The 57671-nt window shown below is 42.5% G+C and carries 52 protein-coding genes and 1 riboswitch (1 of these 53 cut by a window edge); of the genes, 34 read left to right on the plus strand and 18 right to left on the minus strand.

Annotated elements, in window-relative coordinates; all coding sequences use genetic code 11:
- Positions 1-1209 carry the 5' portion of a polyphosphate kinase 1 gene (gene ppk1 / locus QYC40_RS09925; RefSeq protein ID WP_301990092.1) on the minus strand. It extends 837 nt beyond the left edge of the window, so the window shows 1209 of its 2046 coding nt (coding positions 1-1209); it begins with the start codon at positions 1207-1209; its stop codon lies off the left edge, out of view.
- A gap of 96 nt (positions 1210-1305) precedes the next feature.
- The gene (gene msrA / locus QYC40_RS09930; RefSeq protein ID WP_301990093.1) at positions 1306-1941 is read right to left on the minus strand and encodes a peptide-methionine (S)-S-oxide reductase MsrA; all 636 of its coding nucleotides are present in this window, start codon (positions 1939-1941) and stop codon (positions 1306-1308) included.
- Between the two features lie 193 nt (positions 1942-2134).
- On the opposite strand from msrA, the gene QYC40_RS09935 reads away from it, so the two are divergent.
- Positions 2135-2596 carry a GyrI-like domain-containing protein gene (locus QYC40_RS09935; protein ID WP_301990094.1) on the plus strand — a complete coding sequence of 154 codons (462 nt, stop codon included), beginning with the start codon at positions 2135-2137 and terminating at the stop codon, positions 2594-2596.
- Positions 2597-2698: 102 nt separating this feature from the next.
- Positions 2699-3322, plus strand: coding sequence for a class I SAM-dependent methyltransferase (locus QYC40_RS09940; protein WP_301990095.1), 624 nt, complete (start codon positions 2699-2701; stop codon positions 3320-3322).
- A gap of 41 nt (positions 3323-3363) precedes the next feature.
- On the opposite strand, the gene QYC40_RS09945 is transcribed toward QYC40_RS09940, so the two are convergent.
- The 5 genes from QYC40_RS09945 to QYC40_RS09965 are packed head-to-tail and all read right to left on the minus strand — an operon-like array spanning position 3364 to position 9695.
- Positions 3364-4542: an NRAMP family divalent metal transporter gene (locus tag QYC40_RS09945; protein ID WP_301990096.1), complete on the minus strand. Its 1179-nt coding sequence runs from the start codon at positions 4540-4542 to the stop codon at positions 3364-3366.
- On the minus strand, positions 4539-5297 hold the full coding sequence (locus QYC40_RS09950; protein WP_301990097.1) for a LamB/YcsF family protein: 759 nt from the start codon (positions 5295-5297) through the stop codon (positions 4539-4541). Before QYC40_RS09950 ends, QYC40_RS09945 begins: the two co-directional genes overlap by 4 nt.
- On the minus strand, positions 5287-6249 hold the full coding sequence (locus QYC40_RS09955; protein ID WP_301990098.1) for a biotin-dependent carboxyltransferase family protein: 963 nt from the start codon (positions 6247-6249) through the stop codon (positions 5287-5289). Before QYC40_RS09955 ends, QYC40_RS09950 begins: the two co-directional genes overlap by 11 nt.
- Positions 6239-6928 (minus strand): 5-oxoprolinase subunit PxpB, encoded by a 690-nt coding sequence (gene pxpB, locus QYC40_RS09960; protein ID WP_301990099.1) that lies wholly within the window; start codon positions 6926-6928, stop codon positions 6239-6241. The genes QYC40_RS09955 and pxpB overlap by 11 nt, the downstream gene beginning before the upstream one ends.
- Before the next feature lie 28 nt (positions 6929-6956).
- The gene (locus QYC40_RS09965; protein ID WP_301990100.1) at positions 6957-9695 is read right to left on the minus strand and encodes a DEAD/DEAH box helicase family protein; all 2739 of its coding nucleotides are present in this window, start codon (positions 9693-9695) and stop codon (positions 6957-6959) included.
- A gap of 208 nt (positions 9696-9903) precedes the next feature.
- Between QYC40_RS09965 and QYC40_RS09970 the strand changes: the two genes are divergently transcribed.
- From QYC40_RS09970 to QYC40_RS09985, 4 genes are read left to right on the plus strand one after another with little or no spacing between them, the layout of a single operon-like run.
- Positions 9904-10485: an RNA polymerase sigma factor gene (locus QYC40_RS09970; protein ID WP_301990101.1), complete on the plus strand. Its 582-nt coding sequence runs from the start codon at positions 9904-9906 to the stop codon at positions 10483-10485.
- Between the two features lie 31 nt (positions 10486-10516).
- Positions 10517-11632: a FecR family protein gene (locus tag QYC40_RS09975; RefSeq protein ID WP_301990102.1), complete on the plus strand. Its 1116-nt coding sequence runs from the start codon at positions 10517-10519 to the stop codon at positions 11630-11632.
- A 39-nt stretch (positions 11633-11671) separates the two neighbouring features.
- Complete coding sequence (locus tag QYC40_RS09980; RefSeq protein WP_301990103.1) at positions 11672-12388, plus strand: DUF1080 domain-containing protein; 717 nt, start codon at positions 11672-11674, stop codon at positions 12386-12388.
- Between the two features lie 12 nt (positions 12389-12400).
- Positions 12401-13903 carry a Gfo/Idh/MocA family protein gene (locus tag QYC40_RS09985; protein WP_301990104.1) on the plus strand — a complete coding sequence of 501 codons (1503 nt, stop codon included), beginning with the start codon at positions 12401-12403 and terminating at the stop codon, positions 13901-13903.
- A gap of 327 nt (positions 13904-14230) precedes the next feature.
- Here the strand turns inward: QYC40_RS09985 and QYC40_RS09990 are convergent, their stop codons facing one another.
- The 4 genes from QYC40_RS09990 to QYC40_RS10005 all read right to left on the minus strand — a co-directional run bounded on the left by QYC40_RS09990 (position 14231) and on the right by QYC40_RS10005 (position 18546).
- The gene (locus tag QYC40_RS09990) at positions 14231-15622 is read right to left on the minus strand and encodes an RtcB family protein (RefSeq protein WP_301990106.1); all 1392 of its coding nucleotides are present in this window, start codon (positions 15620-15622) and stop codon (positions 14231-14233) included.
- 365 nt (positions 15623-15987) lie between these two features.
- On the minus strand, positions 15988-16632 hold the full coding sequence (locus tag QYC40_RS09995; RefSeq protein WP_301990107.1) for a hypothetical protein: 645 nt from the start codon (positions 16630-16632) through the stop codon (positions 15988-15990).
- A gap of 218 nt (positions 16633-16850) precedes the next feature.
- The gene (locus tag QYC40_RS10000; protein ID WP_301990108.1) at positions 16851-17099 is read right to left on the minus strand and encodes a Rho termination factor N-terminal domain-containing protein; all 249 of its coding nucleotides are present in this window, start codon (positions 17097-17099) and stop codon (positions 16851-16853) included.
- Positions 17100-17316: 217 nt separating this feature from the next.
- Positions 17317-18546: an NAD(P)/FAD-dependent oxidoreductase gene (locus tag QYC40_RS10005; protein WP_301990109.1), complete on the minus strand. Its 1230-nt coding sequence runs from the start codon at positions 18544-18546 to the stop codon at positions 17317-17319.
- A gap of 101 nt (positions 18547-18647) precedes the next feature.
- Here QYC40_RS10005 and hutH point away from each other — a divergent pair, with 101 nt between their 5' ends.
- The 21 genes from hutH (at position 18648) to QYC40_RS10110 (ending at position 40769) form a co-directional block, all read left to right on the plus strand.
- Complete coding sequence (gene hutH, locus QYC40_RS10010) at positions 18648-20165, plus strand: histidine ammonia-lyase (protein WP_301990110.1); 1518 nt, start codon at positions 18648-18650, stop codon at positions 20163-20165.
- Between the two features lie 3 nt (positions 20166-20168).
- Complete coding sequence (locus QYC40_RS10015; RefSeq protein WP_301990111.1) at positions 20169-21287, plus strand: WG repeat-containing protein; 1119 nt, start codon at positions 20169-20171, stop codon at positions 21285-21287.
- Positions 21287-22030, plus strand: a complete 744-nt coding sequence (fabG, locus tag QYC40_RS10020) for a 3-oxoacyl-ACP reductase FabG (protein ID WP_301990112.1) — start codon at positions 21287-21289, stop codon at positions 22028-22030. The genes QYC40_RS10015 and fabG overlap by 1 nt, the downstream gene beginning before the upstream one ends.
- 3 nt (positions 22031-22033) lie before the next feature.
- Positions 22034-23260, plus strand: coding sequence for a beta-ketoacyl synthase (locus QYC40_RS10025; RefSeq protein WP_301990114.1), 1227 nt, complete (start codon positions 22034-22036; stop codon positions 23258-23260).
- Between the two features lie 5 nt (positions 23261-23265).
- Positions 23266-23526, plus strand: coding sequence for an acyl carrier protein (locus tag QYC40_RS10030; RefSeq protein ID WP_301990116.1), 261 nt, complete (start codon positions 23266-23268; stop codon positions 23524-23526).
- Between the two features lie 2 nt (positions 23527-23528).
- Positions 23529-24419, plus strand: coding sequence for a hypothetical protein (locus QYC40_RS10035; protein ID WP_301990118.1), 891 nt, complete (start codon positions 23529-23531; stop codon positions 24417-24419).
- 155 nt (positions 24420-24574) lie between these two features.
- Complete coding sequence (locus QYC40_RS10040; RefSeq protein WP_301990119.1) at positions 24575-25015, plus strand: hypothetical protein; 441 nt, start codon at positions 24575-24577, stop codon at positions 25013-25015.
- Between the two features lie 72 nt (positions 25016-25087).
- Positions 25088-25534 carry a thioesterase family protein gene (locus QYC40_RS10045; RefSeq protein ID WP_301990120.1) on the plus strand — a complete coding sequence of 149 codons (447 nt, stop codon included), beginning with the start codon at positions 25088-25090 and terminating at the stop codon, positions 25532-25534.
- Positions 25531-26646, plus strand: coding sequence for a beta-ketoacyl synthase N-terminal-like domain-containing protein (locus QYC40_RS10050; protein WP_301990121.1), 1116 nt, complete (start codon positions 25531-25533; stop codon positions 26644-26646). The genes QYC40_RS10045 and QYC40_RS10050 overlap by 4 nt, the downstream gene beginning before the upstream one ends.
- A gap of 2 nt (positions 26647-26648) precedes the next feature.
- Complete coding sequence (locus QYC40_RS10055) at positions 26649-27242, plus strand: hypothetical protein (protein WP_301990122.1); 594 nt, start codon at positions 26649-26651, stop codon at positions 27240-27242.
- 5 nt (positions 27243-27247) lie between these two features.
- Positions 27248-27505: a phosphopantetheine-binding protein gene (locus tag QYC40_RS10060; RefSeq protein WP_301990123.1), complete on the plus strand. Its 258-nt coding sequence runs from the start codon at positions 27248-27250 to the stop codon at positions 27503-27505.
- A gap of 5 nt (positions 27506-27510) precedes the next feature.
- Positions 27511-28704, plus strand: a complete 1194-nt coding sequence (locus tag QYC40_RS10065; RefSeq protein WP_301990124.1) for a beta-ketoacyl-[acyl-carrier-protein] synthase family protein — start codon at positions 27511-27513, stop codon at positions 28702-28704.
- Between the two features lie 2 nt (positions 28705-28706).
- The gene (locus QYC40_RS10070) at positions 28707-29753 is read left to right on the plus strand and encodes a beta-ketoacyl synthase N-terminal-like domain-containing protein (RefSeq protein ID WP_301990125.1); all 1047 of its coding nucleotides are present in this window, start codon (positions 28707-28709) and stop codon (positions 29751-29753) included.
- Positions 29747-30520: a polysaccharide deacetylase family protein gene (locus tag QYC40_RS10075; protein WP_301990126.1), complete on the plus strand. Its 774-nt coding sequence runs from the start codon at positions 29747-29749 to the stop codon at positions 30518-30520. Before QYC40_RS10070 ends, QYC40_RS10075 begins: the two co-directional genes overlap by 7 nt.
- Positions 30513-31145 (plus strand): outer membrane lipoprotein carrier protein LolA, encoded by a 633-nt coding sequence (locus QYC40_RS10080; protein ID WP_301990127.1) that lies wholly within the window; start codon positions 30513-30515, stop codon positions 31143-31145. The genes QYC40_RS10075 and QYC40_RS10080 overlap by 8 nt, the downstream gene beginning before the upstream one ends.
- Before the next feature lie 32 nt (positions 31146-31177).
- Positions 31178-31540: a hypothetical protein gene (locus QYC40_RS10085; RefSeq protein ID WP_301990128.1), complete on the plus strand. Its 363-nt coding sequence runs from the start codon at positions 31178-31180 to the stop codon at positions 31538-31540.
- A 2-nt stretch (positions 31541-31542) separates the two neighbouring features.
- Entirely contained in the window at positions 31543-32721 is a 1179-nt protein-coding gene (locus QYC40_RS10090) for a DUF2062 domain-containing protein (protein ID WP_301990129.1), read from the plus strand.
- The gene (locus QYC40_RS10095) at positions 32711-36364 is read left to right on the plus strand and encodes a 1-acyl-sn-glycerol-3-phosphate acyltransferase (RefSeq protein WP_301990130.1); all 3654 of its coding nucleotides are present in this window, start codon (positions 32711-32713) and stop codon (positions 36362-36364) included. The genes QYC40_RS10090 and QYC40_RS10095 overlap by 11 nt, the downstream gene beginning before the upstream one ends.
- The gene (locus QYC40_RS10100; protein ID WP_301990131.1) at positions 36351-37874 is read left to right on the plus strand and encodes an NAD(P)/FAD-dependent oxidoreductase; all 1524 of its coding nucleotides are present in this window, start codon (positions 36351-36353) and stop codon (positions 37872-37874) included. Before QYC40_RS10095 ends, QYC40_RS10100 begins: the two co-directional genes overlap by 14 nt.
- The gene (locus QYC40_RS10105) at positions 37867-39486 is read left to right on the plus strand and encodes a C45 family autoproteolytic acyltransferase/hydolase (RefSeq protein ID WP_301990132.1); all 1620 of its coding nucleotides are present in this window, start codon (positions 37867-37869) and stop codon (positions 39484-39486) included. Before QYC40_RS10100 ends, QYC40_RS10105 begins: the two co-directional genes overlap by 8 nt.
- Positions 39483-40769 carry a phenylacetate--CoA ligase family protein gene (locus QYC40_RS10110; RefSeq protein WP_301990133.1) on the plus strand — a complete coding sequence of 429 codons (1287 nt, stop codon included), beginning with the start codon at positions 39483-39485 and terminating at the stop codon, positions 40767-40769. The genes QYC40_RS10105 and QYC40_RS10110 overlap by 4 nt, the downstream gene beginning before the upstream one ends.
- A 361-nt stretch (positions 40770-41130) precedes the next feature.
- Here QYC40_RS10110 and QYC40_RS10115 read toward each other — a convergent pair whose 3' ends face one another.
- The 4 genes from QYC40_RS10115 to QYC40_RS10130 all read right to left on the minus strand — a co-directional run bounded on the left by QYC40_RS10115 (position 41131) and on the right by QYC40_RS10130 (position 47888).
- Positions 41131-41532: an NUDIX domain-containing protein gene (locus tag QYC40_RS10115; protein WP_301990134.1), complete on the minus strand. Its 402-nt coding sequence runs from the start codon at positions 41530-41532 to the stop codon at positions 41131-41133.
- A 180-nt stretch (positions 41533-41712) separates the two neighbouring features.
- A complete protein-coding gene (locus tag QYC40_RS10120; protein WP_301990135.1) occupies positions 41713-44133 on the minus strand; it encodes an outer membrane beta-barrel family protein in 2421 nt (806 codons plus the stop codon).
- 40 nt (positions 44134-44173) lie between these two features.
- Positions 44174-45403 (minus strand): PepSY domain-containing protein, encoded by a 1230-nt coding sequence (locus tag QYC40_RS10125; RefSeq protein WP_301990136.1) that lies wholly within the window; start codon positions 45401-45403, stop codon positions 44174-44176.
- A 64-nt stretch (positions 45404-45467) separates the two neighbouring features.
- Entirely contained in the window at positions 45468-47888 is a 2421-nt protein-coding gene (locus QYC40_RS10130) for a TonB-dependent receptor (protein WP_301990137.1), read from the minus strand.
- A 105-nt stretch (positions 47889-47993) separates the two neighbouring features.
- Here QYC40_RS10130 and QYC40_RS10135 point away from each other — a divergent pair, with 105 nt between their 5' ends.
- Positions 47994-48971, plus strand: coding sequence for an AraC family transcriptional regulator (locus tag QYC40_RS10135; protein ID WP_301990138.1), 978 nt, complete (start codon positions 47994-47996; stop codon positions 48969-48971).
- On the opposite strand, the gene QYC40_RS10140 is transcribed toward QYC40_RS10135, so the two are convergent.
- The 3 genes from QYC40_RS10140 to QYC40_RS10150 all read right to left on the minus strand — a co-directional run bounded on the left by QYC40_RS10140 (position 48972) and on the right by QYC40_RS10150 (position 52138).
- A complete protein-coding gene (locus QYC40_RS10140; RefSeq protein ID WP_301990139.1) occupies positions 48972-50078 on the minus strand; it encodes a hypothetical protein in 1107 nt (368 codons plus the stop codon).
- A gap of 99 nt (positions 50079-50177) precedes the next feature.
- Positions 50178-51359, minus strand: a complete 1182-nt coding sequence (locus tag QYC40_RS10145; RefSeq protein ID WP_301990140.1) for a calcium:proton antiporter — start codon at positions 51357-51359, stop codon at positions 50178-50180.
- A 92-nt stretch (positions 51360-51451) separates the two neighbouring features.
- Positions 51452-52138 carry a Crp/Fnr family transcriptional regulator gene (locus QYC40_RS10150; RefSeq protein ID WP_301990141.1) on the minus strand — a complete coding sequence of 229 codons (687 nt, stop codon included), beginning with the start codon at positions 52136-52138 and terminating at the stop codon, positions 51452-51454.
- 213 nt (positions 52139-52351) lie between these two features.
- A riboswitch (TPP riboswitch) is annotated at positions 52352-52449 on the plus strand.
- 63 nt (positions 52450-52512) lie between these two features.
- Between QYC40_RS10150 and thiS the strand changes: the two genes are divergently transcribed.
- Genes thiS through thiH form a run of 6 tightly spaced genes read left to right on the plus strand, consistent with a single transcriptional unit; the run spans position 52513 to position 57669 of the window.
- Positions 52513-52719: a sulfur carrier protein ThiS gene (thiS, locus tag QYC40_RS10155; RefSeq protein WP_301990142.1), complete on the plus strand. Its 207-nt coding sequence runs from the start codon at positions 52513-52515 to the stop codon at positions 52717-52719.
- A 26-nt stretch (positions 52720-52745) separates the two neighbouring features.
- Complete coding sequence (gene thiC / locus QYC40_RS10160; RefSeq protein ID WP_301990143.1) at positions 52746-54560, plus strand: phosphomethylpyrimidine synthase ThiC; 1815 nt, start codon at positions 52746-52748, stop codon at positions 54558-54560.
- Positions 54560-55141, plus strand: a complete 582-nt coding sequence (locus QYC40_RS10165) for a thiamine phosphate synthase (RefSeq protein WP_301990145.1) — start codon at positions 54560-54562, stop codon at positions 55139-55141. Before thiC ends, QYC40_RS10165 begins: the two co-directional genes overlap by 1 nt.
- A 3-nt stretch (positions 55142-55144) precedes the next feature.
- Positions 55145-55795, plus strand: coding sequence for a thiamine phosphate synthase (locus tag QYC40_RS10170; protein ID WP_301990146.1), 651 nt, complete (start codon positions 55145-55147; stop codon positions 55793-55795).
- On the plus strand, positions 55770-56543 hold the full coding sequence (locus tag QYC40_RS10175; RefSeq protein ID WP_301990147.1) for a thiazole synthase: 774 nt from the start codon (positions 55770-55772) through the stop codon (positions 56541-56543). Before QYC40_RS10170 ends, QYC40_RS10175 begins: the two co-directional genes overlap by 26 nt.
- Position 56544: 1 nt before the next feature.
- Entirely contained in the window at positions 56545-57669 is a 1125-nt protein-coding gene (thiH, locus tag QYC40_RS10180; protein WP_301990148.1) for a 2-iminoacetate synthase ThiH, read from the plus strand.
- Positions 57670-57671: the final 2 nt, after the last annotated feature.

Raw genomic sequence — 57671 nt, forward strand, 5'->3', positions numbered from 1 at the left:
ATTATTATCCTCATCAAACCTCGCTTTCAATTCGACAAACACAAAGACCTTTTTCCCATTTCTTGCAGCATTGAGCAAAGCGTGTCCAATTTTAGAATCCTTCGCCAAACGATAAACTGTGGTATAGATATGGGTCACAGCAGGATCTAACGCAGCTTCATTAAAAAAACGGAGAACCGTGTCATAAGAATGATAAGGTGTATGAAGCAGGATATCTTCCTGATCCATCAAATTAAAAATACGCGATTCATCTAATCTCGGTAAGAGAATGGGAACATGTGGAGAATATTTTAGATGATGCTCAGCAATCGGAAAATCAAAGAAATCCTTCAGATTATGATACTGCCCCCCTGCCATGGCGTTTGACTTCTTGAGTTGCAGAAAGTCCAAGGCTTTGCTCAATTCTTCCTTTGGCAAATCAGCTGCATAGAGAAGCCTCGTTGCTAAACCGAAATCTCGCTTCTGTAATTCTTTCAGTAGCTCCTCACTTAAATCAGTCCCGGCCTCCTCTTTGATATTCAGTTCCGCATTTCGTGTCACCTTAAAGCTCGATAGATGAACGATATTTTTGAAAATTCCTAACTCACTGATAAAATGCTTAATAATATCATCTATAAAGAAAACATAACGCCGACCTTCATGCATAATCAGCTTGAAGCGTGAAATATGGTTACTTGGAATATTGATGATAAAACGTCGATCGTCGGACGTGAGGATAAAAAAGTAAATATGATTGTTCTCCGGAAAGAATGAAGCTGACTCCTTCAGATCAATAATATGTAGGTAGGAAGCAACATCTACTAGGAAATAAGTTCGAAGCTCCGAGATTGCAAATTCAGGAATCGCTTTTCCATAAATTAAGATAATGTCCTGCTTTTCTAGCGAAGGGATAATCCCCTGTACCAAGATACTTCCAAAGCGCTTCTGTTGCTTTCGGATGATGCGTTTGACTATCTTAAAATGATTGTATGTAGGTGGATTGTCAGCACTTAACTTATTCTTTTTATCTAACTTTCGCTGCCCAATCAAAAGCGGCATGCGGACGCGAAAAAACTCATCAAGATTAGAAGAGTAAATCGCCAAAAATTTCAAACGCTCTAGTAATGGCGTACTTTCCTTTGCAGCCTCTTCCAGCACACGCTCGTTAAAATATAGCCAGCTAATGTCCCGATCAATAAATATCGATTCCTTGCCTACTCGTGTTTCCATACGTGATTATTACCCTTTTATCTTAGTGAGGCCAAGATAATTGATATTTTTAGGAAAAGGAGTAGGGAATGCTATCAATATAGGAAAATCTGCTATCTATCTTTGATTTGCTTTACGTGCAAGTTCAAATAACTCAGGACCAATATGGCAGTATCCGCCGGGGTTCTTATCCAAGTATTTCTGATGATATTTCTCTGCGACATAAAAATTCTTCAAGGGCAGCGCCTCCACGACGACCGGTGCATTAAAACCTTTCGCAAGCGACTCTAACTTCGACAGAACTAAAGCCTTCTCTCCCTCATCGACAAAATAAATACCTGAGCGATATTGCGTTCCTATATCATTGCCCTGTTTATTTAAAGTGGTAGGATCGATCGTTTTTAAAAATAAATCGATCAACAAGCCCAATTCCACAACCCTCGGATCATAGATTACCCGAACGGTCTCGACAAAACCGGTCTTTCCGGTGGTTACTTGTTTATAGGATGGATTAACAATATTCCCATTCGCATAGCCAACTTCCGTTTTTGTGACGCCACGGACTTGCTGAAAGAAATGCTCCGTACCCCAGAAGCAGCCTCCCGCAAAATAGATTTCCTTCAGATCTTTACTAATCGGTTTAACGGTATCTGTAGGCTGCGCCTCCACATTTTGGGGTATTTGCTTATTAGACATCAACAGAAATCCGCCCACGAATGCCAAAAGTAGTACAATAACAATAGTCGTTTTCATATTTCTTTGTTTAAAGGAAGTATGTTCTACCCTAGCAAAATCGCTAACATTCAGAACTTTACTTTCTATTCAAATTTAGGAAAATCCTATTAGTAAAAAATATTTTTTATGGAATAGATAGTGTTTTTCTCCCTGCTGCCATAAGGCTGTCAATGGGACGCTTAATTTTGCTTATATCATAAAATTTATCAAAATGAGGACAGAGACAATCGAACAATTCTATGTTATCGGCATCAGCACAAGAACTTGCAATGCAAACGGACAAGCTGCCCGGGATATCGAAGCGTTATGGGGTAAATTCTGGAACGAAAAGATCCAAAATCAGATTCCTAACAAAACCAGTGAAGACATCTATGCAGTTTATACAGATTATGAATCTGATTTTAATTATCCCTACACGACAATTATCGGTTGCCCGGTAAATTCCCTTGAGCACGTCCCAGAGGGTTTCGTCGGCGTCAATATCGAAAAAGCAACCTATACAAAGTTCCTGTCTAAAGGAAAAATGCCGGAGGCAGTCGGCAAGACATGGTTTGAAATATGGGCAAATACAGATCTAAAGCGAGCATACAAAGCCGATTTCACCGTGCATGGTAAGAAATATTACGACGGCGACGAAGCAGAGGTGGAAACTTTTATTTCACTAATAGATTAAAAGAGATAGAAATCTGACAAATGGCGTATAACCTTGTCTTTATAAAAGCTTAATATTGCGAGGGTATCGAGATGTTCGAATACCCTCGCAATTTTAGTAAGCATGAGCGAAACATTCAATTCAAAAGGCCATTGGGATGGCATTTATGAAGCAAAACAAATAGGAGATTTTAGTTGGTATCAAGCCGTTCCCAGCTCATCGCTAGAATCGATCAAGGAATTAAAACTTAGCCATGACGCCAAAATCATCGACGCTGGTGGAGGCGACACCTATCTGGTGGATTATCTTCTTGAACAGGGATATAACAGCTTGACGGTGCTAGATATTTCTTCCAAAGCTATTGCGCGCGCAAAAGAAAGACTTGGAAAAAATGCCGACAAGGTCGAATGGGTCGTATCTAATGTCATCGATTTCCACGCGGATGTGCAATATGATTTATGGCATGATCGCGCTGCATTTCATTTCTTGACACAACCCGCCGATATAAAGAAATATTTGGAAATTGTTCGTAATCACATCAAGAAAGACGGGTATCTTTTAATCGCTACATTTTCGGAAAATGGTCCTAAAAAATGTAGTGGGATTGAGATTAAGCAATATAGCTTAACAGCACTTCAGCAAACTTTTCAAGCTCACTTTGATTGCATTCGTTCCGAAAACATGGATCATACTACACCTTCAGGCGCCGTACAGAATTTTAGTTTTTGCGTATTCCAGCCTAACTAAGCGATGGAGTAGCATGCAGCGATAGCGCTAGCTAAATCTGCCTAATTCAAAAAGAGCTCAAGAATAACCTTCGAACTCATATAGCTTAATACCGCAATGATCAATACGCCGACAATCGTCAGGATTGCAGGTTGCTTATAGTCGCCAACAATATCGGTGCGATATGCTGCAATTAGCATAACAGCAAGAGACAAAGGCAGGATAATTCCGTTGACAGCCCCCGCAATGATTAAAAGCTCAACAGGCTTTCCAACGAGCATAAACACGAGCGTCGAAAACAGAATAAAAGCGATAATAATCCAGTTCTCGTACTGCGCAATCTTGGTGTGGAAGGATTTCAGGAAGGAAACCGATGTATATGCTGACCCGATTATGGAAGTGACTGCTGCAGCAAACATCACTAATCCAAATAGTTTATATCCAAAGTTTCCTGCCGCCAGTTGAAATACCGAAGCAGTAGGATTGCTCGGGTCGATAATCAATCCCTGACTGATGATACCTAGCGATGCTAAAAACAGAAATATGCGGATGAGTGAGGCTACTGAAATCCCCATCACCGCACTCCTATTCACACTGCTGAGGTTTTCTTTCCCCTTAATGCCGGCATCAATCAAACGATGCCCTCCCGCGAAAGTAATATATCCTCCAACCGTTCCGCCAACAAGGGTAATGATCGCCATGAAATCTATTGTTGTGGGTGCGACCGTTCTTAATGCTGCTTCTTTTACTGGTGGAGCAGATATTACAGCAATAACGATGATGACAATTATCATGATAAAGCCCATGATTTGAGCAAAAAGATCCATTGCTTTGCCCGCTTGCCGGTTTGCAAAAACCGCGATTGCTAAAATTGCAGAAATAATAGCCCCCGTCGCAACATCCAGCCCTACTAAGGCTTCCAAGCCCAAGCCAGCACCAGCCACATTACCGATATTGAATGCCAGACCTCCCAATACGATGAGCAGCGCTAGGAATGCCCCAAGCCCGGGAAGTAGTTTATTGGCAATATCTTGTGCCCTCATCTCCGACAGGCTGATAACCCGCCAAATATTCAATTGCACACCGATGTCGATTAGGATCGAAATAAGGATAACAAAACCAAAACTTGCGCCTAATGATTGCGTGAAAACCGTAGTCTGGGTTAGGAATCCAGGTCCAACGGCAGATGTTGCCATCAATAATGCGGCTCCTACTAAGGCCGATTTATTTTTATTTTTCATCGAATGCTGATATCAAAATCCGTTAATTGTTGCTGAATTTGCTTTGCGAATTCAGCGGCACCTTCATGATCTCCGTGTAAACAAATAGTGTCAGCTTCGATGGGTAAAGCATCACCGCTCACTGTTATGACTTCACCTGTCTGCAATATGCGAACAATCTGTGCTATAGCCGCGTCCACAGTTTTTAATATGGCATTGGGCTCCGTACGCGGCGTTAAACTCGCATCAGCCTGATAAGTACGATCTGCGAAAACCTCGTGAAATACCGATAATCCCCTATCCTTTCCTGCACGCGTTAGTTCACTTCCCGATAGTCCATATAAGATTAGCGATGAATCCAATGCTTGAATAGCATCCGCAATGGCATCCGCATAAACCTTATCTTTCGCAGCGAGGTTATACAGCGCCCCATGCGGCTTCACATGATGTAACTTAGCACCTCGCGCTTGGGCGATTGCTGCTAGCGCACCAATCTGATACAATACGGCCGCATAGACTTCCTTCGGAGTCATCGATATAGCCCGACGTCCGAAACCCGCTAAATCTGGGTATCCTGGATGCGCGCCTATATGTACGCCATGTTGAATCGCTAAATAAATTGTTTTCATCATGATGTTTGGATCGCCAGCATGAAATCCACAGGCGATATTCACCGAAGAGACAAAAGGCATAATCGCTGCATCGTTTCCCATAGTCCATGAGCCGTAACTCTCCCCCATATCGCAATTTAAATCTATAAACTTCTTAGCTTTCATATTTTAGTTTTACACCTTGTCTTAATCTATTTATTTGCTGCTCTTGCTCCAACAAAAGCTTCTGAGCGGCACGCAAGTCAATTTCTTCAAATTGGATATGCTCACCCGGCTTTAGTTGTGCCAGTAAAGGGATATCGATACTTGCGACCTGACCTATGATCGGATATCCGCCGGTGGTCCCATGATCCGCCATCAAAATAATTGGCTGCCCGTCGGCAGGAAGCTGAATCGTTCCAAAGCAGACTCCGGATGAAAGAAGCTCCCGCTTATCTTTCAAATGAAGCATCTTAGATTTCAATCGATACCCCATCCGATCGGATGAATTGCTTATTTCAAAGGACTGTTTAAACAAATCCGATAAGCTATCCTTTTCCAAACGAGCGGTATGAGGACCTGCTATGATACGGATTTTACGGCTTGCAAGATTCGGATACAAGGAACTGTCCATCGACCAGTTGAAAGTAGATGAAACTGATTCAAATGCTTTTAAAAAGGAAATTTGATCTCCTTTGACCAGCGCCTGTCCGTTCAACCCGCCCATCTTTCCACTTAAATAAGTCGAACGACTTCCTAAAACAAGCGGAACATCCAATCCTCCGTAAAAGCAAATATACGCTCTACAGCCTTCCGAATCCGCCTTACCGAAGGAAAGTACCGCATCCTTAGGGACGTAAATCGGTTTCCACATGGCTATTTCTTTTCCATTAAGCTTAGGTAACAGATTCGCACCTGTAATGCTTATAAGTTGATCCTGATCGAAGCGAATACTCGGTCCTGTCCAGGTGCATTCAATAGCTGCAGCCGATTCATCATTTCCAAGAAGTACATGACCTAATCGCAGCGCCAATCTGTCCATCGCACCACTCACTGGTACCCCTTGGCGTTGAAAACCCCACCTGCCCAAATCTTGAACAGTACTCAATAAGCCGGCCTTTATGATGCTAATTCCCATCCCTATGCGATTTAAAATACTTATATTCCTCTTCCGTAATAGCAGCAAACTTCACCCGGTCACCTGCCATCAGCAACGAAGGTTGCTCTCGCTGTATATCAAATAAAGCAATCGGAGTTTGCCCTATAAGTTGCCAACCTCCCGGTGTTTCCATCGGATAGACTCCCGTCTGCTCCCCAGCGATACCCACAGAACCTGCCGGAATTTTTAATCGCGGGGTCGAACGACGTGGCGTGGATAATATCTTATCCATCCCTCCCAAATAAGGGAAGCCCGGAGCAAAACCGATCATATAAACCAAATATTCCGCATCCGTATGACGTTCAATGATTTCTTCAACGCGAAGGCCTGTATGCTCGCTCACAACAGGGAGATCAGGACCATTATACCAAACGGGAATAACCTTCGGTTTCAAGTATGCTATTTCTCGGTTATAGCCCTCTTCCAGAATCGCATTCGTCAAATCAACCAATCGATCATAAGAAATTGCCAGTGGATTATAATGTAATGTCAAAGTGGTATATCCAGGCACAGCCTCCAGTATCCCGGGAATCTCTCGCTCGATAAATCCTATTGTCAGTTGTCGAATTTGCATATTGATTTCCGGAGCGATAGTCTCGCCAAAATCGATCAGCAGTGCGGCATCTCCTAGGGGGCAATAATTCACATTTTTTGACATACTATGACGATTACAAATTGATTGAAAATTAACGCCAAATATTGACGTGTTGCACGCTGGTATCCTCACTGAAATGGTTTGCTAATGCGGCGACCTTCGAACGAATCAGCAACTTCCTACCCGCCATATTCTTGGTGAAGATTAATTCGCAGGAACCGACCTCCTCGCGCCAGAAGCTTGCAAAATCATTCGCCAGTGCCGCACGCTTACTCAGCATTTCGGGCACAGCGTGATAATCATATTGCCTCAGTACTTTCAGCGCTAAACTCTTTCGAATAATAATATAGCGCGGCGAATTAATAGGTTCCACGACCTCTTGAATCATCTGCACAAACAAAGACTTTTCATAGGTCGTTCCGCCATCCAAATGACAGAAGACCGCCCCTTCTCGATCCGCAAAGGTAAGAACACGAAGATCCTTCAAACTCGTTGTGAATATGCCGTTTTTGCATAAGGTTTTAATCAAGGCGTTTCCGATTTTGTATATATCCTTGGTTATATCCCTGTATTTGGCATAATATCGAAATGTTCTCATCGTCCTAGCAGAGAAAAATACGGTCCCTACAGCAAACATACCCATCATCAACGTACCTCCCGGCGCCCCCAACCACTTCATCATTTTCATGGAAATTTGCGTACTCCATTCTAAGTAAAATACTACAGCTGAGCCCAAGGAAGCTACCATATTTCCGATGGTCTTTTTCATTTCTGCAGCCTTCATTCCTTGATAAGCATCAGGCTCAAGAAAGGGCAGCTTTATCTCCTCCAACAGCTGTGTACCCTCAGCTATCGCCTCATTCCATTTTTGTGGAAGTCGGCTACGTTGGCCTGCCAAAACAAAACTATGCTTATTAAACTGCGTAATGTTCTCCTCATTTACCTCGGTCGGAAAAGCAATACGCGAAAGTCCATTCTCGATGCCACCACGTTCATCTTCTACCAAGCCGACGAAGTTGCGGAAACGACGTCGCAATAGTGCGATCTCTTGCCCGCCATCAGCAACAGTTGAATCAACACAGGCAATATGCCAAATGTTACTCGTCTTATCCGGCACATTTAGGTTGGTGCGAATAGCCCGACCACGCATCTGATTGGATGAAACAAAAGAACCCACAACAGAGGCCAAAATAAGGCTATTGATTGCTGGAGCATCCCATCCTTCCCCACGTAATGCTTTGGTACCTATCAAAACCTCAATTTCACCGGCCTCAAAAAGACGCGTAACAATGGCAACCATCCAATCGCGACTTTGATCAGTAACCGGTATCATATAGTAGGCTGTATCGAAGACCAGCGGCTTGATATACAGCGATTCACTAGGATTCAACAATTGATATGCAGTCCGTAGCGGATCGACAGCTGCTTGAGGAAGGATAACAATCGTACCTGATAATACGCCTATTTTTTTGTTGTTTCGGTTATTCCTTCGCAATTGTTCAAAAATAGGCAGCACGCCAATCTTACGCAAGGGCGTCGAGTTTTCCGGGCTGTTGACTAGATATTCCTTACGCACGAAATCAGTAAGAATAACCTGTCGAAGGCTTCTTCCAATAATACCAAATTCAAAATTACTGATGTGTTCAATTGCGGTTAATTTACTTACACTAGCATGGAGCTTCTGAAGTATCTTAGTCCCTTGTTCGAACTTAATGCTGCGACGCTCAATGATACCTAAACGTCTTAATCGATTCAGTAATACCTTCCGTTCATCTTCGAAATGATCTTTAAAAAAACCTTTTTCTTCGAAAAGATAATTACGTAGAAGTTCCTCCATCCAGGAAAAGTCCAGATCGGGAAGTTGTAAATCCTCCTCCCGATGCGGAATCCCTAGCAATTCAAAATGCAAGGAGCTGATTTCAATCGAGTGCGATCGAAGAAAAATCAAACTAGCGGAATAAAACGCCAAGTTCTCATGTATCTTGAATTCATTTGCCAAAGGGTCGACAACAGAAGGATGTGTGGAAATCGCTCGGATAAGGTTTTCATCATTCTTAATCTCTTCAAAAAGCTCGACCGCTCTGGTTCTATAGCTCCGAATAAGCTGAAGCTCCTCCGCCGTTGGCTGACAACAATAAACATAATCTTGATGCGGACATAAATCCCCCTGTTGTATCAACTCAGGCACCGTAATCTCAGCATCAATCGGACCATTTAGATCCAAATATCGGCTCCACTCCAACCCAGATACATCGTAGGGCGGGGTTGCTGTCAATCCTACCATTTTTGGCTCTATGCCTTTTTTTAGTCGATCGAGAGTTTGCCACCATTCATTTTTTAAATGATGTGCTTCATCCAGAATAAAGGTTTGCACAGCTTGTTCCTGAAGTCCTTTTAATATCTTGGGTAAATTCAGAAAATTCGAGCGTGCCTTTTCAACGACATCCGTTTCATCGACATAGTCCAATTTGAAGTTTCCCTCTTTACGGTCGTTGCAGGCCGCATGCAAGCCCTGATAGGTCACGACAGTAATTAGCTTTGGATGCCGGATATCTTTCGAAATGTAATCAGGGACATCCTGCTGTTGAACAAACAATTCAGTGAACCGCTGTATCCATTGATTACGGATGGCGAGCGTTGGTGCTAATATGAGCGTGGGCTCTCCTAAGCGGAGCATAACTTCCAGCCCGAGAACCGTCTTTCCAGAACCTGGAGGAGCAATAACGTGTAAATGAGCATCGTCCATATGTGACGATAACTCATCAAGTACGCGTTGTTGATAGCTACGCCAGGGATATTTAAATTTTATATTGGCAGAAAATACGCTCATTCATGATCTTTTTCTAGGGATTAAGATACAGAAACAACAGAATCGAACCAAACGAATATACTATAGAATTGATAGTTTAATCACGTGCCCAAGGTTGCAGCTTGTTCGTTTTCATATTTCTCTTAAATTTTAAGATTATTATTCTGTATATTTATGATAATTGCCTATCAGGCTCTACGAAAACAATATAACCGAAATCTAAACTTAAATGACAGTCTCAGATCGAGATCTATTCCATTTAATACAGACTGATAATCAACGAGCATTCAAGGAGCTCATGAATCGGTATTGGCGGCCTATGTACTTGATGGCCGAGTCTGTATTGAACGATAGCCCCACCTCGGAAGATATTGTCCAGGACGTATTCATCAATATTTGGAACAAGCGGTCCAGCATTGATATCACCCACTCCATTAAAGTCTACCTTTTCGCATGCACCCGCTACCAAATCTATCGACAAATCCAACAGAAAAAGGCTCCTCATGTGGATATCGATCAGTTTAGCCAAATGGTTCCAGACCCTTACGATCCGCAGCAAGCGCTTGAATATCGAGATTTACTCGATCGCTTAGAAAGCCTGATCGACCAATTACCGCCTCGCTGTAGAGAGGTATATAGACTAAAACGCGAAGACAATCTTTCCCAAAAGGAAATCGCCGAAGCACTTCAAATTTCCAGAAAGTCGGTAGAAAACCAATTAACGATTGCGTTGAAAAAATTAAGAGCCGGACTGAGTAGGTATATATGGCTATCAACCTTTTTATTGTCGACTATTGGGGGATTGATTTAAAATAACGCTCTATATATGTAAACCTGTTATTATGGAGCAATCAATTTTAAAATCCATTATTGATATTCTTTCACGAAAAGCCGACAAGGAAAAGCTATCGGATATCGATAGCGAACTGCTTGAGACTTTTCAGAAGGATGAATGGCAGTTAAAATATGGTGCTCAAGATGAAGTCAAAAACAGAATTCACCAAGCAGTGCAGGCAGAAACGAAGAAAAAAATTATCTCTTACAATTTTAAGAGTACCTTATCGAAGATAGCTGCAATATTAATTGCGACACTTTCTATCGGATATTTCTTGATGAAACAGGGACCGAAGGACACATTGATCTCCAAGGAACAGCGGACGAGCAAGGTTGAAGCTTCCGGTTTAACTACTTCTGATGGCGCGTACAAAGATCTTCATGCCATGAAGGTTGGAGAATCATTTACCAACGATAAATTTACGCTCGTCAAATCTAGTGCCGCCGTGCTGCGGATAGAACCAAATGACGACACTAAGGAAATCATACAAATCAATATCAAAACTGCTGGGAACGAAACATATAGGATCGAGTTGGAAGATCAAAGCAGCGTGACACTTGACGTAAACAGCGAGCTATCTTTTCCGAACCGATTTGTTGAAAACAGCCGTATTGTTACCGTTGAAGGAAGGGCATATTTTGAAGTTCAGACAGATACTGCCAGACCATTCATTGTAAAATCAAATAAAATAGAGGCCCTTGTGACCGGAACCTCCTTTGTTTTCAGCAGCAAAAAAGATGAGAAATCAGCTTCGATATCACTAATTGAAGGACGCTTACAAATCAAAGGAAATAATCATTCAAAACTGCTTAAGCCAGGGCAAAAAGGACATTTTAGTCCAGATGGGATAAAGGTTTCAGCATTTGATGAGTACGAAACATTAGCATTCACAAGAAACGAATTTATCTTTAATGACCAACCGATCAACGAGATTATGGCTGTCCTGTCGAATTGGTATCGTATGGAATATAGCTTAAAGAACGTTGACCCGGAAGCTTTCCGCTTCACACTAAAAATTGATCGCAAAAAGAGCATTCAGGAAGTACTAGAAATTATCGAGATGACGGGCGATTTAAAGGCTTCAATTGTGGGAAACAAAATAATAATCAGTTCCATGAAATAACATATCTAAATGTAATACATAAACCTAACATAAATCAACATGACAAACGCCTTCCTTATCAGCAGCAGCATTTTTGCCATGCTCTTCGTAGGACTACAAAAACTTCCCCAGACTCATCAAGCAACGACCATCATCCAGCATAGCCAATCAGAGAAAAAAGGGCCTTGGATAGATCTCCTGGCGAACAACACATTAGATGCTTGGCATCAATACAACGGTTCCACCATCAAAGGATGGAAAGTGGAGAACGGCATGCTTTCTACCAATGGAAAAAACGGTGATATCGTAACCAATCAGGAATTTGAAAACTTCGAATTAGAAATGGACTGGAAGATAGAAAAGTCTGGCAACAGCGGCATATTCATTTATGTTGTGGAACATCCGGATCATAAACATATGTACCAGACAGGGCCGGAGTTTCAAATCATCGATAACGAAAACTATCCGCAAAAACTAACCGAGCAACAGAAGACGGGAGCCATGTCGGATGTCATTGCACCCAGTCTTTCGCCCTTGAAGCCCGCCGGTCAGTGGAATAAAACAAAGATCGTTTCCAAAAATGGGAAGGTCGAGCACTGGTTGAATAAAAAGCTGATCCTAACCTATCAGATCGGATCTACTGAGCTGAAAGCACAGATTGCTAAGAGCAAGTTTGCTGCACTGCCCTATGCCAAGGTGGCTAAGGGTAAGATAGGGATTCAAGATCATGGCGATCCCGTATATTTTAAAAACATCAAAATTCGTGAAATAAACTAAACCTAGAATACCATGGAAAACAACTCGAGAAGAGAATTTATCAAAAATGCCAGTATGTTAACCGGATTTACTATCGTATCAAATACGGTCCTAGGCAAGAAATTTGGACATATTGCGCCCAGCGATAAACTGAATATTGCAGGGATTGGCGTCGGTGGAATCGGGAGAAGAAACCTTAACAATATGAAAACCGAGAACATCGTAGCATTATGCGATGTTGACTGGAAATATGCCTCAAAAACCTTTAACGACTACCCGAAAGCGCAGCGTTTTAAGGATTGGCGCAAGATGTTTGATGAAATTGGAAAGAGCATTGACGCGGTATGCGTAGCCACGCCAGATCATACCCACGCCGGGGTAACAGCGCATGCGATTACCCTCGGCAAGCATACTTATACTCAGAAACCATTAACGCATAATGTGTATGAATCCAGGCTGTTGACGAAATTGGCAAAACAATACGGCGTAGCCACACAGATGGGAAATCAAGGTAACTCCTTCGATTGGTGCCGTGAGATTGCTGAATGGATTCAATCGGATGCGATTGGAGAGGTGTATGAAGTGCATTGTTGGACCAACCGTCCGATATGGCCTCAAGGATTAATGAAACCAAAAGAGGGCATGCCAATTCCTAAGGATTTGGATTGGAATCTATTCTTAGGACCTGCTGAGTATAGAGAATATAATTCAGTCTACACACCTTGGAACTGGAGAGGTTGGTATGACTTCGGAACAGGTGCACTCGGCGATATGGCTTGTCACATTATGGACCCAATTTACTGGGCATTGAACCTGAAGTACCCGACCAAAGTAAACGGAAGCTCAACCTTAAGTAATCTTTACTCGCCACCTCATGCAGAGATTGTGAAATACACATTCCCGGCACGTCCAAAAGCGGGCAAGGTGAAGATGCCGGAAGTCGACGTCTACTGGTATGACGGTGGATTGCTGCCGGACAGACCAAAAGAGCTGGCTCCAGGCATGATGATGGGCGATCCTGATGGGGGTATCATCTTCGTCGGTAAAAAAGGAAAGATCATGACCGGTTGTTACGGCATGAACGCTACACTCCTACCTGTGGAAAATATGAAGGATTTCAAAAAACCAAGCCCATGGATTCCTCGTGTAAAAGGCGGAAATGGCGATATCTGGAAAACCGATGCGCATGAGCAAGATTGGATCAGAGCAGCAAAAGAATCGAAGGATAACCGAACTGAAACCAGTTCTAACTTCCAATTCTCGGGTCCATTTAATGAGATGGTCGTGATGGGCGTACTAGCTGTAAGGCTCCAAGCACTAAACCGAGAGCTGCTTTGGGATGGTGAAAACATGAGATTCACCAATATCAATCCTAACGATGAAATTAAAGTCGTTTCAGTTGATGAATTCAACGTAATTGACGGACACCCAAGGTTTAACCGTCAGTCAATTACCCTAAATGCGGCCCAAGCGGCTCAGGACTGGATCAATAAGCCATACAAAAACGGCTTCTCACTCCCACCAATGCCAAAATAGGGCTCAGCGTCTTAGGTAAAAATAAATAGTATTATAAATTAGAGAAGGCTGTCCAAGCGGGCAGCCTTCTTAACTTTGAACACAGATTGAAATTCATCTTAGCATTCTTCTTTTGCTAAATTTGCCTATCTTCAAAGGACATCGATACATGCGTCTATGTAAAGAGGAAAGTTATTCGAGACTTCTTCGACACAGAACCCTTTCAAAGCCCTTTCAAACCCAATACAAACCCAATGCAGAACCCTTTTGAAAGGGGAATGAAAGGGGTTTAAATTGGGTTATATTGGGTTGATATTGCTTGCATGTCAGACTATGCTCATTTCCTCCCTACTTAGCCATTCGTACTATTTTGGGTGTAAAACTACCCAAGACAGAAACCAACTCCTCCTGAAGACGCATCACTTTCTGTATATCCTTATAAGCCATAGGGGCCTCATCAACTGATCCTCCTAATAGCTCCACGCCCTTAGATTCCAGATCTGCTAACATCTCACTGCGGCGGATCGTATCCTTACATTCGCCGCGCGACTTGATACGTCCGGCCCCATGGGATGCAGAATTTATGCTCAGGGGATTTCCTTTCCCTTCTACAATATAACCTTGAGCCGTCATCGAACCTGGGATAATCCCTAAAACGCCCTCAGACGCCGGAGTTGCTCCCTTACGATGTACGATACATTCTTTTCCATCGACAAACTCTTTCCAAGCGAAATTATGGTGATTTTCGATGGTCAGCATCGCTCTCTTTCCCAAAGCTTTTGCCAATCGACGATGTATATCATCATGACAAGCCTTGGCATAATCGCCTGCCAAGTTCATAGCGGTCCAATACTCCTGTCCATCGTGTGTATCCAGATCTAACCAAGCCAAATGCTGTACTTGCTTTGGAAGTGGACACTGCTTCTGCGCCAAATAGGTATAATGCTTTGCAATGTTTGCGCCTAAGCCGCGAGAACCAGAGTGTGAGAGAACCGCTAGATAGGATCCCTTGCTAAGTTTCCAGTCTGCTCGATCTTCATACAAGTCGACAATCCCGAATTCCACAAAATGGTTTCCTCCGCCAGAAGATCCCAGCTGTTTATAGGCTTTGTCCTTTAAAGATTTTAACAGCGGTATTTCCTGAAATGCAGCATGCGAAAAGATCTCGTGATCTGCTCTTGACTTATGCTTTTCATAGAGTCCAAAAGCCGTGTTATCTTTCAAGATATTCCGAAGTTGGAATTCGCGTCCCTTCAAATAGCTTGCAGGAAGATCGAATATCGACAGACTCATTCTACAGCCAATATCGACGCCGACGCCATAAGGAATAACTGCGTTATCGGTCGCTAGGACTCCCCCAATTGGCAATCCATAACCTGCATGTGCATCTGGCATCAGTGCCCCCTGCACGGCGACAGGTAATTTCAGGGAATCGTAAAGTTGACGCTTTGCCAATTCGTCGATCTCGTTTTCTCCGAATATCTCAAAAGGAACACGTTGTGTCCGCAACTGATGCATTCTTACCTCTACCGGTTTGATCATCCCTTCGGCAACCTTTCCCCAGGTACCATGTCCCATGTATTTGTCTGGAAACAACAAGACTTGCTTGGCTTCCTGTAATATGGTTTCTTTTTTATCGCGCTTGCGATATCGCGATATTTGCCCTAGAGCAATATTTATCGCATTATTTTGCGGAAAACCCAGTTTGATTAGGTCTTTCCCGGAAAGTTTATTTCCCATTGTAATAAAAATTGAATTGAATATTCCGGTTGATCCTGTAGATTGAAAGATCAAACAAAGACCATCCGATTTAAAATGACGGGCTTTTTAAATAAAACTTTCTTAGTTCCGTTACGAAGGAGGATACCTAGTAAGTCCTTAATTTTCATCAAGGAACACTTAAGTGCTACGTAAAATAAGAATAATAAGATCTTCTTAAGAAAAAAGCACGAAGCAAGCCACAGCAAATCCATTTGCTGCAAACGCTCGAGAAGTTGGGGTACTTACAAACATATCTTCGTCTTTTTTAAAGGGTTAAAAATATTTATCGGGGTCAAAAGTAAAATATACTTTTAGCTTGTGCAAATTATTTTATCGTCTTGTAGTTAGTCATAGAAAAACTGGTCGACAAAATACCATAGGATTTCTTTCTCTGACCCTAAGCGATTTAGTATGCGATTCCAGGATTTCTCCGAGAACTCGATGCGATTACCAAAGCTGTCTGAATAAGACCATTTGTTAAAAATATCCTTCCTCAACGTCGCTTGATCGCCGTTTTCCTCGTATTCTAAATCTCCGTGAATATTTCGTCTAATGCTTGTCGAACTGCCCTGGCTTTTGTCTCTTACAAATTCGTGTCCGAAGGTATCGGTTCCACTCTCCCGCGTATTGCCACGGTTATCTTTTGTGATGATCGTTCCGAAAATATCAATGGAATAGATCGACTCGTAGCCTTCACTATTTCTATTCTGCCAGATCAATTCTTGAAAAAACTTTTGCTGTGCATCCTTACTATTCAGAACACCTGGCATAAATCGACCTAAATATTTGTTCTCAAACTTCTCATGATTCTTTCTGGAGTCGGAAAAAACCAAATCGCCAAATATGTTTTTCTCCAGTCTTGCGTTGTAGGAGTCTTTATTGGATTTAAAAAGTAAAGTCCCAAAAATATCGGTTTCATAACGGCCATGTTGAGCAAAGGCTAGACTTACGGTAAATACAAGACTTAGGATAATAAATAGCTTTTTCATAACGATCAATTTAACAGTTTGAATTGGCATTATGAAAAAAGTTTAAAGCTTAACGAAAATTTAATATTGACTTGGGATGGTGTGATTGGGACGGTGGGAAAGCTTGCTTGGAGAACTGAAAAAGGCAGATTGGTTCTGCCTTTTTATGATCTTCAGTAAGACAACTAAGTTATGCGCATTATAAAATGCTTAGTTTTCCCTCTAGTTAATTGGGCTCACTAATGATTTCGAATTGCACTAATTAATTCAGACTTTGTCATCTTTGACCGTCCACTTATCCCAATTTCCTTCGCCTGACTCATCAGATCTGTTTTCGACCGCTCTTCCAATTTCTCCGATTTATGGTCTATTGTTCCTGCTTTTTGCGCATTAGCAATCCTTGCTGCTTTTTCAGAACTCATCCCCTCTTTCTTTAAGGCTTGATAAGTATCCTCTTTCTTAATACGCGGATCTTTCTTTCCTGGCATAGCTATTAGTTATTGATTACTAAGGAGAACAATCGAGAAATAGAATCGTTGAAATAGAAAACAGGCTAATGCCATTTTCAATTGAGCATAGAACAAATTTATTCGGGCGTCGCGCTAACCGCAACAGAACTAAATAACAGCATCCTAATCTAACAAAAAAGGAACTGTCTTTCGACAGTTCCTTCTTTCTCTTTACTAAGACTCTTTTCTCAACATATTACTGCTTAATTAAATAAGCCATATTTTTCACAATATTATGATGCTTTGCAACAAACGGATTCTCCTTATTCCAGACATAACCTGCCAACACCGCGCATATCTTTTGCTTGACATCTGGATTTTCCGGACGATGGTAAAACAGCTCTTGCAAGTTCCCGGTATACCATTCCTTCACGTAGGTTGTGAACACATCAATTCCGAATTTCATATAAGCGGAATACTCCTGATCCCAATCAATGTTTTCTCCTTCCAATTGGCGTTTTGCCAATTTAGCCGCTAATATCCCCGACTCCGTCGCGAAGCAGACACCTGAAGAGAAAACAGGGTCTAGAAACTCCGTGCTATTCCCTGTCAATGCATAACCCGCGCCGTGGAATTGAGATACTGCAACGGAATAATTCGTAAGTCGAATAGGATCAAATTCGTAAGGCAGTCCGCTGAATCGTGTTACGTAATAATCCGACAGCTTAATTGCTTCCTGAATGGCTTCATGGTTATCCATTTTGGCAGAAAGCTTATCAATATAGGCTGTTGGTCCGACAATACCGACGCTCGTTTTGCCATTTGAGAATGGAATAACCCATAGCCAGACCTCAGTTTCTATAATATCGAAGGAAATCTGCGTGCCTTCTACGCCTTCTGGACGACGCACATCATCGATATGCGTAAAGATAGCCGAGTGGTAATCCAACTTCGAAGGCATCTCCAGATTTAATAAACGCGGTAATACACGCCCATACCCACTGCAGTCGATTAGGAATTTCGCGGAAATAGTCGATAGCTCGCCGGCTTTATTGCGAACCGTTGTTTCCGAATCCGTGCCATTGAACGATACATCCAAAACCTCTGTTTCAAATGCAATATCTACACCTTTTCGCTGTAATTCATCTGTCATCGCCTTATCAAAATCAGCGCGCGGAATCTGCCAAGTCCAGTCCCAACCTTCGCCAAACTTATCACTAAAATCGAATACACAGTGTTCTTCGCCTCGGATAAAACGGGCACCCGGCTTCTTCTCGAAACCATAAGCGTTCAAGGCCTCCAACAGACCCGCTTCCTCGAAATGATCCATCACTCTAGGAATCAAGCTCTCACCGACGACCACACGTGGAAACTTTTGCTTTTCTACAACTTTGATGTTCACGCCATGTTGCTGCAAATAACCCGCTGCAACGGCACCACTTGGTCCTGCACCAATGATCAAGACGTCAACAATTTCGTTTTCCATAGCTATAAGTAATATTTAAATTCTATTTTTGCGGTACAAAAATTTGTTCCAAAATTACATACATTTAGAACATTTGAAAGAGAAGTAACTAATTATTTTAAATGAAAACCATAAACGATTATCTAACGATTAAAGATTTTAACGACGTTCTATTTAAAAATGAAAAAATAGAGATAAGCAAAGCGCTAATCGACAGAGTAAACAATTGTTATGATTTTTTACAAAGCTTCTCGAAGAATAAAGTCATCTATGGTGTCAATACCGGTTTCGGCCCGATGGCACAATATAGAATCCAGGAACAGGACCAATTACAACTTCAGTACAACCTCATTCGTAGTCACTCTTCCGGAACGGGACAAGCGCTTTCGGCAGAACATGTAAAAGCGAGCATTTTAGCACGCTTGAACAGTCTCTCTTTAGGGAAATCAGGCATACATATCTCTGTTATCGAATTGATGCGCGAACTGATCAATCAGGATATCATTCCATTGATATTTGCACATGGTGGCGTCGGTGCGAGTGGCGATTTAGTACAATTGGCGCATTTGGCCTTAGTGCTGATCGGGGAAGGTGAAGTGTTTTACAAAGGCGAGCGACGAGAAACAAAAGCTGTTTTCCAAGAGCTGGGTTTAAGCCCTATTGAGATTAAATTGCGTGAGGGCCTCGCCTTAATCAATGGTACTTCAGTAATGACGGGCATAGGCATCGTGAATACCTATAAAGCACAGAAATTGACCGACTGGTCGATTAAAGCTTCATGTTTTATCAACGAACTCGTGCAGGCATATGATGATCATTTCTCGATCGAATTGAATTTGGCAAAACTACACGAAGGACAAAGGGATATCGCACAAGCCATGAGACATCATTTGGCAGATAGTCAATTGATCAAACGCAGGCATGAACACCTTTATAACGGCAATAATAACGAAGATATTTTCAAAGAAAAAGTACAGGAATACTATTCCTTACGCTGTGTGCCACAAATTCTGGGGCCAATATTAGATACGGTTCGTAGCGTAGAGCATATTTTGGAGAAAGAAATCAATTCGGCGAATGATAACCCTATTGTCGATGTGGAAACACAACAGGTGTATCACGGTGGAAATTTCCACGGCGATTATATTTCCTTAGAGATGGACCGCTTAAAGCTTGTCGTGACCAAGCTCTCGATGCTAGCAGAACGACAACTTAATTATTTATTAAACTCGAAGATCAATGAGATGCTGCCGCCTTTCGTGAACTTGGGCAAACTTGGATTTAATTTCGGTATGCAAGGAGTTCAGTTTACTGCGACTTCAACAACTGCCGAAAACCAAGCTTTATCAACTTCGCTTTACGTGCATAGCATCCCGAACAATAATGATAATCAGGATATTGTCAGCATGGGAACCAATGCGGCAGTGATCTGCAGCAAGGTCATCGAAAACGCTTTTGAAGTGCTTGCGATTGAGTGGATTACGATTGCGCAGGCGGTAGAAGCGCTTGAAATTGAAGATCGTTTAAGCTCTGCATCGAAAGCCATATATCGTGAACTTAGAGAAATCGTGCCGGTATTTAAAGAGGATATTGTGATGTATCCGATTGTCAATAATGTAAAAGAATATTTAACCAAATAAATCATGAATCTAAAAAACGCACTAGTCATTGCTGCGCTATTCGCTTCGCAATTTGGGTTTGCTCAGGAGCTTGCCCAAGTAACTTTTAATAAAAAAGCTGGTTTTATCAACAAAGCGGGCCAGGAAGTGATTGCCTTGCAGTTTGAAAAGGTAGGTGATTTTAGTGATGGTGTGGCTCCGGCTTTGCAGAACAAAAAGTGGGGATTCATAGATGAAAAGGGTAACTGGGTCATTGAACCGACATTCGATCGCGTAAAGGCGTTCGATCATGCTGTAGCGGTTGTGGCGCAAGGAGGATCTTGGTTCTACATCAATAAGAAAGCTGAGCGACTTAACCTTGTATCAACCGATAAGATCTATGACTTTGAAAATGGACTTGCTTTCTTCAAACAAAACAATAAGATAGGCATCATTGCTCCCGATGGAACAGAAATATTAGCACCTAAATACGACCTTATTCGCAAATTTGACGGCGATTATGCGCGTATCAAGAATTTTGAGCGTTGGGGAATTATCGATAGGTCCGGAAAAGAGGTCATTCCAGCTGATTATGATGAAATTGGCAATTATATGGATGGATCGGCTTATGCGAGAAAAGGCACACAGTTTGGCGTGGTTGTTCAAGGCGAGTTTAAAGGTTTGGAAGCCGTAGATAAGATTTGGGATTTCTCAACTGATGGTTTAGCCTACGCACGCAAGAACAAGAAACTCGGCTTTATCGATACGAAAGGTAATTGGGTCGTAGAGCCACAATTTGATAAGGCGCGTGCTTTTGTAAACGGCCTTGCACCAGTTTACAATGGCTCTAAATGGGGATATATTGACACAAAAGGCAATCTAGTTGTTGAATATCAGTTTGAGGATGCCGAAGTATTCAGTACCGACGGACTTGCGCCGGTAAAAGTTGGAAAAAACTGGGGATTTATCGATAAATCCGGTAAATTAGTTATACCTGCACAATATAGTATTACCGCATTTGGTTTGGATATGTTTGATGCGGGCAGCAAAGGCTTCATCAATGGTGTAGCGCGGGTTAAGTTCAACAAAACTTGGGGCTTTATCGATACAGAAGGAAATGTAGTTGGAAAGTGGTATGATAATGCCGAACTATTTAGTAAATAATGGCAGAAACAAAAAAGTATGCAATAGTGACTGGTGGGTCGCGGGGAATCGGTAGAGCAATTTGTAAGAAAATTGCCGAGGATACAGACTACCATGTCTTAATAAATTATCATTCGAACGAATCTGCAGCTTTGGAAACCTTAGCGGAGGTTCGAGCCGCTGGTTCGGATGGTGAAATCATAAAATTCGATGTCGGCAATGCAGAAGAGGTGAAGTCGGTACTAACCGCATGGGAAGCAAAAAACCCGGACGCCTTGGTTGAGGTCATCGTTAATAATGCGGGAATGACTAGAGATGGTCTTTTCATGTGGATGCCGCTACAGGATTGGAACGACGTAATACAGACCAGTTTAGGAGGATTTTACAATGTAACGAACTTCTTTATCCAGAAATTATTACATAATCGCTACGGACGTATCATCAATATGGTCTCTGTTTCTGGAGTCAAAGGCACGCCCGGGCAGACGAATTATTCAGCGGCGAAAGCAGCAATTATCGGGGCAACAAAAGCTTTGGCGCAGGAAATCGGGAAGCGTAATATCACAGTCAATGCGGTTGCCCCGGGCTTTATCAAAACAGATATGACTGCAGAGATGGACCAGAAAGAACTGAAGAAGATGATTCCAGTAAACCGCTTCGGGGAAGCGGAGGAAGTAGCGGACTTGGTATCGTTTTTAGCATCAAAAAAATCTGGTTATATTACAGGAGAAGTTATCAATATCAATGGAGGGATTTATTCATAAGGGATGAATAACAGAGTGGTGATTACAGGTATGGGGATTTACAGCTGCATCGGGACGAGTCTTGATGAAGTTAGAGCATCCCTATATGAAGGTAAGTCGGGGATTATTTTTGATCAGGAACGTAAGGAATATGGCTTTCGCTCGGCTTTAACCGGGCATGTCCCTAGTCCGGAGCTCAAGGCACTATTACATAGACGCCAGCGCGTCACCATGGGCGAAGAAACCGAATACGCCTACCTTGCTACCTTGGAGGCTTTGCGCGAAGCAAACATTGCTGTGGATGCTTTCAACGAGCGTGAAATCGGATTAATCTATGGAAATGACAGTGTTTCCAAAGCGATCATTGATGCAACGGACATCGTGAGAGAGAAAAAAGATACGGCTTTAATCGGTTCAGGAGCCATCTTTAAATCGATGAACTCCACGGTAACCATGAACCTATCGACGATTTTCAATATCCGCGGGGTCAACATGACCATTTCCGCTGCTTGTGCATCGGGTTCTCATGCGATAGGTTTAGGTCATATGATGATTAAAAATGGACTTCAAGATTTAGTAATCTGTGGTGGAGCACAGGAAATCAATAAATATGCGATGGCTAGCTTTGATGGCTTAGGTGTATTTTCTGCAAACGACGAGGATCCGACCAAGGCTTGTCGCCCCTTCGACGCCAACCGCGACGGACTTGTCCCTAGCGGAGGTGCAGCGACCGTAATCTTAGAGAGTTTGGAAAGCGCCTTAAAACGTGGAGCTCCTATTTTTGCGGAAGTTGTTGGCTATGGCTTCTCTTCCAATGGCGGACACATCTCAACCCCCAATGTGGAAGGACCAGCATCCGCCATGCGAAAAGCATTGGAACAGGCCAACATGGATCCTTCGGAAATTGAGTATATCAATGCTCACGCAACATCCACCCCAGTAGGCGATGCTAATGAAGCACAGGCTATCGATGAAGTCTTCGGCGCAACACGTCCCTATGTAAGCTCTACAAAATCGATGACAGGTCACGAATGTTGGATGGCGGGTGCCAGCGAAATCATCTACTCTACCTTGATGATGAATCATGGCTTTATTGCACCAAATATTAACTTCGATACAGCAGATGAGTACTCTTCAAAATTGAATATCGTGACTGAAACGAAAAATCAAGATTTTGCTGTATATTTGTCCAATTCTTTTGGATTCGGCGGAACGAATTCTGCCATGATCGTGAAGAAGTTCAAATTATAGTGGAAATGAATATTGAAATTGAAGACATCGTCAGCAAAATAAACGAAATCTTAGTGGAAGAGTTCGAAGTTGATGGAGATGTAATTGAAGCAGACAAAAACTTAAAAGAAACGCTAGACTTAGATAGTTTGGATTATGTGGATTTGGTAGTGATTATTGAATCTAATTTTGGCGTTAAATTGGTAGAGTCTGATTTTACAGAAGTCGTTTCCTTTCAAGATTTTTACAACCTAATTGAAAAGAAAATCTTGGCTAAACAAGATTAAAAATGAGTCAATGGGACGGTAAATCCAAAGGTACCTTACTGGGGTACCAAATTTTCGTCAACATTATTAAAAAACTTGGTGTCAGAGCAGCATATGTATTGTTGATCCCTGTGGCGCTATATTATGTGCTAGCCTATCCCAGGACAGCGAAGGCCATGTTTTATTACTACAGAAAACGTCAGGGCTTTCCATTCTTTAAATCCATACTTGCACTCTACAAAGGATATTTCGTATTTGGTCAGGTTTTGATCGATAAGTTCGCCCTATTTGCTGGGCTCAGAGATAGATTTACCTTCGATTTCGATGGGATTGATATTCTGAAACAACTTCTGGAAGAGAAAAAAGGCGGGATTTTGATTAGCGGCCATATTGGCAATTTTGAGATTGCCGAGAAGTTCTTCGCGGATATAGATTTCAACCAACAGATACATATTGTCGCTGCCGATCAGGAAAGAACAGTCATTAAAGAATACTTATCCAGCATTTCTAAGGATAATTCTCATATTAACTTCATTCATATCCAGGAAGATATGTCGCATATCTTCGAAATCTCCGCAGCATTGGCAAACAACGATCTGATTTGTTTGACAGGGGATAGATATTTTGATAACTCTAAAACTTTGTCAGCCGAACTATTGGGTGAGAACGCACTATTTCCCGCAGGCACGTTCATGATTGCCTCTCGCCTCCAAGCGCCCATTGCCTTTGTGTATGTAATGAAAGAACCTAATCTACATTACCATCTTTATACGCGCAGAGCTCCGGCTATAAAACATCGAGATGCTCAAGCGGTACTAGATGCATATACGCAAAGTATGGAGCACATGCTGCGAAAATATCCATACCAATGGTTTAATTTTTTCGATTTTTGGAAATCAAAAAGCCAGGATTAGTTCCAGCTTTATTTCCTTAATATTCAAACCTTTTTACCCGAATGTGGTCAAAGTATTTAGGGTGGTACAGTTCGCTGGCGAGCGCCGCCAAACGAACGAAACCGCACTATTAACTTTGATTTTGCTATTTTAGCGAGCTAAATAACATAGAATACATGGATCAGAAGCTTGAATTTCCCATAGATGACCAAAGTATCATTTACCAATGCATACCTCAGCGTCCGCCTATGGTGATGGTTGATGGCTTGCTGGATTACCATGTGAACGGTATTTTAGCGACATTTACCGTTGCCCCTGACCATATCTTTGTAAAAAACGAAATCCTTCAGGAAAGCGGATTAATAGAACATATGGCGCAATCTGTCGCCTTGCATACTGGTTTTGGTTATTACCTACGTGAGGAACAAGCGCCTATCGGTTATATTGGGAGCATCAGCAATTTGGAGATTTATCAATGTCCCAAAGTAAATCAGCAAATCAGGTCAGAGGTAACCGTATTGCAGGAATTCTCAGGTGTTACCCTTGTAGAGATAACAAGCAAAGTGGAACAGACCATTATTGCGACAGGACAGATGAAGACTGTCGTGGCAAAATAATTTTCTTCTCAGAAAAAGCTAAATGGATTAGCTACTTTTGTAATGCATACTGGCGAGCGCCAATATCAAGCTATGAATAGACGAAAAGAACGATTTAAGACCGATAAGATTTTACAGCATACCGAATACTTCAAAGTTAAGTTTAACGAAACTGATGCCTTGGGTATTGTATGGCATGGCAACTATATCGGCTATTTCGAAGACGGTAGAGAGGCATTCGGCAGGCATTATGGAATATCCTATAAGGATATTCAGCAAAACGGATATGCTACCCCTATCGTTAAAGTTCTTAGCGAACATAAAAGGCCGCTTCGCTATGCGGATGATGCCTATATCATAACAACTTATGTCGATTGCGCGGCCGCAAAAATGATCTTCAACTTTGAAATCTATAATGCCCAGGATGAGTTAGTATGTACCGGAGAAACCGTTCAGGTATTTACAGATTTTGAAAACAACCTCATTTTGTCTATCCCTCCTTTTTTAGAAGAATGGAAAAAGAAAGTGGGGATGTTATGATACAAGCCTACATTCAAGGATCCAATATCATAAGTCCGCTGGGCCTTACGACGGATGAAAACTTCGAAGCTGTACGAAATGGAACGACCGGCATTCAGCAGCGTAAGTTGAACGGCATCCTCGAAGAGGTTTTTGTTTCATCCATTGATGAGGATCAAATTGTTAATTTATTTGATCGTCTCGACTTGCCAAGCGGAGCTTCAAGAATAGAAAAGTTGGCTACTGCAGCCATTTTCCCCTTAATTGAACACAAAAAATCTTTAGCGAACAGTTTATTAATCATCTCGACTACAAAAGGCAATGTTGAGGCCTTAGCGCAACATAATTCTGATGCTGCTGATATCCCGACCTTAGCGAAAAATATTGCAAGCTATTTTGGTTTCGAAAAGGAGCCTATGGTTGTGAGCAACGCCTGTGTTTCGGGCTTAATGGCTATTTCGATAGCCAAACGCTATTTACAAATGGGGCTATTTGATGATGTGTATGTTGTTGCGTTTGACGAGGTTTCCGCTTTTGTACAATCAGGGTTCAATTCTTTTCAAGCAGTAAGTTCGGAGGCCTGTCGGCCGTATGACCAAAAGAGGGCTGGTGTTACTTTAGGTGAGGCGGCCGTTGCCTGTTACATTTCGACAGAAAAGCGAGCAGATAGCATAAGAATTGCAGGAGATGCGAATATAAACGATGCGAACCATATTTCGGGACCTTCCAGAACCGGCGAAGGTTTATTTCTAAGCATTCAGAAAGCCTTGGAAGAGGCGAAATTTACCGCTGAAAATATGGATTATATCGTGGGACATGGCACCGCAACGATCTATAATGATGAAATGGAAGCCATAGCGTTCAATCGCGCGGGCTTGTCCACCGTTCCGCTCGCGAGCTATAAAGGGAATTATGGGCATACGTTAGGTGCTTCAGGGCTTTTGGAATGTGTGCTTTTAGTAGAATGCATGCGAAGAAATGTTTTATTACCCAGCAAAGGATTTGAAGAATTGGGCACCTCACAATCTATAGAAGTTTTGAAAACTGAACGTAAGGGTACTATTCAGGTCGCTTTAAAGACGGCTTCCGGATTTGGAGGAACAAATACGGCCTTAGTGCTCTCAAAAGATTAAGGATGCAGAAAATCAGTCAACATATAGCTATCCGCAATAACAGGGTTCTTTGGAACGACAATGTCTTTTTCGAGGGACAGCAGACAGATTTTAAGGACTTCGCGAAAGAACTTTATCAGCGCTTAGGGATTAATTATCCGAAGTTTTACAAGATGGATAATTTATGTAAATTAGCCTTCTTAGCATCTGAAATAGCATTAAAAGACATTCAAGAAAAGGATATTGCATTAATATTCAGCAATAAGGAAGGCAGCTTAGACTCCGATATGCAACATCAGAAGCTGATCAGCGACGTAGATAGCTTCTACCCTAGCCCGGCGGTGTTCGTTTATACACTTCCGAACATCAGTATCGGAGAAGTAAGTATTCGACATCAGTTGAAATCGGAAAGCATGTTTTTGCTTGCCGACAGTTATCAATCGGACTACATCGCACCGTACTGCGAGCTGTTGATCAATAGCGGCAAAGCCAAGAAAGTGCTTTGCGGATGGTTAAAGATGATAAATGGAGACTATCAGGCCAACTTCTATTTGGTTGAACTTGAGGGAATCTTAGAACATAACATAGAAAACATAGATCAGATTATAAATAAATAATAATAATGACGGAATTAAAGGATCTGTTAAAACAACAGATAATTGAGGTGTTAAATCTGGAAGATATTAGTGTGGCGGACATTCAAGATGACGACGCCTTATTCGGAGACGGGCTTGGCTTAGACTCCATAGACGCGCTAGAACTAATCGTACTCTTAGATAAGCAATATGGTATCAAGCTTGCTGATCCTAAGCAAGGTAAGGAGATCTTTGCCTCGATCAATACGCTTGCTGCTTTCGTAGAACAAAACCGCACGAAATAATAAGAATGCCGATCGGAGTCGCTGTAACGGGAATGGGAATTGTTTCGTCGATAGGTCTTTCTGTCGATGAGAACTTCCAATCGTTGATGGACAGGCGAACCGGCATCTCTTATTTAGAGAACTTTCATTCGAAACATGCCGCTCATATTAAGGTTGGAGAAATAAAAGTTAGCAATGAGGAATTTCAGGAGCGTTTAAATCTCCCAATCGATCTTAGTTTTACAAGAACCAGTCTACTAGGTGCCTATGCGGCAAAACAGGCTATAGTGGATGCGGGGATATCAGAGATAAATTCGGTCAGAACAGGTCTAATATCCGCAACAAGTGTAGCCGGCATGGACACAACTGAAAAATACTTTAAAGACTTTCAGGAACAACCTGCCCTGCAGAAATTCATCAACAGCCATAACGTTGGTGATAGCACAAACAAAATCGCCGATTACTTGGGAATCCGGGGAATGGTCAGTGGGATATCCACAGCTTGTTCTTCCGCTGCAAATGCGATTATGTTAGGTTCATCACTGATTGAAACCGGTCGGCTAGACCGCGTAATCGTCGGTGGAACGGATGCACTGAGTAAATTTACAATCAACGGTTTTAATAGTTTGATGATCCTTTCGGACAGAGATAATGCCCCTTTTGATCAAAATCGTAAAGGTTTAAATCTCGGAGAGGCAGCGGCATATTTGGTTCTGGAATCCGAAGATCAAGTACAAAAAGAAAATAAGCAGGTATTAGCTTTCCTCAGTGGTTATGGCAATGCAAATGATGCTTACCATCAAACGGCTTCTTCCGAAACGGGCGAAGGTGCATACCTAGCTATCCTGAAAGCGTTGAAGAAAGCAAGCTTACAGCCAAAGGACATTGATTATATTAATGTTCATGGTACTGCTACTACTAATAACGACCTTTCAGAAGGAAGAGCATTGCAAAGGATATTTGAATCAGTTCCGGATTTTAGTTCTACAAAATCTTTTACCGGTCATACCTTAGCGGCAGCAGCAGCGATTGAGGCTGTATACAGCATACTGGCGCTGCGAGCAAACGTCGTTTTCCCGACGCTGAACTTTCAAACAAAGATAGAAGAATTTGATCTAGTGCCTGCAACAGAGCTTATTCACAAAGAGATCCATCACGTTCTATCTAACTCCTTCGGCTTTGGCGGAAACTGTTCAACACTCATCTTCTCAAAGAGTTAACAATGAAATGTTATATTAACGGTTTAGGATCAGTAGGCATACAGTCATTAGATTTTAATGTGCGGAATGATGAGCCATGTGTCCTTAAGCCCACAAACAAAGCGATACATCCCTCCTACAAGGAACTGATTCCCGCTGCAGCATTAAGGCGAATGTCGACATCTGTAAAGATGGGGATTTACGCCTCGCATCAAGCCATGCAGGATGCTCAGGTGGAAAACTTGGATGCCATTATCACAGGCACCGGCCTAGGATGCCTTCAAGACTCTGAGAAATTCTTAGAGGCCATGATTGAAAATGATGAAGAATATCTTACACCGACTTCCTTTATACAATCGACACATAATACCGTCGCGGCACAGATTGCATTGCAATTAGGCTGTAAAGCCTATAACTTTACTTATGTAAATGGAGCGAACTCTTTCGAAGCGGCCCTGTTGGATGCCATGATTCAGATAACAAGCTGCAATGCCGACTCGGCGCTTGTAGGTGGTATTGATGAGACCTCAACTCAATTTGATCGCTTATTCCAGCTTTCCGGGTTATATAAGGCACACGATACATCGATAGATTTCAGAAACCCCAGCAGTCCCGGCGCATGTTTAGCTGAGGGTGCTAACTTTTTCGTCCTATCGAATAAAAGAAATAAGGAATCCTATGCTCGATTGATTGATGTGCATTATTTCAATCGACCTCAGCAAACCATTCAATTGGAAGTTGAAGGATTTCTAAAAAGGAATAAGCTCAACTTAAATGAGATAGACCTTGTTTTTCTTGGCTATAATGCAGACAGTCAAGACCAAAGGCACTTTGAAGAATATGCATCGCTATTTCCGGAAATCGCGCATGCCTATTACCAGCATCTATCGGGTACCTTCTTTACGTCATCGGCATATGGCTTAAAACTCGCTGCTGAAGTCCTAAAAAATCAGGAAGCACCAACCAATATCATCTACAATGATATTAAACCTAAGCAGCTTGAAACAATCTTATTAATAAATCAATCGCGAGGAGTTGATCATAGCTTAGTGCTTATTCAATCATGTTAAAACATCAGTACATTCGAATAATCATTGTCATTGCTAGTTTCGTTGCTGCAATTGGCTACTTATATGATTATTGGAGCATATACTGGTTTGTACTTATTGCGTTGATCGGGTTAGGATTAACCGCATGGGGAGTTTTTGATATTCGTTTAGGGTATTTCGGGAAAACTCACTTCAAAGCGAACAGAAAAAGCGCAAAAGAAGTCTCTCTGACATTCGACGATGGCCCCTGCCCTTATACCAATCAGGTGCTTGATTTACTGGATCAATACGACATGAAAGCTACTTTCTTTTGCATTGGTCAGCAGGTATTAAAGTATCCTGAGATTGCAAACAAAATTATAGAAAGCGGACATAGCATAGGAAATCACAGCTTTACGCATCGAAAAGATATTGCTTTCTCTAATGTAGGAGAAATGATAACTGAGATTCAGCTCGCTGATGAGGCTTTAGCAAAAGCTACCAAGTACACAACGCCGATGTATCGCCCTCCCTTCGGAGTGACTAATCCGAATGTAATTAAAGCCTGCAAAGCGAGCAACAAACAGATTATTGGATGGAGTATTCGCTCGCTCGATACGGTGATCAAAGATGAAAAAAGAATACTGAACCGCATCGTACCGCGTTTAAAGGCTGGTGATATTGTGCTTCTGCATGATACCTCGGAGCGTACTGTTCGTGTGCTGGAACAGTTGTTGATTAAAATGAAGGAGATGAATTTACAATCTATACCAGTGGATAGATTACTAAAAATAGAAAGAAATGGGTAAGTTGAAAGGACTATTTATTATATCATTCTTGTTGACCACAGTTTCGAGTTTTGCTCAAACAAAGATGAGCACTGCAGAGGCTGCAACCTTCAAGAGCAATGTAGAGAAGCAATCGCAAAAGATTACAAGTATCACCGCTAATTTCGAAGCCAGTAAATATGTTTCTGTGCTCAAGAACCCGGTGAATTCTACAGGTATTTTCAGACTGAAGGGTAAAAAGCTACTTTGGCGCTATGATGCCCCACAGCAGAATGCGATGCTTTTTGATCAGGATAAACTTTACATGAAAGATGAAAAGGGCAAGAAATCGACCATAGACTTAAACAAGAACCGCAGGTTTCGTCAATTGCAAAGCTTAATGACGGAGACGAATACCGGCAATGTCTTCGATGAAACGAACTTCAACATCAACTATTTGAAGAATGGAACAGAGAAGCTAGCAATCTTAACACCCAAGAACAAAGACATGGCAAGGTTTATTAAGCAGGTGGAGCTAACCTTTAACAATAATGAATATACCGTATCTGAAATCAAGATTGTAGAGAAATCGAATGATTATACACTATTCAAGCTTAAAAACAAGAAATTTAACAGCAGTATTAGCGATAGCGAGTTTAAATTGTAATTTTGTCTACCGACTAAAAACATTTGACATATATGCTGATCCCTGATTTTTATACCGTATTGCAAAGCAATCTCACTGAGACGCAAGTCGATGCTCAGATAAAACTGAACGCACAGCACCCGATCTTTCAGGGACACTTCCCTGATAACCCGGTAACACCAGGTGTCTGTATGTTGCAGATATGCAAGGAATTAACCGAGACTGCTACTAATAAGTCACTAAAGATCAGTTCTTGCAAAAATGTGAAATTCACGGCATTAATCAATCCTTTCACAGATCCGGAGCTACAGATAAATTTAGCCATTAAATCGGAATCGTCCTCATACAAAATCAGCGGCACAGCCTATTTCGGTGATACGCTAGCGATCAAGATATCAGCGTTATTAACGGCTTAATTATGTTGGAAAGCTTGGCCATTAATCAACGTGTTTGTGTCATTATTCCGACCTACAACAACGCTAAGACGCTGCAAAGGGTCGTCGATGCTGTATTGCAGTATATTACAGATGTATATGTCGTTAATGATGGCAGTACAGATGCTACGGCGAATATCCTCTCCCAATATGATCAAATCGTAATCATCAATCAACCCGAGAACCGAGGAAAAGGCAAGGCCCTACAGGCAGGCTTTAAGCGCGCTCTGGAAGATGGTTTTGATTACGCAATAACGATCGATTCTGACGGCCAGCATTATCCAGATGATATCCCTGTATTTCTTGAAGAACTGTCTAAACACAGCGAGCCGGTCCTACTGATCGGAAACCGCGACATGCAACAAGCCGGTATCCCCGGAAAAAGCAGTTTTGGAAACCGTTTCTCGAACTTCTGGTTCTGGTTTGAAACAGGAATCCGATTGGAAGATACTCAATCCGGATATCGTATGTATCCGCTCAAGCATCTTCCGAAAAAGCTTTATACCAACAAGTTCGAATTCGAAATAGAAATTATCGTTCGAACAGCTTGGAACGATGTATTGGTAAAAAATATCCCTGTAAAAGTACTTTACGACCCTGCCGAGCGGGTTTCTCACTTTAGGCCCTTCCAGGATTTCACCAGGATCTCCATCCTCAATACGGTACTCGTAGTAATCACTTTACTTTATATCAAACCACGTAATTTCTTTCGAAAGCTAAAAAAAAAAAGCTTTAGCAAATTCTTAAAGGAAGATATCCTGCAAACCCAGGACAGCAATGAAGTCAAAGCCATGTCGCTTGCGATGGGTGTATTCATTGGGATCATCCCGGCTTGGGGCTTTCAAACTGTCCTCTGTATCAGTATTGCGGTTGCCTTACGATGGAACAAGGCTTTAGCATTTCTAGGCTCCAACATTAGTATTCCGCCATTTATTCCGGTCATCGTGTTTCTAGCCCTGCAGATTGGCGGCTTCCTAGTTCCCTCAGACCAGCCTATTCATCTTGATTTCGACCATATCAATATGGAGGCTATCAAAATTCATCTGTTACAATATGTGCTCGGGAGCTTTCTTTTAGCTATTTTTGCTTCCATCAGCATAGGCTTGATATTTTACTTGATCCTTAAATCCGCCAGCAGGAAAGCAAAGAAGCATGTCGAATAGTTTTTATTCCATTTATAAACTCATCCAAAAGCACCCAAAGATCGCATTGCTTAGTGCAATGTTGTTCCTGATTGCTTCTGTAATGGTTATTAAAAACATCCGATTCAATGAGGATATCAATAAAGTGATTCCTATTGATGATTCACAGGCGACTGCAACCAACATCATACAGCAGATGTCCTTTACGGATAAAATCTCCGTCATCTTCAGTAAAAATGCAGAAGCTACGGATGATGACCTAAAAGATGCCGCACAAGCTTTTCTAGACAGCGTAGTCAATTACGAGCAATATTACAACAACATCCAGGGAACCCTCGATGAGGATTTATTCGATCGCTCCTTTGATCTCGTGTACACGCACTTACCGCTGTATCTTGACGAAACAGACTATGCTGCTATTTCGCAGAAACTGCAGAAAGACAGCATCCGAAACCAGATAGACCAGAACTATACTACCCTAATGGGCAGTGGGGCTGCATTTATGAAAGATATCATCGTTAAAGACCCGCTGCAAATATCCTTTCTTGCGTTAAAAAAACTGCAGCAATTTCAAGGTGGCACAGACTATGTTTTTGAAGACGGCTTCCTGTTCTCCAAAGACAAGTCCAAACTCTTTCTGTTCATTAACCCGAAGTTTGGAGGTGCTGAAACAAAGAATAATGAAGTATTTGTAGACAGCCTGCGCAGTATACAACATGCGTTGAATAATGAATTTAAAGCCGTCGAGACTTCCTATTTCGGAGCCGCATTTATCGCCGTAGCCAATGCGAAACAAATAAAACACGATATCCTAACGACGGTAGCCATTTCTGTCAGCCTGCTGATGCTAATGCTGATCTTCTACTATAGAAACTGGTTCGTGCCACTGATTGTGATGATTCCCTCGGTCTTTGGTGGACTACTAGGGATTATTTGCCTCTATTTCATACGATCAGAGATCTCAGCGATATCATTGTCCATCTCAGCCATTCTAATTGGTATAACGATCGATTATGCCTTACACTTCCTTACGCATTCCAAAAGCAGTTCCAGCCAGAAAGAGCTCTTTCGAGATGTCTCGCGCCCATTATTGATGAGCAGCTCAACCACCGCTATTGCCTTCCTGTGTCTGCTATTTGTTCGCTCGGAAGCATTGATGGATTTAGGCATATTTGCCAGTATTGCCGTGGTAGCCACCGCCCTATTTACACTCATTATCCTACCTCATGTCTACCGAGGAAAGGAGATAAAGCATGCACACATGATCGATCGTGTCGCGCAGTATCCCTTTGAAAAGAATAAGCTACTGATTGGTTTCTCGCTCCTCCTCATCATCATTAGCCTTTTCACTTATCATAGAGTGAGCTTTGACGGTGACCTCTCTAAGATAAACTATATCCCGAAAGATCAGCAGGAAGCGGAAAAAGCACTCAATCAAGGACAAGAAATCTTGAAAAACCTCTTTATCGTTAGTTATGGAGATCAAGAAGCAGCGGTATTAGCGAACAGCCAAGCGCAGCTAAGCCAACTTCAGCAAGACAAGCGCATCAATAGCGTCCAATCCATTAACAGCCTTGTGCCAAGCCTAGAGGCCCAGCAAGATGCCATAAAACGATGGAATGCCTTCTGGACAAGTAGCAGAAAACAGGCAGCAATCGATGAAATCGAGCAGGCAAGCCTGGCGAAGGGCTTCGTAGAACAAACACATCAGCCTTTTTATGAAGCATTAAATCGCGAGTACAGCAGCATCAGTTTACAGGACATCGAAGACTTCGATCCACAATTCTACCGCGAATTCGTTCATGGCGATAGTAGTCAGTTCATTATTTCCACACTGATTTCATTATCCCCTGAAGATCGAGATCAATTTGTTAAAAGCTTTGAAGAAAACAATAAAGGCAAAAACAGCATCATTATTGACAGGCAAGCACTCAATGAGCAATATCTGGGCTACCTCATCAACGATTTCAACAGCTTGGTGAGCTACTCCTTCCTAGCGGTTATCCTCATTCTATTCCTATTTTACAAGCGCATAGAATTAGTAATCGTTGCATCCATCCCAATAGCGTTAACCGGTTTCATTACTGCAGGCATTATGGGGCTTATGAACGTACCTTTCAATATCTTCAGCAGCATCGTATGCACCTTGGTATTCGGACATGGAATCGACTTTACGATATTCATGACCAGTGCGCTGCAGAAACAATATACGAACGGTAAAGATGAAATGCCAATCTATAGAACCTCCATCATCCTTGCCGTCTTAACTACCATTTTGGCGATTGGAGCACTCATATTTGCCAAGCACCCCGCATTGAAATCCATTTCTTCAATCGCACTTATTGGGGTAAGCGTTGCTGTATTGGTTACATTCGTACTTTACCCCCTACTATTTAAATTCCTGTTTTTTAACCGAGTAAAGAAAGGCCTTTCCCCGATCAACTTGGGATTGCTATTACAGAGCATCTTCCTTTTCTCCTATTTTGCTATTGCCAGCGTGGTCGTTTCTGTACTTATCCGCACGCTATTCTGGGTATTACCGATATCCAAGTTGAAGAAGCAAATCCTGTTCTCGAAATGGATGTCCTGGTACATGTCCTCCGTGCTCCACCTGAAACATCAGGTAAAGAAAAGAATATACCATATCGACCGTATTGAGGACAATCCTCCAAGCATATTGATCGCCAACCATAGTTCCTTCTTGGATAGCCTGAGTATGGGCATGCTGCATTCCAATATTGTTTACTTAGTGAACGATTGGGTGTACAACTCGCCTGTGTTTGGGCGTGCCGTGCGCTTTTTAGGCTTTCTGCCAACCTCAGCAGGCATCGATGGGCAAACAGGCAGCTTGAAAGAACGCATAGGAAATACATTCTCTGTTGTCGTATTCCCGGAAGGCACGCGATCGAAGACTTCGGAGGTACATCGATTCCATAAAGGCGCATTTTTTCTGTCCGAAGAATTGCAGATGCCAATTACACCAGTCTATCTGCATGGCAATGCTGAAGCCCTGCCAAAAGGCGACTTCATCATTTATGATGGTCTAGGCGATATACATGTAGGCGAACCGATAGATCCTAATGATCCTCAATTCGGACATGGCTATGCGCAACGCGCTAAAAACATCGCACGTTATTTCAAAGAAACCTATAAACAGATTAGGCTTCAGCAAGAAGATGAAAACTACTTCAAAGCGAAACTATTCTTAAATTACCTCTATAAGGAAGGCGATATTCTAAATCAAGTTAAACTTGACTTTAAAAATCATAAATCCTTATACTACAAATTATTTTCAGAAATACCGGAAAACGCTAAGATCGCTCATATCACTAGCGACCTCGGCCAAGTCGACTTTCTACTTGTCCATCAATTTGCCGCACGAAAGCTTCGAACCTTGAATATTAACGAAGAGCATCGCGATATCGCCAAGGCAAGTTTTATTGTTCATAAATTCCATATCCAATATGTAGCTCAGCTGGATGACCTGTGGAACAATCAGGAATTACTTTTGCTCTCGGCAATTTCCCAAATTGATTTAGAAATCCCTACACATATACAGAAGATCATTGTTCTTTGCGCTGATATTAGCGAAGATTTTGTAAATTTCTCACTGCATCATCAAGAAACAAATTACCGCGTATATCTTAGAAATGAAGGAAACTAGACGTTTTGATGTAGTCGTAATGGGAAGTGGACTGGGCGGTCTAGTCACAGGCTTATTGCTTGCAAAGGCAGGAAAGAAGGTCTGCATATTGGAAAAAAACAACCAATACGGCGGCAATCTGCAAACCTTCGTTCGTGATCGGGAAATCTTCGACTCGGGAGTGCATTACATCGGATCGCTTGCTGAAGATGAAAACCTAGGTCAGTATTGGAAATATCTAGGCGTTTTAGATCAGATTCAATTTGAAAGAATGGATCGCAATCAGTTTGATATCATCCGTTTCAAAGACGATCCCTTAGCCTATCCACAGGCACAAGGCCACGAAAATTTCATCCTACAACTTAGCAAGCGCTTCCCAGAGGAAGAAAACGCTCTTCGAAATTATATAGAAACGGTACAGCATTATTGTGCTCAATTCCCCTTGTACGAACTTAGAGAAGGCTTTGGTTATGACGAGGCTCTGATGCGAGATAGCTGTATAGAGGTCATCTCATCGCTGACACAGAACAACAAATTGCAAGCCGTTCTTTTGGGAAATGGCTTCCTCTATGGTCTACACACCGATTCACCCTTTTACATGCATGCATTGATCGTCAATTCTTATATCCAAAGCGCTTGGAGATGCATACGTGGCGGAAGCCAGATCAGCAAAGCTTTCACAAAGCAATTACGCTTGCATGGAGCAAAACTGTATACCTATCAGGAGGTGGAGCACTTGAACTTTGAAGGGGATCGAATTACCAGTTGCGAGACCAAAGACTACATTTATGAGGCGGAAACCTTTGTCTCGAATATAAGCGTTTTAAAGCTCTTTAATCTATTCGACGACTACAACCACCAGAAACCCTACGTTAAGCGCTTAGAAAGCCTAAAAGAGGGACCCTCAGCATTCTCAACGCATATTGTGTTAAAAGAAAATACAATTCCGTATTTCAATCATAATATTTATCATTTTGATGAGCCTGACGATGCGCTGAGTTATGAAAATAATTGGAAAGGCGATAAACCCAAATCCATCATGATCTCCTGTAGTCCGCAACACGCGAATTCAAAATTCGCAAGCAGTATTTCCTTGTTGACTTATATGGATTTCAAACAGGTGGAGCAATGGAAAGAAACGCATAATACGGTCGCGGAGCCCTCGCATCGTGGCGATAGCTACGACGAATTTAAAAATAGAATTTCCAAAGAAATGATCGACATATTATCATTATACTTCTTTGAAATTCAGAAAAATATTAAATCCATATATACTTCTACTCCACTTACCTACCGAGACTACATCGGGACACGAAGCGGGGCAATGTATGGAATAGAGAAGCATGCATCGAACCCTTTGGCGAGCATGATATCCCCAAAAACCAAGGTGAAAAACCTATATCTGACCGGACAAGATGTTCGTTTGCACGGTATTCTTGGCGTGACAATTAGCGGCTTTATGGCTGCAGGTGAGATACTTGGAAGAGAAGAGTTCTTTGATCATTTCCTAAAGTCTGTACGAGATGCGTAGTACACTTTGTCTTTTTCTAGTCTTATTCCTCTTCTCATCTTGTGGGTCGGTCAAAAACCTTAAAAAAGAAAGCGCAAGATTTCAGCAAGAGTTCGATAGTACTCATGTTAAACTAGAAAGCCAAGATCAATTGAGTCGCTCGCCCTATGGAAACCTGCAATTGCGCCTGCAAGGGAATGATTTTGAACTGGGTTACAAAAAAGGACTGATTACCAAACCCTTATTACAGCATCAGGAGGACGTCTTTTTTCAGAAAGTCGCAGAATTTGTACCAAAGCCAAAACGACAGCGCTTGCTGATGAAATTTTTAAAATGGTATCACCGTGATATTCTGAAGGATATCCCCCTCAATTATCGAAAAGAGATATATGGGCTATCCAAACATGCTGCAAATAAGTACGATTATGTAGGCAGCAAATACGAAAGAAGCTTGCTCCTACACGGTGCACATGATATCGGCCATGCCATGCAGGACCTGATGCTCGTTGGCTGTTCCAGTGTCGCCCTATGGGATAGCCAAACCGAAGACGGCAAACTATTGATCGGGCGGAACTTCGACTTCTATGTGAACGACGCATTCGCCGAAAACAAAATTGTCGAGTTCATCGCGCCTACGGAAGGTTACAAATATGCGGCGGTATCCTGGCCGGGAATGATTGGCGTGGTTTCAGGAATGAATGAAAAGGGCTTGACAATCAGTCTTAATGCCGGTAAATCAAGTATTCCCCTTCGCGGAAAAACGCCAATCTCTATTGTTGCCCGCGACATTTTGCAACATGCGCAAAACATTGATGAAGCTATACAAATTGCAAAAGGCTTTAAAGTTTTCATCTCCGAATCGGTATTGATTGGTTCTGCGCAAGATAACAGGGCGGTCAATATTGAAATGAGTCCCAAACGCTTTGACGTTTTCGAAGTTAACAACGATATTCTTTTCTGTACCAACCATTTCCAATCGCCTACTTACACAAAAGATAAAAGAAACAAATCTCATATCGCCAGCTCCCACAGCCAATATCGCCTGGATAAATTGATGCAATCTTTCAGCAAGAAAGCAATTTATCAGCCTGAAGATATCGCCAAGGTATTGCGCGATGCAACAGGCTTGAAGAATGAAGATATAGGGTATGGAAACGAAAAAGCACTGAACCAACTCCTAGCCCACCATGCCGTAATCTTTAAACCCGACGAACTGTTGATGTGGGTATCGAATAATCCTTATCAACTTGGCACAATGGAAGCCTATGATCTACGTAAAATATTCCAAAATAACGAGCCAATTGAGGCTATTAAAAAACTAGAGATCTCGGCAGATCCGTTTCTAAAAACGAAAGCCTTTGCTGATTTTCAGCAGTTCAAAAAACTACTTCCTGAAATGGAGCAAGCTGCAAAAACAAAACAGCACCTCTCAGACAACAAGCTACAGCGATTTGAGCAAACTAATCCCAACCTTTGGTTAACACATCAAGTTTTGGGGGATTACTATTTTAAGCATCAAAACTGGGAAAAGGCCAACCATTATTACGAAATTGCACTTAGCAAAGAAGTGAGTTCTGAAAAAGCAAAGGAGCATCTGCAGAAAAAACTTCAAAAAGCAAGAAAGAAACTATGATTCCAAAAATAGAGACCCGAGAAAAGTCAGAAATTAGAGCTTTCCAAGACGAACTGTTAAGAAAACAGATCGCCTATTTAATGGCGAACTCCCCTTTCTATCAGCGAAAATTTAAAGCGGAGAACATACAGCTTGACACCATTCAATCTATTGATGATCTATCAAAAGTTACCGTTACGACAAAAACGGACTTGCAATTATTCAACGATGACTTCCTCTGCGTTCCTAAAAAAGCCATTAGAGACTATTCAACAACATCCGGTACGCTCGGTGACCCCGTCACCTTTGGTCTAACAGACCAGGATCTGGATCGCCTTGCCTATAACGAATTGCTTTCTTTCGAATGTGCTGGCGTAAAAGAAGGGGATCTGGTACAACTCATGACGACCATTGACCGCCGTTTTATGGCCGGCATGGCTTATTTCCTCGGTCTGCGAAAACTCGGTGCTGGCATCATCCGCGTGGGAGCGGGCGTGCCGCCATTGCAATGGGACTCTATTCTGCGCTACGAACCGAAATATCTCATCGCCGTGCCTTCTTTTATCCTCAAGATGATCGAATATGCCGAAGAGAATGATATTGATTATAAAGCATCATCAGTCAAGGGTGTGATCTGTATTGGCGAATCACTACGTACCGCTAATCTTCAACCTACGCTCTTGGCGAGCAAAATACAGGAAAAATGGCCTATTCAGCTGTATTCGACCTATGCGTCTACAGAAATGAGTGCCGCATTTACGGAATGTGAAGCCTTTCAGGGAGGGCATCAACACCCGGAGCTGATCATCACCGAAATACTCGATGATCAGGACCTACCCGTACAAGATGGCGAATTAGGCGAGCTTGTGGTGACTACATTAGGCATCGAAGCGATGCCTTTGCTGCGCTTTAAAACAGGCGACCTCGTTAGAAAGTATAGCGAACCCTGCTCCTGTGGGCGAACAACGGATAGACTTGGCCCCGTAGAAGGCAGAAAACAACAAATGATAAAGTATAAGGGGACCACGCTTTATCCACCTGCTATGCACGACGCTGTAGCGCATTTCAGCGAGGTCAAACTGCACCTGATCGAAATATCATCCAATGAAATAGGGACGGACGAAATACTGATTCGCATCTTCGCAACAGACAGTTCGGAAGAATTCGCCAGCAAACTGAAGGACTATTTTAGAGCCAGACTACGTGTCACGCCACACATCAGTTTTGAAGAAGAAGCGACATTACAAAAGATAATATATAACCCACTTAGCCGAAAACCCATTACTTTTATTGATAATCGATAGATTATCGTTAAAATTTGTTAATAAGAGGTGCCCCAGAAACGAAAGGCACTTGAATTGCGTTAGGTATATAAAGCAAAAGTAATAAGAGTAAAAATTTCATAATTTAGGTTAATAATTGGTTTGGTAAAAATCCTGAAGCTCCCCGCTTCAGGATTTTTTTTATTCCCGTTCGACTCACTCGTTTTCCACTCCCATTCCACTCCCAATTCACAGCCCTTTCCAAGCGCTTATGATTGGGTTAAACATTGGGTTTGTATTGGGTTTATATTGGGTTTCAATTGGGTTTGAATTGGGTTTAAAAGGGAACTGACCTGTACCAGATCTATTCCAGTCCTCACTTAAACCTCAGGAAAACATAATGCTAATCGATTAATCCCTTTTCCAATAGATCTTGGAAAATAAGTACGTCTACGGGGCTAGACTTCACATGGTCCGCATATTCGAAATATGCAATCTTTTCAATTTCGCTCGATGCCACCGGAGTTCCACGGAATTCAGCGGTATAACAAGACATCTTTACCTCTACCCCTTGCGGAAACTTGAAGGGGTCTGCTTGGGCGCGAAAAGTTCCGAAGTATGCAATACTATCAGGGATAATATCCACATCCAATTCCTCCTTCACCTCTCGGATCAGCGTTTCCTGATCCGTTTCGTTGCCATCACGTTTACCACCAGGCAAATACCATAGCTCTCGATTCTTGTTGATTGAGCTCAAAATCTTACGATCTTTGATATAAATAAGGGCAACTTTATCGATTTCCATGGCATGTAAAAATAGGTGGAACCCTATTATAACGCCAGTAAGGACAAAAAAGTTTTAATCGGATCTTTGATATTTTGAAAACAGGCTAGCCTTAAAATTAGAGAGGCAGACTCCGCATATGGAGCCTGCCATCTCTGACACCTATGAATGAAACATAATTACAAGGTCTTACTATCTCTTCTAGCTTCCGCCGCGAATACGGCTCTGCTCTTCGCTCTTCTTATTTAGCCGATCGAAAGCTTTTCCATTTGTTCCTATTTTATAGGACAAGGAGAGCAGGAAAGTCCGGCTATCTAGATTGATATATTGATTCATACGAACATTGCCTGAGAAAGATTCAGTCTGATAACGACGTGTTTTAAAAATATCATTGGCAGCAAATTTCAGGTTCAACTTATTGTCCAGAAGCCGCTTCATTACACCGGCAGAAACATGGCCGGAGGATTTCTGTTTAAAAACACCATCCGATTGTGGCGATTGATAAGCCGCTATCAATTCAAACGACCACTGCTTCGGCAGGTTCAAGGTATTTGTACTTAAAAGATTTACCGACCACTGCCTATTATCGATCTTTTCCTCGCGGAAGGATCCGAAGAAGTAATTCTCATGTACAGTAATGTTATTGATGCTGCTGAAGGATTTAATAGGCGAGAATGAATAGTTCAGGTTGACGCCTTTATTTCGATAGCCCTCGATATTATGCAAACTTCGAATGGTCACCTGCTGCTCCGGCAACTGCGTGAGGACGCTAGTCATCACATCCTTAACGTCGGTGTAGAACAGCGAAAGATGAAGATCTTTCAGAAACGAATAGTTCAATTCGAAGTTATGGGCTAATTCGGGTTGCAAGAGCGGATTCCCCTCCCAGAAAATAGAAGCATCCACAAAATGGCGGAATGGATTCAAGTCTTCATAATCCGGTCTATTGATCCGACGGCTATAGGAAAACTGAAATTGATGGTTATCGTTGATTCGATATCCTAAAGACCCGCTAGGAAACAGATTCGTGTATTCTCGTTTATTGACGCTATTGCTTGTTAATTGATTGCCCACTGCGTTGGTATGTTCAGCGCGCAAGCCCGCCATCAAGGTCCATGATCCCGACTCCAGATGATAATTCAAATAGCCTGCATGGATCTGCTCTTCAAAAAGAAAGTGATTGCTTGTACCCAAATCGCTAACCCAGTCGGCTACTTGTAATGTATCATTGATTGCATTGTTGTCCGAATTCATCCAACTGCTCTTCCATCCGATTTCGAATCGTTGCTTATTTGATAGATGATGCAGGTAATCAACTTTTCCCACAGTGAGTTTACTCACCGATGGTGTTTGGTTTTTACGCATGGAAACAAAAGCTTGTTCATAATCCGTTTGCTGATAATAGGTGTTCAATGCTTGATCGGCATCGTAATCAGCATACATATAGTCAACATCGGCAGACAGGACATGCTCCTTCGCTCCTATTTTTTGCTGAATATTAAAGTTGATATTATTGGTATTCCACCGACTCACATTATCGTTATAGGTCAGGGCATTGGAAATAGGAGACGCAGAAGTTTCGAAGACATTTTTATAGCCTGCGTTCCTATTTTTGTATGTTCCAAAGTTCCCTGACCATAACAGGCCTAATTGCGTGTTTATAAGAGGATGGTAATCAAACCCAACCTTCGCGTTATTCGTATTTAGTGGTTCATCTGTTAGCGAGTATTGATTGGAAACTGCGGAACCGCCCGCTATCCCCAATTGGGCATAATAGCGATCAAAGTTTCTATATTCTTCTTCACCCCTATAGGCGTAATCATAACTTCCATATATATTGAAAGCCTTTTCTTGCTTATTGAAATTTATTCCTGCCCCATAGCGTTCTTTCCTACCGCCTCCGCCAAAGCTGTTGATTGCAAAATTAAAACCAGGCTTTTTCCCATCTTTCAATACAATGTTAATCATCCCCCCCATGCCTGAGGCATCAAACTTGGCCGAAGGGTTGCTGATCAATTCAACGGATTTTAAGGAAGACGACGACGTCCCTTGGAGCAAAGTAGCCAATTCCTTTTTCGACAGATAAGATAATTTTCCATTGATCATGACTCCTACATCCGCCTTTCCGCGCATACTGATGTTACCATCATCATCTACTTTTACACCTGGCGCACGTTGCAGGATCTCTAGCGCGGTCAAGCCATCGGAAAGCAGACTATTCTCCACATTGATGACCATACGATCTGACTTCTGTTCAATCAAACGCCTCGTTCCAGTTATGGCGACCGCATCAATCCTGTTGGCTTGCGCTTTCAAGATGATTTCGCCCAGGTCTATCACCCGATCTGCAACCACGATATCATGCCGCGTTGCCTCGCTATGTCCTAAATAGGAAAACCTTATTTCATATCGCCCGGCGGGCAATTTCTGAGAAAACTGTCCTTTGGCATCGCTTGATAAAGTAACTGTACTGGAATCGACTTGCTCAATACGGATACTGACTTGATCCAGTGCTTCACGAAATTCATTCAACACAATCCCTTTGATGCCTGAAAGAGACTGCCCTATACAGAGAGTCGAAATAAAAAGTAATACGGCTAATAAAGTAAAATGAAACTGCATATATATCTTGTGTCGTTACGGAAAATTAAATAGTTCTAGTCTAGGATAAGGCTGATTTAACCTGCTCGCTGCTCCTATCGCTTTTTTGGAAACGAGCAGCTGTTGTTTTCTTCTTTTTCTTTCTTCTGCCCCACCAGATCAAAAATCCTGTAATAGGTAGGGAGCTTGCAATAATACCGGCTAGGAAGGTCGATAGCTTACCGAACTGTCCCCACCATTGTCCCATATGCAATTGCCATATGGTATTTTCCACTTTTTCATGAATGACGTACGGTCTTTCAATAGAAATCTCTTCTCCAGTATATCGGTTGTAAACGACAAAGTCGAAGTTTTCGGTGCTCTTTAAGCCAGCCACTCCTAATTGAATCGCATAGGCACCTACTTTATCCAACTTATAGACCCAAATACCAGCGTTTTTCTTTTCGGGATGGGCCTTCAACGCCCTGTAAGCAAATTGGGCGAGATCCTGTGGTTTTCTTTTCTCATCAGCCTTCGGCAAGATCGTTTCCACGTGTTCGGAGGAACCGCCGAATGCCTTGCTAATCACCTCGCCAACAGAATGAAAGAAGATAAAAATACCCGTCATGCTCAGAATAAAGCATATTAAGAGGGAATAAAAGCCATAGACATTGTGCAGGTCATAATTCAAGCGTTTGAACCTTGCTTTCCATTTGATCGTAAAGGAGTCATTGACTGTTTTTTTAGTCCATCGCTTCGGCCACCATAATATGAGGCCGGTTATGCATCCTAGTGCAAAAATGATCGTAGAAATCGTAACGATCCAATGCCCCACCTCACCTGCAAGCAAAGATGAATGCAAATGTGCTGTTACAAAGAAGAAGTGGGCATTCGGATCGGCTTTCAACACCTCTGCGGTGTAGGGGTTAACATATATAAAAGTGAGCTTATTCGTGTCTTTATGGAATGCACGGATGCGCATGCTCCGGTTTGCTTCTTGAAAGAAGACCATTTGCGACAATTGATAGTTAGGATCAAATTGTTGCACCGCAGCAATGATCTCTTCGGCGCTCGCCTTTTCCTTGCCTACCGAAACATAGCGCGCATCGCCGGCACTGTATTCTAAGATCTCATCACAATACACAATGAGCGTACCTGTTAAGCAAACAAACACCAGTATAACGCCCGATATTAGACTAGGCCATAAATGCAGCCAGGCATTCAAGCGGGAAAACCAGGTCTTCCCCTTTTTCTTCGCCGGAGCATCTGCCGACGCCGCTTTTCCTGTTGATCTTAATTTGAAGTTAGCCATTTCCTTTGGAGTTTAGGGAAGCCGGATGCCTCGCGACATCCGGCAAATTGATGGATATATGTACTTAGAACTTAAATGACAGGTTTGCTAATATTTCGAAAGGCTTCTGTGGTTTTCCGTAGAAATCCCAGTATTGTATATCGCCCAGATTATTCAATTTCACACCGATTCTATATTTCGGTTTATCGTAAAATGCAGTAGCATTGACAGTAGTGTAAGCGGGTACCGCAAAGACTTCTTGCACGTCTAAATAGACTTTATCGACATAGTTGATGCCCGCACCGAGGCCAAAGCCTGTCAGACTTCCTTGTAAAAACTTATAGGAAGTCCATACATTCGCCACATGTTTCGGGGCCCAGTTTTTTCTTTTGTTCATATTGGCCTCTATACTTTTCACATATTTAATATCGTTGTATCCATAGCCGGCTATAATATTCCAACCGTTGATTGGGTTTGCGATGAAATCAAACTCTACACCGCGACTTCTCAACTTCCCATCTTGCACATAAACGTCCTGAGTAACCTCTCGTAAGCTGTTGGTCACATCGATATTATAGTAACTTAAGCTGGTATTGATACGACCATCTAAGAGTTCGCCTTTTGCGCCGAACTCATATTGATTAGCCTGCTCAGGCTTCCAGTTCATCATAACCGGCTCTAAGCTTAAATCCTTATCGCTCGGTAAACCCTGTGAGGCTGCCATGTTCCGGAAGCTATTCATGTAGTTAGCAAACAAGGATAATTGTCCTTTGATGGGTTGATAAACCAATCCGAATTTTGGTGAAAGCGAGGTCTGTTCATAGCCTTCTAACGTTCTCACTGTATTTTTCTTGGGATCTTTATTCGGTGTGAAGGTATAGGTTTCATCGGCCATATAATGATTCACACTTAAACTCAGCATAACAAACAAGCGATCAGCGAGGTTGGTCACGTTCGATAAATACCCATTTAGTATTTTATTGCCAGAACGACCGTAAGAATCTCCTGGGCTCTTAGCATCTCTGGACTTCAAGATATCGGCTCTGGTAATCGGCTTCCATGCCTGATCGGTAATACCTACCGTATCGAAGGTGAGAAATGCCGGTGCCATCGATAGATCCGTGTTTTTGTAGAATGAATAGTCCGCTCCTACTACCAACGTATTCTTTAGGTTGGAAATAAAGAAGTCGCCGACAAAATTCTGTTGAAGCGAATTGTAGGTCAGATTATAGCGGTCGAATATACGATAGCGACGTTCGATTTGATTGTCATTCAAATAAGTCGGAACAAAGAAAATAGACTCCTTATCACCACTTTGATTGAATTGATAGGATGTCCTCGATGTCCAGTGATCGGATATCTTATACGCTAATTCGGTATTTACGTTCATATTCGCACGAGACGTCATAATATCATCGCTCAGTAAGGCTCGATCATACGCTAAAGGCACCTTATCCATTGTTCCGTAGGTCAATTTCTGCGTGTTGCGCATATAGGCTAACAATGTTTTTTCCGGAACATAGATATCAGCATCAAAGCTAACGGTCGTTCTGTCGTTTGGTTTGAAGAGCAAGCTTGTTGCAAAGGCGAAAGCCTGTTGTTTTCCAGCATCTTGGAAACCATTCTGTGTCGTTCCCATCACGTTAAAGCGCGCTAAAGCTGTTCGGTCGCTATTCAATGGTGTATTGACATCTGCTGTAATACGATTCATTCCCCAGCTTCCGGTGGTATAAGCTACTTCACCACGAAAAGACTCAAATGGCTTTTTCGTTACCGAATTGACAACCCCACCATAGGAAGTAACCTGCGCACCGAATAAGGTGGCCGATGGCCCTTTCAATACTTCAATACGCTCCAGGTTATAAATTTCATTGGCGGTTCTTGGGCTACTTGGAAGTCCATTGCGCATGGTAACTCCTGCATTAAATCCGCGCAAAAAAACCTCATTACCACTATCATTAACGCCATTGCTCGCTACTGCGCCGGCGACCTGAGACATCGCCGAATTAAATTCTGTAGCGCCCATTTCCTGTACTAATTCCTTGGTCAAGACCGAATAGACCTGCGCATTCTGCAAATTTGCTAATGGCATCCTTGCAATATCTGATGTTTCTTTCCTTGAAAACTTGTTGCGCTGTATATCAGAAACAATAACCTCCCTTAATTGGTTGGCTTGCGACTGTACGGTTATTTTATCAACATTTTTCGTTTCGTTGGCTATGATACGTACCGGGATTTCTCGAACCGAATAGTTCGCATAGCTTATCACGAGCGTGTAATTGCCGGCAGGCGCCGATAATGTATAGGTACCGTTCGTTGTTACAGAAGTGCCGTAGCTGGTATTTTTAAGTTTGACAGATGCATAAGCAAGTGGTTTGCCGTCCATCGTGAAGACCTCCCCTGTCAGATAGCCGCTTTGCTGCGACATCCCCAAAAATGGAAGCAGGAGTAGCAAGAGCAATAGCAAATTTGTGATTGAATGTTTTAAAGTAGAATTGTGTTGCATACACTATTTTTATTTAGAATAATTACAAATAATGGAGCAAATGTATTAGTTTTGACGGCTATGGAATATCAAATAGAGGATTAATAATATCAAAAAAAGGATATTTTGAAAACAATCTCCATTGAGAAATTTTACGGAAACGACTTATTATCAAAGCTTTTTGAACCCAAACCATCTGAATGTTGTAAATACGGTTTCCAACATCGTATCATAAAAAATGAGTTCGTAGAAGCTGCGCTTCAGTGCCTTTGTTTAGACGACATCATTATTTCGTATCAGGAATGGGATCTTAAGCAAGCCTTTCAGCTACTTATCAATCATCCCGAAGAACTCGTCAAATTGCAGTTTGAAATAGAGGGCGACTCGAAGTTTAGAAGTGATGATCTGAAGAAAATTGATATCCCGGAAGGGCATTATCAATTTATCTATATTCCCAATGCTAAGGGACATCTCGAATACTCCCGTTCCAGAAAGGTGCTGGATTTACATATCTCGCTGGAGCATTTACTGCAGTTCCTGACCTCCCAAGGCCTAAGCGATAAGGAAATTCGCGAACATCTCTTGATTAAACATTATAGTTTCTTCCGCTCGGCGATGAAGATTACCCCACAACAACATGCACTAATTAAAGAATTGCTAACTCACCAATATCAGGAAGGTTTTGCGAAAGAGTTTATCCGCATAAAAGCATTGGAACTGATCTATTCAGCATTTAAGGATAATGCGAAGACGGCTTCTGAAACGAAATGGCGAGTGGAGGATCGAACGATATTGTTAGAAATAAAAAACTATTTAGACTGCCACTTCCAACAAGAGCTGCACCTGAAAAGTATCTCGCGGCAGTTTGGAATCAATGAGTTTAAACTGAAGAATGCCTTTAAGGATCTTTTTCAGGATACAGTTATTAATTACGTTAGGAAACAGCGCCTGAAATATGCACATCACCTTTTGATGCATAGCAATATGGAGATTAAGGAGATTGCGTTTATCAGCGGGTTCAAATATGCGCATCATTTCTCGCAGGTATATCTGCAGCATTATGAGCGACTGCCAAGCGAAACAAGGCAAGCAATTAACAGGTAATTAGTTAGCTAATTTCAGCTCATTGCCAATTTTACTTGCCACGCTCTTGATTACGGGAGGGATTCCAAAACGGTCTAAATCCTTCCAGAATTCTTCGGTATACTTGCTTTTTTCTTCTAGGAATTGCCAGCGCTTATCGTTCGGCTTTAAAGCCTTGTATTCGGCCTTCGTTAGGAAGCTGCGCTCCATGACGTAAAATTCCGTAGAATAATCTCTTGGCATATAACCATGCTCCTTTTGCCTTTTTATAGATGCAGATACCGTAGACACTCGACTGATTAGATCCATAATGGAGGGATTCGTGTAGTTATTTCCCTGATAGGACTCTGAACGGGTGCTTTTGTACACATCGAATTTAATTCTGAAAAAACTGACATGTACTTTCTTCCCCGGCGGGAAGACATTGTAAAAAACCTGCGTATTGCCATCCGCTCCGACTTGGGAATAGCCCATTGCTAGGCCTTCATTTTCGATAACCGTGCGATTGCCACTATTCTTCAACTTCGCTCCCTTCACTCCCTCTATTGCTTCCAACAAGCTTTTCGATTGAATATTACCAATTGATGGTTTGAAATACATTAGAGATCCCTGCGTGTCTTTGAGCTCTTGATTCGCTTCTGCATTACTAAAAAGACGATATTGATGCAGTTCCATCTTCGACTTTCCTTTATTCTTATTGATCGGAATATAATAAGACACAATTCCATCATAGAGATAGCGAGGACGATTGTTGAAGGTCTCGTAATTCCTGAAATACCCCTTCAGCACTACATAGTCATATTTCTCGCGATCCATTACGGTCACCTCTTCCAAAGCGACACTCCGGGCTTGCATACGGATAACCTTTGCTTTCAGAAATTCAGCATAGGGTATATCTAAGTTCTGGTAAGAGATATGATTTAGCGTGATGGTCGATGCCTTCACTGCCTGTAAGGAATCCAAATGGATCTCGCCATTCAAATCCGATGAACCTATCAAGAGCCCGGAATCGGTGTAGACATTCGCACCAGCAATGCGGGTATTACTGAGGCTGTCAACGACTTGGATCTGTGCCTGAAGGCTACTTATGCTAAACAGTAGGGTAAATAGAAATATGGCAATTCTCATATGGAGCGGGTTTGATAGCGCTAAAGTATACATTTACTCGAATTGCCAGTATACAGATTAACATACTTTAACTGACGAATTAGTTCATTGGAAACCTTACTAAGGATTAAATATCAGCATGATAAAGACGATAAATAAAGTCAAGTGCATCAGTCCGATGATGGGCGAAGTTCTTCTCCCCATAAAACTCATTAAGCTAAGTAGTAGCGTCAAAACAAAAAGTATGGTTTCCGTTCCTGTTAGCCCAAAGAGTACCCTCTTGCCGGCTATCAATCCGACGATCAATACAGCTGGCACTGTGAGTCCAACGGTGGATACGAAAGCGCCATGACAAAGATTGATCGCTCGTTGGAACTCATTATTTAATGCAGCCTTGACGGCAGTCATCGATTCGGGTGTAAACACAATAATGGCAATCAGCACACCTCCTAATAACATTGGCAACTGGGCCGCTTGTATCCCATAGTCTACAACGACCGCCATATGATGCGATAGAAGAACAATCGGCAGTATCATCCCTAGAAGCACAATCGAGCGGATAAGAATTTCTGATTTAGCAGCGCTTGCGGTATGCGGAGTATCGCTCGCTTCCAAATCAGTATTGATGAGGGTATCAGTAAACCTAATCTCCATCTGGCCGGCTGGTGGCTGTATGTAATGATGGCGGTATTTCGTCATCTGGAAATATAGAAATGCTGCATACAACAATGCCACAAGACCTGAAAGAATAATCGCCTGCGTTGTGCTAAATGAACCATCGCCGGCTCCGCTGATAAAGTTGGGAAGCATCATCGAGATACCGCCGAGCATGATAATCATGCTGTGATAGGCCATGGCGCCCTGCGCATTGTACTCCTGCTCGCCGTATTTCATTCCGCCCAGTAACAGACATAATCCCATTACCAAATTCATAATAATCATCATGACCGAGAAAATGGAGTCTTTACCGATGCTAGGGTTTTCAGTTGGGCCTAACATAACGGCCGCAATTAATATGACTTCAATGGATACGATGGATAGCGTGAGTATCAAAGTACCGTAGGGTTCCCCCAGCTTATGTGCCAATTCATCGGCTTCTCTTACGACGCCGAAAGCGGCTCCCACTATGGTAGCCAACAATAGCACGAAGACTGCAACAGCAGTCCATCCGCCCATTTGCGCGCCCATCAAGTCATGTCCGAAAAAGCTGAAAATAGCAACGACTAGCCATACCAGTCCTAATCGAAGCCAAGTCGACATAGGAATGACCTCTCTGATGGATATTTTTTTTACCGTATTCATGATTCTATCTTTGCAATAATTTTAAACCTTGCAAAAATAGCACCTCTATCTTCCTCGAAAATTATCCTGGGATAATAAAAGGCTGGTTAAGATTACTTCTCTTTCCGAATCCGACTTAAACTGACAGGTGTCATTCGCAGGAAAGAAGCAATGTACTTAAGTGGAACACGCTGAAGCAGCGCCGGCGACTCTTCGACCAACTCATCGTAGCGCTCCTTCGCAGATTTTATCTGCGAAGAGATCCATCGCTTCTCCATCTTCAGCAGCTCCCCTTCCACGATTACTCTACCCAAATTGGCAATATGTATGTCGCGAAGGTATAAGGATTTCAACTTCTCAATGCCGATTCCATAGAGGGTGCTGTCCTCCATCAATTCGACATCTTCATAAGACTTCACCTGTTCTACATAGCTGCGCATCGACAATACGATATCACCTTCCAGTCCAAACCAAAACGTAATGTCCTGCTCAGGTTGTGGAGAATATGCCCGAACCAGGCCTTTTGTAAGAAAGTATACTTTGCGTTCCAAGCGGTCGGACTCGAGAAGGATATGCCCCTTTGAAAAACGGACTTCCTGCATCTCGTTTACCAAGAGTTCCAAAGAGGACGCAGGAAGCTCATAAAAATTGTTTAATAGTTGTTCAATTGTCATGGGTGAAGACGCAAACCTCTTATCTATCGGATCTGCACTCCTAAAATAGTAAGAATTAACGCAAATAGCGATAGAAATAGTAGTTAGTAGATAGTAGTTAGTGTAAAGACCTATGGTTGCCTTCATACTCCAGTCTTTATATAGCAAACCAGATATCCTGCTCATCATTTCATCCTTCCTTTCCTGGTTCAAGGCAAATCCCCCTATCAAACAAAAGATAAAACTTATTACAAATCAAATAAGTTACAGTATTTGCAATTGAATGCCATCTTTTCACCTCATTCTTAACTCATTCTTCCCTAAAATAATTGTTAATTAAAATAATATGCCTTATTTTAGCATTGACTTTAGGGGTGTCTGCATAAATGCAGGCTGAGATTTTACCCTTATAACCTGATCCAGATCATACTGGCGTAGGGAAAAGTAAGATGTCAACATGGGTGCCATATGCATCGATGTAGCCATTCCTAAAGTTTTTACCCATAAAAAACAATATAGGAATGGAACTAACAATCAATCAACAGTCCAAACATTTCGATAAAGCTCCGGAGAGTCTTGCTGCCTTGCTCGCATCAGAGTTTGCTGTGTTACGCAAAGGCACGGCTGTCGCTGTCAATAACAGAGTTATCCCTATGGTAGAATGGGCAGAAACTAGGTTATTCGACAAGGATCATATTCTAATCATCACCGCAACCCAAGGCGGCTAACGACTAAATAAAATCTAAAACACGATATGAAAGAACAAGGAATTTCACAGCAACCTTTCCCTAACTCAAAGAAGATTTATGTGCCGGGAAATATACATCCCATTCGCGTGGCCATGCGGGAGATTAGCTTAAGTAATACCAAGCTCAGCAATGGCGGTGAGGAAAAGAATCCTCCGATTACGCTATATGACACTTCAGGGCCGTATACCGATGAAGAATTGACGATAGATGTGCGCCAGGGTATATCACGCATTCGGGAGCAATGGATTCTTGATCGGCAGGATGTGGAAATCTTAGACGGTATCAGTTCAGAATATGGGCAAGCACGATTAGCAGATGATCGCCTGGATGAACTGCGATTCAGCTACAGCCATCGACCGATGCGAGCTAAGCCGGATGCGAATGTGACACAGCTACATTATGCTAAGCAGGGAATCATCACGGCCGAGATGGAATATGTGGCTATTCGTGAGAATCAGCGTATTGAGCAATTGGAGCATGCGACTCCGGGCATGGAGCAGCAGCATGAGGGCAATAGCTTCGGCGCCAATACCCCGAAGAATCGGATTACACCGGAGTTCGTCCGTGCGGAGATTGCTGCCGGTCGAGCGATTATCCCTAACAATATCAACCACCCAGAGAGCGAGCCGATGATTATCGGGCGTAACTTCCTCGTGAAAATCAACGCGAATATCGGCAATAGTGCTGTTACCTCCAGCATTGAAGAGGAAGTCGAGAAAGCGGTATGGGCATGCCGATGGGGTGCAGATACTATTATGGACTTATCGACCGGGAAGAATATTCATGAAACCAGAGAGTGGATCATCCGCAACTCGCCGGTTCCTATTGGTACTGTTCCAATCTATCAGGCGCTAGAAAAAGTAAAAGGCGTGCCGGAAGACCTGACCTGGGAGATATTCCGTGACACATTAATCGAACAAGCAGAACAAGGGGTTTCCTACTTCACGATACATGCAGGCGTTTTGCTCCGCTATATCCACTTAACGGCAAAACGCGTGACAGGGATTGTTTCCCGCGGTGGTTCCATCATGGCTAAATGGTGCTTATTCCACCATAAAGAGAACTTTCTATACACGCATTTCGATGAGATTTGCCAAATCATGAAGCAATATGATGTGGCATTCTCATTAGGTGATGGTCTACGTCCGGGTTCTATTGCAGATGCAAATGATGCAGCGCAGTTTGCAGAATTGGAGACGCTTGGTGAGCTGACGAAGATCGCATGGAAGCACGACGTCCAAGTTATGATCGAAGGACCGGGGCACGTTCCTATGCACATGATCAAGGAGAATATGGAAAAGCAGTTGGAGGAGTGTGACGAGGCGCCATTCTACACCCTAGGGCCATTGACAACGGATATCGCGCCGGGCTATGACCATATTACTTCAGCAATCGGTGCTGCCATGATCGGATGGTATGGCTGTGCGATGCTATGTTATGTGACACCGAAGGAACATTTGGGTTTACCCAATAAAAAAGATGTGAAGGATGGGGTCATTACCTATAAGTTAGCCGCGCATGCTGCCGACTTAGCAAAGGGTCATCCGGGCGCACAATATAGAGACAATGCCCTAAGCAAAGCCCGCTTTGAATTCCGATGGGAAGATCAGTTCAACCTTTCCTTGGATCCGGATACGGCGAGAGAGTATCATGACGAAACTCTTCCTGCTGATGGTGCCAAGATTGCACATTTCTGCTCTATGTGTGGACCTAAGTTCTGCTCAATGAAGATTACGCAAGAAATTAGAGAAGCAACCGAACAAGGCATGCTTGAGAAATCACAAGAGTTTATCGAATCTGGCAAAGAGATTTACTTGTAATGATTGTCATCAGTAACGAACAGGCGGTGAAAAATGAGACAGCGATCATGCGACATTTGTTGCAGTATGATATTCTATTGCATATTCGCCGCCCCATGATAAGTTCGTCGGCTTTCGAAAGCTTAATCCAAGCGATAGGAATTGAACAGCTTGATAAGTTAGTGAGCCATCAGCAGCATGATTTGGCTGCAGAAATGGGGTTTACACGTTTGCATTTCAATAGTCAAGATCGCAAGAAAGGTCTGCATGTAAAATATCAAGGAACTTTGATCTGCTCAACTTCCACGCATAGCATAGCAGAGTTCAATTCCTTAGATGACAGTTGGAATTATGCTTTCTTGAGTCCTTTTTACCCCAGCATTTCCAAGCAGGGTTATGGCGAAGGAAGTGCAATCTTGAAGGAACTCCCGCGTAGAACAAATCAAAACTGTAAGCTAATCGCATTAGGCGGTATTCATAAAGACAACTTACAGCAAGCATTAGACGCGGGTGCAGATGATGTCGCTATGCTGGGTTCCATTTGGCAAGCTGAGAATCCGGTAAGCTATTTAGCATCTTGCTTATCGAAGGTTGAATTATAAATAATGATGAATAGAAATAGAAGATTACCTCGATTAATGTTTATTTCGAACGGGACAGCGATGGATGAACAGTTGGCGGGTATCCGATTGGTATTAGAATCGGGTGTAGAGTTTATTCAGGTGCGCTGGAAAGAGGCTACTGCGACGCAATTGAAAGACCTTGCCGAGGCGGCCATACAGCTTTGTATGCAGTATAACGCCATATGTATAGTCAACGATTTCCCGGGGCTAGCGAAATCGCTAGATACCGACGGCGTACATTTAGGCTTGGAAGATGATGCTATTATATCTGCGAGAAAACAACTCGGCAATGATAAAATAATCGGTGGGACAGCGAATACGCTAGAACATGTACAGCAAAGAATCGCTGAAGGCTGTGATTATATCGGCCTTGGTCCCTTTCGTTTTACAGCAACGAAGAAAAAGCTGAGCCCTGTTTTAGGGCTTCAAGGCTACAAGAACCTACTCCGTGATCTTGATATTCATTCTACCCCACCGATCTACGCGATCGGTGGAATCACTATTGACGACGTATCAGCATTACGTAAAATCGGGATTTACGGTGTTGCCTTATCGGGTTTCTTGCTCAAGAACCCACAGGCTATACCACAACTTAACAAATACCTATATGAAGAATTTGATTATAGCAGATAAGGAATTTACCTCGCGCTTATTTTTAGGAACGGGGAAATTCGGAAGTTATACCCTGATGCAAGAAGCAATTAAAGCGTCAGGAAGCGAGTTAGTTACTATGGCATTAAAACGCCTTGACCCGAACAGTAAAAAAGAAAACCTATGGTCGGCATTGCAGTTGCCGGGGGTCAATCTATTGCCCAATACCTCAGGCGCTCGAAATGCGAAAGAGGCTGTATTGGCAGCGCAGTTAGCAAGAGAAGCTATGGAGACCGATTGGTTAAAACTGGAGATACATCCAGATCCACGCTATCTTCTTCCAGACCCCATCGAAACACTGAAAGCCACCGAAGAATTAGCGAAACTAGGCTTTATCATCCTCCCATATGTCCATGCCGACCCGGTACTGTGCAAGCGTCTGGAAGATGCCGGAACGGCAGCAGTGATGCCTTTAGGAGCGCCGATTGGTAGCAACAAAGGCTTGAAAACTTTAGACTTCCTAGAGATTATTATTGATCAGAGCCATGTTCCTGTTGTAATCGACGCAGGAATAGGTGCCCCTTCGGATGCTGCCAAAGCGATTGAGATGGGTGCAGATGCCGTATTAGTGAATACGGCCATTGCTGCCGCCAAAGATCCCGCTGCCATGGCAGAGGCCTTTCGTTTGGCAGTACTCGCCGGACGACAAGCTTATCTTTCCGGATTAGACGCAAAGCGCGAGCATGCAGAAGCCTCTAGTCCGCTTACCGCATTCTTAATGGAGGATTAAAATGGTATCAGCAAATTTCCAAACAGTATTCGATGCGTATTCCTGGGAAGACGTTAGAAACCGCATCTATAGCTCTACTGCGATGGATGTTGAACGCAGTCTGAACAAGTCAAAAAAAGACATCAACGATTTTTTAGTCTTGCTATCCCCTGCTGCAGCGGCCTATCTGGAGCCTATGGCTCAGGCAGCCCAGCGCTTGACACAGCAACGCTTTGGCAAAACGATACAGCTTTACGCACCACTATACGTAAGCAATGAATGCCAAAACATTTGTACCTATTGCGGCTTCAGTATGGACAATAAGATTCGGAGAAAGACCTTAAGCAATACCGAACTGCTGATCGAAGGCATGGCTCTTAAATCGATGGGCATCGACCATGTACTTTTAGTTAGCGGTGAAGCCAATAAAATTGTCGACACGCCCTACTATGAGCATGCTATTAAGCTATTAAAGCCTCACTTTGCGCAGATATCCATAGAGGTTCAACCGCTAGACCTGGAAGATTATCAGATCCTAAGAGCTGCCGGTTGCCATACGGTGCTAGTCTATCAGGAGACCTACCACCAAGAGGTTTACAAGCAATATCACCCCAAAGGCAAGAAGTCGAATTTTAAGTATCGTTTAGATACGCCAGACCGCATCGGGCAATCCGGCATTCATAAAATGGGACTCGGAGTTTTGCTAGGCTTGGAAGACTGGCGAGTAGACAGCTTTTTCAATGCGCTACATATCGATTATCTACAACGGAAGTACTGGCAAACCAAGTATTCCGTATCCTTTCCGCGCCTTCGCCCGGCGCAAGGGATCATCGAGCCCAACTTCATCATGGAAGATCGCGATCTTTTGCAATTAATATGTGCTTACAGGCTTTGGAATCCAGACCTGGAAATCTCTGTTTCGACCAGAGAACGTGAGGTTTTCCGAAATCATATTATCGCTATTGCGGCTACCACGATGAGCGCCGCGTCCAAAACCAATCCTGGCGGCTATGTCGTAGATCCGCAGTCGCTGGAACAGTTTGAAATATCCGATGAGCGCAGCATGGAGGAAATCCGAAACATTATTCAACAAGCCGGCTATGAGGCCGTCATGAAAGACTGGGACCCAGCGTATACAGGTGTTTAATT

The organism is Sphingobacterium sp. BN32 (assembly GCF_030503615.1).
In the GTDB taxonomy this organism is placed as follows: domain Bacteria; phylum Bacteroidota; class Bacteroidia; order Sphingobacteriales; family Sphingobacteriaceae; genus Sphingobacterium.

Bases quoted from the DNA above. Each gene is read 5' to 3' on its own strand.
- msrA (WP_301990093.1), bottom strand. From the start codon at position 1,941: ATGAAAACGACTATTGTTATTGTACTACTTTTGGCATTCGTGGGCGGA.
- QYC40_RS10025 (WP_301990114.1), top strand. From the start codon at position 22,034: ATGAATAACAGAGTGGTGATTACAGGTATGGGGATTTACAGCTGCATC.
- QYC40_RS09980 (WP_301990103.1), top strand. From the start codon at position 11,672: ATGACAAACGCCTTCCTTATCAGCAGCAGCATTTTTGCCATGCTCTTC.
- QYC40_RS10175 (WP_301990147.1), top strand. From the start codon at position 55,770: ATGAAGAATTTGATTATAGCAGATAAGGAATTTACCTCGCGCTTATTT.
- QYC40_RS10035 (WP_301990118.1), top strand. From the start codon at position 23,529: ATGAGTCAATGGGACGGTAAATCCAAAGGTACCTTACTGGGGTACCAA.
- QYC40_RS09965 (WP_301990100.1), bottom strand. From the start codon at position 9,695: ATGAGCGTATTTTCTGCCAATATAAAATTTAAATATCCCTGGCGTAGC.
- QYC40_RS10070 (WP_301990125.1), top strand. From the start codon at position 28,707: ATGAAATGTTATATTAACGGTTTAGGATCAGTAGGCATACAGTCATTA.
- QYC40_RS10075 (WP_301990126.1), top strand. From the start codon at position 29,747: ATGTTAAAACATCAGTACATTCGAATAATCATTGTCATTGCTAGTTTC.
- QYC40_RS10150 (WP_301990141.1), bottom strand. From the start codon at position 52,138: ATGAAGGCAACCATAGGTCTTTACACTAACTACTATCTACTAACTACT.
- QYC40_RS10095 (WP_301990130.1), top strand. From the start codon at position 32,711: ATGTCGAATAGTTTTTATTCCATTTATAAACTCATCCAAAAGCACCCA.
- QYC40_RS09990 (WP_301990106.1), bottom strand. From the start codon at position 15,622: ATGGGAAATAAACTTTCCGGGAAAGACCTAATCAAACTGGGTTTTCCG.
- QYC40_RS09985 (WP_301990104.1), top strand. From the start codon at position 12,401: ATGGAAAACAACTCGAGAAGAGAATTTATCAAAAATGCCAGTATGTTA.
- QYC40_RS10090 (WP_301990129.1), top strand. From the start codon at position 31,543: ATGTTGGAAAGCTTGGCCATTAATCAACGTGTTTGTGTCATTATTCCG.
- QYC40_RS10140 (WP_301990139.1), bottom strand. From the start codon at position 50,078: ATGAGAATTGCCATATTTCTATTTACCCTACTGTTTAGCATAAGTAGC.
- QYC40_RS09945 (WP_301990096.1), bottom strand. From the start codon at position 4,542: ATGAAAAATAAAAATAAATCGGCCTTAGTAGGAGCCGCATTATTGATG.
- QYC40_RS09935 (WP_301990094.1), top strand. From the start codon at position 2,135: ATGAGGACAGAGACAATCGAACAATTCTATGTTATCGGCATCAGCACA.
- QYC40_RS09975 (WP_301990102.1), top strand. From the start codon at position 10,517: ATGGAGCAATCAATTTTAAAATCCATTATTGATATTCTTTCACGAAAA.
- QYC40_RS09970 (WP_301990101.1), top strand. From the start codon at position 9,904: ATGACAGTCTCAGATCGAGATCTATTCCATTTAATACAGACTGATAAT.
- QYC40_RS10065 (WP_301990124.1), top strand. From the start codon at position 27,511: ATGCCGATCGGAGTCGCTGTAACGGGAATGGGAATTGTTTCGTCGATA.
- QYC40_RS10005 (WP_301990109.1), bottom strand. From the start codon at position 18,546: ATGGAAAACGAAATTGTTGACGTCTTGATCATTGGTGCAGGACCAAGT.
- QYC40_RS10105 (WP_301990132.1), top strand. From the start codon at position 37,867: ATGCGTAGTACACTTTGTCTTTTTCTAGTCTTATTCCTCTTCTCATCT.
- QYC40_RS10085 (WP_301990128.1), top strand. From the start codon at position 31,178: ATGCTGATCCCTGATTTTTATACCGTATTGCAAAGCAATCTCACTGAG.
- QYC40_RS09950 (WP_301990097.1), bottom strand. From the start codon at position 5,297: ATGAAAGCTAAGAAGTTTATAGATTTAAATTGCGATATGGGGGAGAGT.
- QYC40_RS09995 (WP_301990107.1), bottom strand. From the start codon at position 16,632: ATGAAAAAGCTATTTATTATCCTAAGTCTTGTATTTACCGTAAGTCTA.
- QYC40_RS10110 (WP_301990133.1), top strand. From the start codon at position 39,483: ATGATTCCAAAAATAGAGACCCGAGAAAAGTCAGAAATTAGAGCTTTC.
- QYC40_RS10120 (WP_301990135.1), bottom strand. From the start codon at position 44,133: ATGCAGTTTCATTTTACTTTATTAGCCGTATTACTTTTTATTTCGACT.
- QYC40_RS09955 (WP_301990098.1), bottom strand. From the start codon at position 6,249: ATGGGAATTAGCATCATAAAGGCCGGCTTATTGAGTACTGTTCAAGAT.
- QYC40_RS10080 (WP_301990127.1), top strand. From the start codon at position 30,513: ATGGGTAAGTTGAAAGGACTATTTATTATATCATTCTTGTTGACCACA.
- QYC40_RS10060 (WP_301990123.1), top strand. From the start codon at position 27,248: ATGACGGAATTAAAGGATCTGTTAAAACAACAGATAATTGAGGTGTTA.
- fabG (WP_301990112.1), top strand. From the start codon at position 21,287: ATGGCAGAAACAAAAAAGTATGCAATAGTGACTGGTGGGTCGCGGGGA.
- QYC40_RS10050 (WP_301990121.1), top strand. From the start codon at position 25,531: ATGATACAAGCCTACATTCAAGGATCCAATATCATAAGTCCGCTGGGC.
- QYC40_RS10055 (WP_301990122.1), top strand. From the start codon at position 26,649: ATGCAGAAAATCAGTCAACATATAGCTATCCGCAATAACAGGGTTCTT.
- QYC40_RS10145 (WP_301990140.1), bottom strand. From the start codon at position 51,359: ATGAATACGGTAAAAAAAATATCCATCAGAGAGGTCATTCCTATGTCG.
- QYC40_RS10125 (WP_301990136.1), bottom strand. From the start codon at position 45,403: ATGGCTAACTTCAAATTAAGATCAACAGGAAAAGCGGCGTCGGCAGAT.
- pxpB (WP_301990099.1), bottom strand. From the start codon at position 6,928: ATGTCAAAAAATGTGAATTATTGCCCCCTAGGAGATGCCGCACTGCTG.
- QYC40_RS10045 (WP_301990120.1), top strand. From the start codon at position 25,088: ATGAATAGACGAAAAGAACGATTTAAGACCGATAAGATTTTACAGCAT.
- QYC40_RS10165 (WP_301990145.1), top strand. From the start codon at position 54,560: ATGATTGTCATCAGTAACGAACAGGCGGTGAAAAATGAGACAGCGATC.
- QYC40_RS10115 (WP_301990134.1), bottom strand. From the start codon at position 41,532: ATGGAAATCGATAAAGTTGCCCTTATTTATATCAAAGATCGTAAGATT.
- hutH (WP_301990110.1), top strand. From the start codon at position 18,648: ATGAAAACCATAAACGATTATCTAACGATTAAAGATTTTAACGACGTT.
- QYC40_RS09940 (WP_301990095.1), top strand. From the start codon at position 2,699: ATGAGCGAAACATTCAATTCAAAAGGCCATTGGGATGGCATTTATGAA.
- QYC40_RS10040 (WP_301990119.1), top strand. From the start codon at position 24,575: ATGGATCAGAAGCTTGAATTTCCCATAGATGACCAAAGTATCATTTAC.
- QYC40_RS10030 (WP_301990116.1), top strand. From the start codon at position 23,266: ATGAATATTGAAATTGAAGACATCGTCAGCAAAATAAACGAAATCTTA.
- thiH (WP_301990148.1), top strand. From the start codon at position 56,545: ATGGTATCAGCAAATTTCCAAACAGTATTCGATGCGTATTCCTGGGAA.
- QYC40_RS10015 (WP_301990111.1), top strand. From the start codon at position 20,169: ATGAATCTAAAAAACGCACTAGTCATTGCTGCGCTATTCGCTTCGCAA.
- thiC (WP_301990143.1), top strand. From the start codon at position 52,746: ATGAAAGAACAAGGAATTTCACAGCAACCTTTCCCTAACTCAAAGAAG.
- QYC40_RS10100 (WP_301990131.1), top strand. From the start codon at position 36,351: ATGAAGGAAACTAGACGTTTTGATGTAGTCGTAATGGGAAGTGGACTG.
- thiS (WP_301990142.1), top strand. From the start codon at position 52,513: ATGGAACTAACAATCAATCAACAGTCCAAACATTTCGATAAAGCTCCG.
- QYC40_RS10130 (WP_301990137.1), bottom strand. From the start codon at position 47,888: ATGCAACACAATTCTACTTTAAAACATTCAATCACAAATTTGCTATTG.
- QYC40_RS10170 (WP_301990146.1), top strand. From the start codon at position 55,145: ATGATGAATAGAAATAGAAGATTACCTCGATTAATGTTTATTTCGAAC.
- QYC40_RS10000 (WP_301990108.1), bottom strand. From the start codon at position 17,099: ATGCCAGGAAAGAAAGATCCGCGTATTAAGAAAGAGGATACTTATCAA.